General features: G+C 73.0%; 32 protein-coding genes. 3 read left to right on the top strand and 29 right to left on the bottom strand.

Translation table 11 applies throughout. The features are described 5' to 3' along the window. From carB to pyrR, 5 genes are all read right to left on the bottom strand, one after another. The coding region (gene carB / locus AC0AIB_RS24340) for a carbamoyl-phosphate synthase large subunit (protein WP_465097548.1) at positions 1-3,387 on the bottom strand (3,387 nt) is incomplete at its 3' end. Then, positions 3,380-4,594, bottom strand: a complete 1,215-nt coding sequence (carA, locus tag AC0AIB_RS24335; RefSeq protein WP_465097549.1) for a glutamine-hydrolyzing carbamoyl-phosphate synthase small subunit — start codon at positions 4,592-4,594, stop codon at positions 3,380-3,382. The genes carB and carA, both read right to left, overlap by 8 nt. A 61-nt stretch (positions 4,595-4,655) precedes the next feature. Further along, positions 4,656-5,987: a dihydroorotase gene (locus AC0AIB_RS24330; protein ID WP_465097547.1), complete on the bottom strand. Its 1,332-nt coding sequence runs from the start codon at positions 5,985-5,987 to the stop codon at positions 4,656-4,658. Continuing rightward, positions 5,984-6,970 (bottom strand): aspartate carbamoyltransferase catalytic subunit, encoded by a 987-nt coding sequence (locus AC0AIB_RS24325; protein WP_328348488.1) that lies wholly within the window; start codon positions 6,968-6,970, stop codon positions 5,984-5,986. The genes AC0AIB_RS24330 and AC0AIB_RS24325 overlap by 4 nt, the downstream gene beginning before the upstream one ends. Positions 6,971-7,019: 49 nt before the next feature. After that, positions 7,020-7,601 carry a bifunctional pyr operon transcriptional regulator/uracil phosphoribosyltransferase PyrR gene (pyrR, locus tag AC0AIB_RS24320; protein WP_328348489.1) on the bottom strand — a complete coding sequence of 194 codons (582 nt, stop codon included), beginning with the start codon at positions 7,599-7,601 and terminating at the stop codon, positions 7,020-7,022. Between the two features lie 290 nt (positions 7,602-7,891). Between pyrR and bldD the strand changes: the two genes are divergently transcribed. Continuing rightward, a complete protein-coding gene (gene bldD, locus AC0AIB_RS24315) occupies positions 7,892-8,380 on the top strand; it encodes a transcriptional regulator BldD (RefSeq protein WP_013285505.1) in 489 nt (162 codons plus the stop codon). 119 nt (positions 8,381-8,499) lie between these two features. Here the strand turns inward: bldD and nusB are convergent, their stop codons facing one another. The 4 genes from nusB to aroB all read right to left on the bottom strand — a co-directional run bounded on the left by nusB (position 8,500) and on the right by aroB (position 11,152). Beyond that, complete coding sequence (gene nusB / locus AC0AIB_RS24310; RefSeq protein WP_208570213.1) at positions 8,500-8,910, bottom strand: transcription antitermination factor NusB; 411 nt, start codon at positions 8,908-8,910, stop codon at positions 8,500-8,502. Positions 8,911-8,933: 23 nt separating this feature from the next. After that, positions 8,934-9,491 carry an elongation factor P gene (gene efp / locus AC0AIB_RS24305; protein WP_328348490.1) on the bottom strand — a complete coding sequence of 186 codons (558 nt, stop codon included), beginning with the start codon at positions 9,489-9,491 and terminating at the stop codon, positions 8,934-8,936. Between the two features lie 135 nt (positions 9,492-9,626). Beyond that, a complete protein-coding gene (aroQ, locus tag AC0AIB_RS24300) occupies positions 9,627-10,079 on the bottom strand; it encodes a type II 3-dehydroquinate dehydratase (protein WP_328348491.1) in 453 nt (150 codons plus the stop codon). Continuing rightward, entirely contained in the window at positions 10,076-11,152 is a 1,077-nt protein-coding gene (gene aroB / locus AC0AIB_RS24295) for a 3-dehydroquinate synthase (protein WP_328348492.1), read from the bottom strand. The genes aroQ and aroB overlap by 4 nt, the downstream gene beginning before the upstream one ends. 173 nt (positions 11,153-11,325) lie before the next feature. Here aroB and AC0AIB_RS24290 point away from each other — a divergent pair, with 173 nt between their 5' ends. Both AC0AIB_RS24290 and AC0AIB_RS24285 read left to right on the top strand, forming a co-directional pair. Next, positions 11,326-11,847, top strand: a complete 522-nt coding sequence (locus tag AC0AIB_RS24290) for a DUF2243 domain-containing protein (RefSeq protein ID WP_465097546.1) — start codon at positions 11,326-11,328, stop codon at positions 11,845-11,847. After that, complete coding sequence (locus tag AC0AIB_RS24285; RefSeq protein WP_328348494.1) at positions 11,844-12,635, top strand: cytochrome c oxidase assembly protein; 792 nt, start codon at positions 11,844-11,846, stop codon at positions 12,633-12,635. The genes AC0AIB_RS24290 and AC0AIB_RS24285 overlap by 4 nt, the downstream gene beginning before the upstream one ends. Here the strand turns inward: AC0AIB_RS24285 and AC0AIB_RS24280 are convergent. From AC0AIB_RS24280 to AC0AIB_RS24185, 20 genes are all read right to left on the bottom strand, one after another. After that, positions 12,625-13,131 (bottom strand): shikimate kinase, encoded by a 507-nt coding sequence (locus AC0AIB_RS24280; RefSeq protein WP_328348495.1) that lies wholly within the window; start codon positions 13,129-13,131, stop codon positions 12,625-12,627. The genes AC0AIB_RS24285 and AC0AIB_RS24280 overlap by 11 nt on opposite strands. A gap of 84 nt (positions 13,132-13,215) precedes the next feature. Beyond that, positions 13,216-14,394, bottom strand: coding sequence for a chorismate synthase (aroC, locus tag AC0AIB_RS24275; RefSeq protein WP_465097545.1), 1,179 nt, complete (start codon positions 14,392-14,394; stop codon positions 13,216-13,218). 99 nt (positions 14,395-14,493) lie between these two features. Continuing rightward, a complete protein-coding gene (locus AC0AIB_RS24270) occupies positions 14,494-15,381 on the bottom strand; it encodes a sulfotransferase domain-containing protein (RefSeq protein ID WP_465097544.1) in 888 nt (295 codons plus the stop codon). A gap of 39 nt (positions 15,382-15,420) precedes the next feature. After that, positions 15,421-17,022, bottom strand: a complete 1,602-nt coding sequence (locus AC0AIB_RS24265) for a lipopolysaccharide biosynthesis protein (protein WP_328348498.1) — start codon at positions 17,020-17,022, stop codon at positions 15,421-15,423. Next, positions 17,019-18,713: an O-antigen ligase family protein gene (locus tag AC0AIB_RS24260; RefSeq protein WP_465097543.1), complete on the bottom strand. Its 1,695-nt coding sequence runs from the start codon at positions 18,711-18,713 to the stop codon at positions 17,019-17,021. The genes AC0AIB_RS24265 and AC0AIB_RS24260 overlap by 4 nt, the downstream gene beginning before the upstream one ends. 7 nt (positions 18,714-18,720) lie before the next feature. Next, complete coding sequence (locus AC0AIB_RS24255; RefSeq protein ID WP_328348500.1) at positions 18,721-19,653, bottom strand: glycosyltransferase family 2 protein; 933 nt, start codon at positions 19,651-19,653, stop codon at positions 18,721-18,723. Then, the gene (locus AC0AIB_RS24250; RefSeq protein WP_465097542.1) at positions 19,646-21,295 is read right to left on the bottom strand and encodes a Wzz/FepE/Etk N-terminal domain-containing protein; all 1,650 of its coding nucleotides are present in this window, start codon (positions 21,293-21,295) and stop codon (positions 19,646-19,648) included. The genes AC0AIB_RS24255 and AC0AIB_RS24250 overlap by 8 nt, the downstream gene beginning before the upstream one ends. Before the next feature lie 192 nt (positions 21,296-21,487). Next, positions 21,488-23,407: a delta-60 repeat domain-containing protein gene (locus tag AC0AIB_RS24245; RefSeq protein ID WP_328348502.1), complete on the bottom strand. Its 1,920-nt coding sequence runs from the start codon at positions 23,405-23,407 to the stop codon at positions 21,488-21,490. 220 nt (positions 23,408-23,627) lie between these two features. Then, complete coding sequence (locus tag AC0AIB_RS24240; RefSeq protein ID WP_328348503.1) at positions 23,628-24,572, bottom strand: glycosyltransferase; 945 nt, start codon at positions 24,570-24,572, stop codon at positions 23,628-23,630. A 91-nt stretch (positions 24,573-24,663) separates the two neighbouring features. Then, the gene (locus AC0AIB_RS24235; protein WP_328348504.1) at positions 24,664-25,494 is read right to left on the bottom strand and encodes a phosphatase PAP2 family protein; all 831 of its coding nucleotides are present in this window, start codon (positions 25,492-25,494) and stop codon (positions 24,664-24,666) included. Between the two features lie 315 nt (positions 25,495-25,809). Beyond that, complete coding sequence (locus tag AC0AIB_RS24230; RefSeq protein WP_328348505.1) at positions 25,810-27,045, bottom strand: hypothetical protein; 1,236 nt, start codon at positions 27,043-27,045, stop codon at positions 25,810-25,812. Between the two features lie 111 nt (positions 27,046-27,156). After that, positions 27,157-28,563, bottom strand: a complete 1,407-nt coding sequence (locus AC0AIB_RS24225; RefSeq protein WP_328348506.1) for a family 16 glycosylhydrolase — start codon at positions 28,561-28,563, stop codon at positions 27,157-27,159. Positions 28,564-28,923: 360 nt separating this feature from the next. After that, on the bottom strand, positions 28,924-29,733 hold the full coding sequence (locus AC0AIB_RS24220) for a shikimate dehydrogenase (RefSeq protein WP_328348507.1): 810 nt from the start codon (positions 29,731-29,733) through the stop codon (positions 28,924-28,926). After that, entirely contained in the window at positions 29,730-30,965 is a 1,236-nt protein-coding gene (gene mltG / locus AC0AIB_RS24215; RefSeq protein WP_465097541.1) for an endolytic transglycosylase MltG, read from the bottom strand. The genes AC0AIB_RS24220 and mltG overlap by 4 nt, the downstream gene beginning before the upstream one ends. Continuing rightward, the gene (gene ruvX / locus AC0AIB_RS24210) at positions 30,962-31,423 is read right to left on the bottom strand and encodes a Holliday junction resolvase RuvX (protein ID WP_328348509.1); all 462 of its coding nucleotides are present in this window, start codon (positions 31,421-31,423) and stop codon (positions 30,962-30,964) included. The genes mltG and ruvX overlap by 4 nt, the downstream gene beginning before the upstream one ends. 72 nt (positions 31,424-31,495) lie before the next feature. Continuing rightward, positions 31,496-34,174 (bottom strand): alanine--tRNA ligase, encoded by a 2,679-nt coding sequence (gene alaS / locus AC0AIB_RS24205; protein WP_465097540.1) that lies wholly within the window; start codon positions 34,172-34,174, stop codon positions 31,496-31,498. After that, positions 34,171-34,476, bottom strand: coding sequence for a hypothetical protein (locus AC0AIB_RS24200; RefSeq protein ID WP_067312326.1), 306 nt, complete (start codon positions 34,474-34,476; stop codon positions 34,171-34,173). The genes alaS and AC0AIB_RS24200 overlap by 4 nt, the downstream gene beginning before the upstream one ends. 32 nt (positions 34,477-34,508) lie before the next feature. Further along, the gene (locus AC0AIB_RS24195) at positions 34,509-34,970 is read right to left on the bottom strand and encodes a DUF948 domain-containing protein (RefSeq protein ID WP_328348511.1); all 462 of its coding nucleotides are present in this window, start codon (positions 34,968-34,970) and stop codon (positions 34,509-34,511) included. 147 nt (positions 34,971-35,117) lie between these two features. Next, positions 35,118-35,717, bottom strand: coding sequence for a hypothetical protein (locus AC0AIB_RS24190; RefSeq protein WP_442930827.1), 600 nt, complete (start codon positions 35,715-35,717; stop codon positions 35,118-35,120). 3,347 nt (positions 35,718-39,064) lie between these two features. Beyond that, positions 39,065-40,564 carry a replication-associated recombination protein A gene (locus AC0AIB_RS24185; RefSeq protein ID WP_465097539.1) on the bottom strand — a complete coding sequence of 500 codons (1,500 nt, stop codon included), beginning with the start codon at positions 40,562-40,564 and terminating at the stop codon, positions 39,065-39,067. Positions 40,565-40,598 lie beyond the last annotated feature (34 nt).

The following is a 40,598-nucleotide window of genomic DNA, read 5'->3' as shown; positions in this document are numbered from 1 at the left end:
GTGGAGTTCCTGGAGGGGGCGGACGCGCATGTCGCCCCGGATCCGGGCCTCGATGCCCATGACCGCCGCCGCCGCGCCGGGCACGGTGGTGATGCAGGGGATGTCGGCCGTCACGGCGGCGCTACGGATCTCGTAGCCGTCCGAGCGGGCGCTCGCGCCCGAGCCCTGCGGGGTGTTCACCACCAGGGCCACGTCACCGGCGAGGATCATCGACACCGCGTCCGCTCCCTCGCCCGCCTGGTAGTGCTTGCGGATCTGCTCGCAGGCGATGCCGTGCCGACGCAGCACCTCGGCGGTGCCGGTGGTCGCGACGATCTCGAAGCCCAGGTCGGCCAGCCGCTTGATCGGGAAGATCATGCCGCGCTTGTCGCGGTTCGCCACCGAGACGAAGATCTTCCCGGTGGTCGGCAGCGAGCCGTACGCGGCGGACTGGCTCTTCGCGAAGGCGTGCCCGAAGCTGGTGTCGATGCCCATCACCTCACCTGTGGACTTCATCTCCGGGCCGAGCAGCGAGTCGACGCCCTTGCCGGCCGGGGTGCGGAACCGCTTGAACGGCAGCACCGCCTCCTTGACCGCGATCGGGGCGTCCGGCGGCATCACCCCGCCGTCGCCGGTGGCCGGGAGCAGCCCCTCGGCGCGCAGTCCGGCGATGGTCGCGCCGAGGGCGATCCGGGCCGCCGCCTTCGCCAACGGGACGGCGGTGGCCTTGGAGACGAACGGGACCGTCCGGGACGCCCGCGGGTTCGCCTCCAGCACGTAGAGCATGTCGTCCTTGAGGGCGTACTGGACGTTGAGCAGGCCGCGCACCCCCACCCCCCGGGCGATCGCCTCGGTGTAGCGACGCACCTCGGCCAGGTGAGCGCCGGACAGCGTGATCGGCGGCAGCGCGCACGACGAGTCGCCGGAGTGGATGCCGGCCTCCTCGATGTGCTCCATCACGCCGCCCAGGTAGACCTCGCCGTCGGCGTCGCAGAGCGCGTCCACGTCGATCTCGATGGCGTCGTCGAGGAACCGGTCGACAAGCACCGGGTGGTCCGGGGAGATCTCGGTGGCCCGGTCGATGTACCCGCGCAGCGTGTCGTCGTCGTACACGATCTCCATGCCCCGCCCGCCGAGCACGTACGACGGGCGCACCAGCACCGGGTAGCCGATCTCGTCGGCGATCGCCTTCGCCTCGTCGTACGAGGTGGCCATGCCGTGTGCCGGGGCGCGCAGATCGGCCCGGGCCAGCACCGCGCCGAACGCGCCGCGCTCCTCGGCCAGGTGGATCGACTCCGGGGAGGTGCCGACCACCGGCAGTCCGGCGTCCTTCAGCCGCTGCGCCAGCCCCAGCGGGGTCTGCCCGCCGAGCTGCACGATCACCCCGACCACGCCGGGGCCACCGGCTGCCCGCCCGGAGGAGTCCTCGGAGTGCCAGACCTCCAGCACGTCCTCGAACGTCAGCGGCTCGAAGTAGAGCCGGTCGGCGGTGTCGTAGTCGGTGGAGACGGTCTCCGGATTGCAGTTGATCATGACGGTCTCGTAACCGACGGCACCGGCGGCCGGGTCGCCACCGGCAGCCGGGTCGCCACCGGCAGCCGGGTCGAGGGGCGCACTGCGCAGCGCCTGCACGGCGTGCACGCAGGAGTAGTCGAACTCGATGCCCTGGCCGATCCGATTCGGTCCGGAACCCAGGATGAGCACCTTGGGCCGGTCCGACGGGGCGACCTCGGTCTCCTCGTCGTACGTCGAGTAGTGGTACGGGGTGGTGGCCTCGAACTCGGCGGCGCAGGTGTCCACCGTCTTGTAGACCGGGCGGACGTCGAGCCGGTGCCGCAGGGTGCGCACGCCGTCCTCGGCGGCCAGCTCCGGGCGCAGCGCGGCGAGCTGCCGGTCGGACAGCCCGGCCCGCTTGGCCCGGCGCAACAGGTCGGCGTCGAGCACCGGGGCGTCGACGATCTCGGCCCGCAGCTCGACCAGCCCGGCGATCTGGTCCAGGAACCACGGGTCGATCCCACCGGACGCCTCGGCGACCTCGGCCACCGACGCACCCAACCGCAGCGCCCGCTCGACGGTGTAGAGCCGGCCGTCGTGCGGCATCCGCAGCGCGGCGAGAGTGTTCTCCCTGGTGGCGTCCTGCGGATCCGGCTGGGTCCAGAAACCCACCGACTTCGTCTCCATCGAGCGCATCGCCTTGTTGAGCGCCTCGGTGAAGTTGCGCCCGAGACTCATCGCCTCGCCGACCGACTTCATCGTTGTGGTCAGCTCCGGGTCGGCGCCGGGGAACTTCTCGAACGCGAACCGGGGGATCTTCACCACCACGTAGTCCAGGGTCGGCTCGAACGCCGCCGGAGTCTTCAGCGTGATGTCGTTGGGGATCTCGTCGAGGGTGTAGCCGATGGCCAGCTTCGCGGCGATCTTCGCGATCGGGAAGCCGGTCGCCTTCGAGGCCAGGGCCGAGGAGCGCGACACCCGGGGGTTCATCTCGATCACGACGATCCGGCCGTCGACCGGGTTGACCGCGAACTGGATGTTGCAGCCGCCGGTGTCCACCCCGACCTCGCGCAGCACCGCGATGCCCAGGTCGCGCAGGTCCTGGTACTCCCGGTCGGTGAGCGTCATCGCCGGGGCGACGGTGACGCTGTCCCCGGTGTGCACGCCCATCGGGTCGATGTTCTCGATCGAGCAGACCACCACCACGTTGTCGTGCCGGTCGCGCATCAGCTCCAGCTCGTACTCCTTCCAGCCGAGCACGCTCTCCTCGATGAGCACCTCGTGCACCGGGCTGGCGGCCAGACCGGCCCCGGCGATCCGGGTCAGGTCCTCGTCGGTGTGCGCCATGCCGGAGCCCAGGCCGCCCATGGTGAACGACGGCCGGATCACCACCGGCAGACCCAGCTCCGCGACGGTCGCCCGGACCTCGTCCATCGAGTGGCAGACCCGGGACCGGGGCACCAGGCCGGCCGGGTCGGCCAGCCCCAGCCGTACGCCGGCCTTGGCGACGATCTCCTTGAACAGCTGGCGGTCCTCGCCCCGGTTGATCGCCTCGATGTTCGCGCCGATCAGCTCGACGCCGTACTTGTCGAGGACGCCCGCGGCGTGCAGGGCGACCGCGGTGTTCAACGCGGTCTGCCCGCCCAGGGTGGGCAGCAGCGCGTCGGGGCGTTCCTTGGCGATGACCAGCTCGACGAACTCCGGGGTGATCGGCTCGACGTAGGTGGCGTCGGCGAACTCCGGGTCGGTCATGATGGTCGCCGGGTTGGAGTTGACCAGGCTGACCCGGATCCCCTCACTGCGCAGCACCCGGCAGGCCTGGGTGCCGGAGTAGTCGAACTCGCAGGCCTGCCCGATCACGATCGGCCCGGAGCCGATCACCAGAATGTGCTTGAGATCGTTCCGCTTAGGCATTCGTGCGCCCCTCGCTGTGGGTCCGGCCCGAGCCGGGCTGTCCGTCGGGGCCACGGCCCTCGATCAGCTCGGCGAAACGGTCGAAGAGGTAGTCGGCGTCGTGCGGGCCGGCTGCCGCCTCCGGGTGGTACTGGACGGTGAAGGCGGGCACGTCCACGGCCCGCAGCCCCTCGACCACGTTGTCGTTGAGGCAGACGTGCGACACCTGCACGCCACCGAACTCGGTCTCGATGACCTGGTCGGGGACGACCGCGCCGGCCGGCGCGCCCGGCTCACGGCCCGGCCAGGCGACCGCGAAGCCATGGTTGTGGCTGGTCACCTCGACCTTGCCGGTGGCCCGGTCGAGCACCGGCTGGTTGATGCCCCGGTGGCCGTAGCCCAGCTTGTAGGTGCCGAAGCCGAGCGCCCGGCCGAGGATCTGGCTGCCGAAGCAGATGCCGAACAGCGGGATCCGCCGGCTGAGCACCTCCCGGGCCAGCGCCACCGGCCCCTCGGCGGTGGCCGGGTCACCCGGGCCGGGCGAGAAGAAGACCGCGTCCGCGCCGGTGGCCAGCAGGTCGTCGATGGTGGAGCCGGCGGGCAGCACGTGGGTGGTGACCCCCCGGGCGGCCAGCCGGCGCGGCACGTTGCGCTTGATGCCCAGGTCCAGCGCGGCGACTGTGTAGCGGTGGGTGCCCTCCGCCTCGACCACGTACGGCGCGGCGGTGCTCACCTCGGCGGAGAGGTCCGCGCCGACCATCTGCGGGGACTGCCGGACCCGCTCCAGCAGGGCGCGGGGGTCGTCCTCGACGCTGGAGATGCCGACCCGCATGGCGCCGCGTTCGCGCAGGTGCCGGGTGAGCGCCCGGGTGTCCACCCCGGCGATGCCGACCACCCCCTCGACGCCGAGCCGGTCCTCCAGACCACCTGTGGAACGCCAGTTGGAGCTGATCCGGGCCGGGTCGCGGACCACGTACCCGGCGACCCAGATCCGGTCGGACTCGTCGTCCTCGGAGTTCACCCCGGTGTTGCCGATGTGCGGGGCGGTCTGCACCACCACCTGCCGGTGGTAGGACGGGTCGGTCAGGGTCTCCTGGTAGCCGGTCATTCCGGTGTTGAAGACCGCCTCACCGAAGGTCTCCCCGACACTGCCGTACGACTCGCCGTGGAAGGTGCGCCCGTCCTCCAGCACCAGGATCGCGGATCTACGTTTGTTGGTCGCTCGAATCACTTGGCCTGCCCTCCGATCCGGACTGCGGGACTCCGCTTCGCTACGTTCCTCGCTCGAATCACTTGACAGCCTTTCCGTCCAGGACCGTCGGCTCGCCGCGCAGGAAGGTCGCCACGATGCGACCCGGCAGCGTCATGCGGGCGTACGGGGTGTTGCGACTGCGGCTGGCCAGCTCCGCGGGCTCGATCACCCGGCGGGCGGCCGGGTCGACCAGGGTCAGGTTGGCCGGCACCCCGGGTGCCGGGTCGAGGCCGTGGCCGTCGAGGCCGGCGATCCGGGCCGGGGTGCGCGACATCCGGTCGGCGATCAGGTCCCACTGCGGGCCGAGCACGTCGAGCGCGATGGACAGCGCCGTCTCCAGGCCGAGCATGCCCGGCCGGGCGTACGCCCACTCGCACTCCTTGTCCTCCACCGCGTGCGGGGCGTGGTCGGTGGCGACGACGTCGATGACCCCCTCGGCGAGCGCGGCGCGCAACGCGGCCACGTCGACGCCGGTACGCAGCGGCGGGTTGACCTTGAAGACCGGGTCGTAGCTGGCCGTCGGGCTCCAGCCGTCGGCGAGCGCGGGGCTGGCCAACTCGCCCCGCCCGGCCACCACCTCGTCGGTCAGCAGCAGGTGGTGCGGGGTGACCTCGGCGGTGACCCGTACCCCACGGGCCTTGGCCTGACGCAGCACCTCGACGCTGCCGGCGGTGGAGACGTGGCAGACGTGCAGCCGGCTGCCGACGTGCTCGGCGAGCAGCACGTCCCGGGCGATGATCGCCTCCTCGGCGACCGCCGGCCAGCCGGTCAGCCCGAGCCGGGTGGAGACCTCGCCCTCGTGCATCTGCGCGCCCTCGGTGAGCCGGGGCTCCTCGGCGTGCTGGGCGATGATCCCGTCGAACGCCTTGACGTACTCCAGCGCCCGGCGCATCAGCTTCGGGTCGGCCACACAGTGCCCGTCGTCGGAGAAGATCCGCACCCGGGCCGCCGAGTCGGCCATCGCGCCCAGTTCGGCGAGCCGCTCGCCGGCCAGGCCGACGGTGACCGCGCCGATCGGCTGCACGTCGACCAGCCCGGCCTGCCGGCCGAGCCGCCAGACCTGCTCGACCACGCCGGCGGTGTCGGCGACCGGCGAGGTGTTCGCCATCGCGCAGACCGCGGTGTAGCCGCCGAGCGCCGCCGCCCGGGAGCCGGACTCCACGGTCTCGGCGTCCTCCCGGCCGGGCTCGCGCAGGTGGGTGTGCAGGTCGACCAGGCCGGGCAGGGCGACAAGTCCGGTGCCGTCGACGACGGCGGCGTCCGGTGCGGTCAGCCCGGTCCCGGCAGCGGCCACGACGCCGTCGCGGATCAGCAGGTCGGTCGGCGCGCCGCCCACGACGCTCACGTTCTTGATCAGGTACGCGGTCACCGGTTGTTCCCTCCGAGCAGCAGGTAGAGCACGGCCATCCGCACGGAGACCCCGTTGGCGACCTGTTCGACGATGGTGGAGCGGGGTGAGTCGGCGACCTCGGGGGTGATCTCCATCCCCCGGTTCATCGGGCCGGGGTGCATGACGATCGCGTGCTCGGGCAGCCGGCGCATGCGCGGGCCGTCCAGCCCGTAGCGCCTGGCGTACTCGCGGGCCGACGGGAAGTAGGAGTCGTTCATCCGCTCCCGCTGCACCCGCAGCATCATCACCACGTCCACCCCGGGCAGCACGGCGTCGAGGTCGTAACAGACGTCGGTGTCCGGACGGGACACCGCGGCCGGGCCGGCGTCGACCTCCGCGGGCGCGGTCACCGGCGGCGCGCCGCCGGCGCGGGCGGCCCAGTCGACAGGGATCAGCGTCGGCGGGCCGACCAGGGTGACCTTGGCGCCGAGGGTGCTCAGCAACAGGACGTTGGAGCGGGCCACCCGGGAGTGCAGCACGTCGCCGACGATCGCCACGTGCAGGCCGGCGAGCCGACCCAGCCGGGCCCGCATGGTGTACGCGTCGAGCAGCGCCTGGGTGGGGTGCTCGTGGGTGCCGTCGCCGGCGTTGACCACCGACCCGTCCACCCAGTTCGCCAACCGGTGCGGGGCCCCGGAGGCGGGGTGCCGGACGACCACCGCGTCGGCCCCCATCGCCTGGAGGGTCAGCGCGGTGTCCTTCAGGCTCTCGCCCTTGGTGACGCTGGAGCCCTTGGCGGAAAAGTTGATCACGTCGGCGCTGAGCCGCTTGGCGGCGGCCTCGAACGAGATCCGGGTCCGGGTGGAGTCCTCGTAGAAGAGGTTGACCACTGTCCGGCCACGCAGTGCCGGGAGCTTCTTGACCTCCCGGCCGGCGACGGTGGCCATCTCGGCGGCGGTGTCGAGGATCTGGGTGGCGGTGCCGGCGTCCAGGTCGGCACCGGAGAGCAGATGCCTGATCATGACTGGGACCGCCTCTCGTACGCCGCTGCGGGGTGCCGTCGCGGTGCGCTCATCGCGTACTCCCGTAGAGCTTGACCTCGTCGGCGCCGTCGACCTCGGCGAGGGTGACCCGGACGCTCTCGGCGAGCGCGGTCGGGATGTTCTTGCCGACGTAGTCGGCGCGGATCGGCAGCTCCCGGTGGCCCCGGTCGACCAGCACGGCGAGCTGCACCGAGGCGGGCCGGCCGACGTCGTTGAGGGCATCGAGGGCGGCCCGGACGGTACGGCCGGAGAAGAGCACGTCGTCGACGAGGACGACCCGCTTGCCGTCGATGCCGCCCGGCGGCAACTGGGTGGGGCCGACCGCGCGGGTGGCGTGCCGGCGCAGGTCGTCGCGGTAGAGGGTGATGTCGAGCACCCCGACCGGGACGTCGACGTCCTCGAAGGTGCTGATCCGGGCGGCGAGCCGTCGGGCCAGCGGGGCACCACGGGTGGGAATGCCGAGCAGGACGGTCTCGGCGGCGCCCTGGGTCTTCTCCAGGATCTGGTGGGCGATCCGGTCGACGACGCGCTGGACGTCGGCGCTGGCGAGGATCACCTTCACCGAGGGTTGTCGCTCGGGCGACGGATGGGCAGCCGGTGGGCAGGCCACGGCGGACCTCCTTCCCCGCCTCACGGGACGGGTCGTTAAAGGATGTCGGGGGTGTCCGGTCGGGTCGCGGGCGGCCCGACCGGGGGCTGGCGGCCACGTTACCAGCGGTCACCTGGCGGTTCACCGCGACCCACTGATCCCCGGATCAGGACGGTGAAATGGGGACAACTCCCCCGCTATCTCCGATGGGAATGTCACGAGCACTTGACCACGTGTCGCAATCCCCGTACCGTCACGCTCCGTAGCGATCGCTGGGAGAACCCCAAAGCACAGCACCTGGGAGTGTCCGAATGCCCTCTGAATACGCCAAGTCGCTGGGTGCCCGCCTGCGCTCCATCCGCCAGCAGCAGGGTCTGTCCCTGCAGGGGGTGGAGGAGAAGTCGAACGGACGCTGGAAGGCCGTGGTGGTCGGCTCATACGAGCGCGGCGACCGGGCCGTCACCGTGTCCCGCCTGGCGGAGCTGGCCGACTTCTACCGCGTTCCCGTCTCGGAGCTGCTGCCCGACGGCAGCGGTGTGCGGCACGAGCCCACCAGCAAGATCGTCCTGGACCTGGAGCGACTCTACGACGAGGCCTCCGAGGACCTCGCCTACGTCGCCCGGTACGCCCGGGCGATCCAGCAACAGCGCGGCGACTACAACGGTCGGGTGCTCTCCATCCGCGCCGACGACCTGCGCGCCCTGGCGATCGTCTACGACGCCTCGCCGTCCGGGCTGATCGAGCGGCTCACCGAGCACGGTGTGCTGGTGGCCGACCCGCGGGCGTTCTTCGCCTCCTGATCCGCGGTCGCCGACGAGAGTGGCCCGTGCCGGACGGCACGGGCCACTCTCGTCACACGTCCCCACCCGACAGACGTACCGCCCGACCCCGGGCCCGGCGGCACCCGCCCGGCCCGGGGTCAGCGGGTGGCGTACTCGGCGATCCGGCCGAGGATGCCGTTGAGGAAGCGCGGCGAGTCGTCGGTCGACATCTGCCGGGCCAGTTCCACCGCCTCGCTGATCGCCACCGCGTCGTCGATCTCGTCGACGTAGAGCAGCTCGTAGACGGCGATGCGGGCCAGGTTGCGGTCGACCGCCGGCATCCGGTCCAGGGTCCAGCCCTCGGCGTAGCTGGCGATCACCTCGTCGATCCGGTCGAGGTGCGCGGCGACCCCCTCGACCAGACCGACCGCGTAGTCCAGGTGCTCGGGACGCGGTTTCTCGATCCGCTCGACGTAGCCGGCGAGCACCTCGACCGGGGGCCGGTCCCGCAGGTCGGCCTCGAAGAGCACGTCCAGCGCCCGCTTGCGCGCCTTGCGGCGCGCCGGCATCTGCTGCTTGGCACCCTCGGCCATCAGGCTCGGCCGAGGTAACGGCCGTCGCGGGTGTCGACCTTGATCTTCTCGTCGGTGGTGATGAAGAGCGGCACCTGCACGGTCGCGCCGGTCTCGACGGTGGCCGGCTTGTTGCCGCCGGTCGACCGGTCGCCCTGCAGACCCGGCTCGGTGTAGGTGACCTGGAGCACCACACTGGTCGGCAGCTCGATGTAGAGCGGCACGTCCTCGTGGGTGGCGACGGTCACCTCGGCCTCGGGGAGGAGGTAGTTGGCGGCCTCGCCGACGGTGCCGCCGGGGACGGTGATCTGGTCGAACGTCTCCAGATCCATGAAGACGAAGTCCTCACCGTCGGCGTAGAGGTATTGCATGGTGCGCTTGTCGACGGTGGCGGTCTCGACCTTGGTGCCCGCGTTGAAGGTCTTGTCGACGACCTTGCCGGACAGCACGTTCTTCAGCGTCGTGCGGACGAACGCCCCGCCCTTACCGGGCTTGACGTGCTGGAACTCGACGACGGCCCAGAGCTCCCCGTCGAGGTTGAGTACCAGGCCGTTCTTGAGGTCGTTGGTGGATGCCATTTCCTGCCTTGATCATCAATTGGCGGACAGACGTGCCGAGTCTACTAGCTGCGCCTAATCGGCGGCGGGGTCGACGGCCGGGGCCCGATCCGGACCACCAACCGCGCCGACCATCACGCTCAGTGACGAGGAGGGTCAGCCGGTCAGCCGGGTGGCGAGGTACCGCAGGGCAAGCCGGTAGCCGTCCACGCCAAGACCACAGATCACCCCGGTGGCCACCGCCGACACCACCGAGTGGTGCCGGAACTCCTCCCTGGCGTGGATGTTGGAGATGTGCACCTCGACCAGCGGCCCCCGCAGCAACGCGCAGGCGTCCCGCACCGCGACCGAGTAGTGCGACCAGGCCGCCGGGTTGAGCACCACCGCCGCCGCCTCGTCCGCCGCGCCGTGCAGCCAGCCGAGCAGCTCGTGCTCCGCGTCGGTCTGCCGGACCACCACGTCCAGCCCCAGTTCGCGGCCCGTCTCCACGCAGAGCGCCACCAGGTCGGCATAGCTGGTCACGCCGTACACGTCGACCTGGCGGGTGCCCAACCGGCCCAGGTTCGGGCCGTTGAGCACGTACACCCGGGGGGTGTCCGGCCCGCTCACCGGCTGACCTCCCGGAAGGCGGCGTGCAGCAGGTCGTCGTCGGGGCCGTCCAGGATCGCCGGGCGGGCCAGGCCGTCGAGCACCACGAACCGCAGTCGGCTGCCCCGCGTCTTCTTGTCCACCCGCATCGCCGCCAGCAGGGCCGGCCAGGCCTCCGCCGGGTAGCTGGTGGGCAGGCCCAACGCGGTCAGCACACGGCGGTGCCGCTCGGCGGTCGCCGGGTCGAGCCGACCGGCCAACCGGGCGAGCTCACCGGCGTAGACGGTGCCGACGGAGACCGCGTGCCCGTGCCGCCAGCGGTACCGCTCGACCTTCTCGATCGCGTGCGCCAGGGTGTGCCCGTAGTTGAGCACCTCCCGGACGCTCGACTCCCGCAGGTCACCGGAGACCACGTCGGCCTTGACCCGGATCGCCCGCTCGATCAGCTCCCGGACCACCGGCCCGGCCGGGTCGACGGCGGCGGCCGGATCCGCCTCGACCAGGTCCAGGATCACCGGGTCGGCGATGAAACCGCACTTGACCACCTCGGCCAGCCCGGCGGCCAGGTCGGCCGGCGGGAGGCTGTCCAGCGTGTCCAGGTCGGCCAGCACCCCGACCGGCGGGTGGAAAGCGCCCACCAGGTTCTTGCCGGCCGCCGTGTTGACCCCGGTCTTGCCGCCGACCGCGGCGTCGACCATGCCGAGCAACGACGTCGCCACCGGCACCCAGGGCACCCCGCGCAACCAGCAGGCCGCGACGAAGCCGGCCAGGTCGGTCACCGCACCGCCGCCCACCCCGACCACCGCATCGGTACGGGTGAAGCCGGCCGCACCGAGCCGGTCCCAGCAGTCGGCGGCCACCTCGAACCGCTTACCCGCCTCGGCGTCGGGCACCTCGATCGCCAGCGGGGTCGCCCCCGCGGCGGCCAGCGTCTCGCCGATCAGGTCGGCCAGCTCCTTGAGCGGCGGCGCGTGCAGCACCGCCACCCGGGACGCCCCGGGCAGCAACGCGGGCAGCTCGGCCAGCAGGCCCCGCCCGACCAGTACGTCGTACGGCTGCTCGCCGCCGACCGGAATCCGGGTCACCTCGTTCATCGCCGGCAGCCTAGTCCAGGGGCGACCCCCGGCACGGCCACTGTCCACCTGCTGGTGTGGCCGGTTCGAGGGCCACGTGACCGGGGGCCGCGTGACCGGACGACGCGGCAGGCGTTTAGCCCGACGGGACCCGGGCACCGGGGACGGGATCGACCCCGAACGTGGAGGCATCCATGGCCAACACCACCATCGACGGCGCGGACATCCGACTGCCCGCCGTCGTCCTCGGCGTCGGCCTCGGCGGGTTCGTCGACGGCATCGTCCTGCACCAGGTGCTCCAGTGGCACCACATGCTCAGCAGCACCGGCAGCGACAACGTCGGTATCCGGGCGTACCCGGTGGACACCGTGCCCGGGTTGCAGATGAACACCCTGTGGGACGGGCTGTTCCACGTGGTGACCTGGGTGGCGGTGCTCACCGGGCTGGCCCTGCTGTACGCCCGGGTGACCCGGTCCCGGGGCCGGTTGTGGCGCTCCGGCCTGCTCTGGGGCTGGGCGCTCGTGGGCTGGGGCCTGTTCAACCTGGTCGAAGGGGTGATCGACCACCACCTGCTCGGCATCCACCACGTGCACGGTGGCCCGCACCAGACCGCCTGGGACGTCGGCTTCCTGCTGCTCGGGGCGGCGCTGGTGGGGCTCGGCTGGGCGGTCCAGCGGCGTGCCACGGCCGTGGACACCTGCGCCGGGTGGCGATGACCGGGTCGCACGGCGGCGGGGTGGCACCGCTGCTGCTCGTACCGATGCTGCTGTTCTGGGGTTATCTGGCCGCTGCCCTGCGCCAGCGTGACCCGGGCCGCGCCGGCTGGAGCCACTGGCGGACGGCCGGCTTCGGCGCCGGCACGGCGTTGCTCGCGGTGGCCGTACTGTTGCCCGCCCACGACCTGGTCGGGCACATGTGGCAGCACCTGCTGGTCGGCATGCTGGCGCCGCTCGGGCTGGTGCTCGGCGCACCCGGCACGCTGGCCCTGCGGACGGTACGGCCCCGGGTCGGCCGGGCGGCCCTGCGGCTGCTGCGCCGTCCCGCCGTGGCGGCGGCCTCCCACCCGGTCACCGGGCTGCTGCTCACCGCCGGGGGCCTCTACCTGCTGCACCTGACCCCGCTGTACCGGGCCACCCTGACCCATCCCGGCCTGCACCCGCTGGTCCTGTTGCACTTCCTGATCAGCGGGTACGTCTTCAGCTGGGCGATCGCCGGGCCCGACCCGGGGCCGCACCGCCCCGGCGTGCCGGTGCGGCTGGTGGTGCTGGGACTGTCCGTCGCCGCCCACGCCACCCTCGCCCAGCTGATGTACGCCGGCCTGGTCGACGCCGACGTCCCACCGGCCCAGCTGCGGGCGGCGGCGACCCTGATGTACTACGTCGGTGACCTGGCCGAGATCCTGCTCGCCCTGGCCCTGCTGGTGACCTGGCGACCCGCGCCCCGCCGGGACCGGCCGGCCCCGGCCCGGTCGGACCGCCGCCGGGTGGGCGCGGTCAGGGCTTGAGCAGGGCGACGATCTCGGCGACGATCTCCTCCGGCGAGCGGCCGTCGGTGACCACCGTCGCCGTCGCCACCTCGGTGTAGAGCGGTCGGCGCTGGTCCATGAGGTACTTGAGGGTGGCGCGTGGATTGACCGACAGCAGCGGCCTGCCGGCACCGAGCCCGACCCGCTTCACCGCGTCGGGGAGCTCCACCGACAGGTGCACCACGGTGTGCCCGACCAGCGCGGCCCGGCTCTCCTCGGCGAGGATCGCGCCGCCACCGAGGGCGAGCACCCCGGCGTGCGACGTCAACGCCGCCAGCACCGCGGCCCGTTCCAGGTCCCGGAAGTGCGCCTCACCCTCGTCGATGAAGATCTCCGGGATCGGCTTACCGGCCAGTTCCTCGATGTCGGTGTCGGTGTCCCGGAACGCCACCCCGAGCAGGGCCGCCAACTCCACGCCGACGGTGCTCTTGCCGGACCCGGGCGCCCCCACCAGCACACAGACGGGCTTCGTCACGGCTGTGGCCTTTCGTTCACGGCACTCACCGGATCGACCTTCCGTTCGCGACTGCGGGGCTCCGCTGCGCTGCACTCCTCGCGCTCACCGGATGATCAGGGCGTCGAGGTAGCCGGCGACGTTGCGGCGGATCTCGGCCACCGAGTCGCCGCCGAACTTCTCGGTGGCGGCCTCGGCGAGCACCAGCGCCACCATCGCCTCGGCGACCACCGCCGCGGCGGGGACGGCGCAGACGTCGGAGCGCTGGTTGATCGCGGTCGCCGGCTCCCCGGTGCTGACGTCGACGGTGGCCAGCGCACGGTTCAGCGACGAGATCGGTTTCATCGCCGCCCGCACCCGTACCGGCTCGCCGGTGGTGATGCCGCCCTCCAGGCCGCCGGCCCGGTCGGTCACCCGACGGACCCCGGTGGCGGTGGGCATGATCTCGTCGTGCGCCTCGGAGCCCCGGGACCGGGCCTGCTGCCAACCGTCCCCGATCTCCACCCCCTTGATCGCCTGGATGGACATCAACGCGCTCGCCAGCCGGGCGTCGAGCTTGCGGTCCCACTGCACGTGGCTGCCCAGGCCCGGCGGTACGCCGTACGCCAGCACCTCGACCACGCCGCCGAGGGTGTCGGCGGCCTTCTTCGCGGCGTCGACCTCGGCGACCATCCGGGCGCTGGCGTCCGGGTCGAGGCAGCGCAACGGGTCCGCGTCGATCCGCTGGGCGTCCTCGGGCGTCGGTCGTAGCCCCGGCTTCGCGGCCACCGAGCCGAGCTCCACCACGTGCGACACGATCTCGATGCCGAGGGCCTGCTTCACCAGGGCCTTCGCCACGGTGCCGACGGCGACCCGGGCGGCGGTCTCCCGGGCGCTGGCCCGCTCCAGGATCGGCCGGGCGTCGGTGTGGCCGTACTTCTGCATGCCGGCCAGGTCGGCGTGGCCGGGCCGGGGACGGGTCAGCGGGGCGTTACGGGCCTGGCTGGCCAGCTCGTCCGGGTCGACCGGGTCGGCGGCCATCACCGTCTGCCACTTCGGCCACTCCGAGTTGCCCACCCGGATCGCGACCGGGCTGCCCAGGGTGACACCGTGCCGCAGGCCCCCGATGACCTCGACCTCGTCCTGCTCGAACGCCATCCGGGCACCCCGGCCGTAGCCGAGCCGACGACGGGCCAGCTCACCGACGATGTCACTGGTGGTCACCGCCACCCCGGCGGGGACCCCCTCCAACATCGCTACCAGAGCCGGACCGTGTGATTCACCTGCAGTCAGCCAACGCAACACAGCGGCCAGTCTGTCACGCCCGGTGCCCGCCCCCACGCCGTGCCCGGTCCGTCCCGCCCTGCGGACGCCGATGCCCACCACACGGCCTGTCGACCCGGCTCAGGACCAGTCGAAACGCATCCCCAACCGCTGCTCCAGCGCCGCGTTGTGCGGGGCGAAGTGCGCGCTCAGCTCGGCCCGCACCGGCGCCGGCATGGCGCTGCTACGCCGGTGGTTGTGCGCCTCGTACGCGGCGAGCCGGTGCGGGGGCAGGCCGAGGAAGTCGAGCACCCGGGCATAGGTCGCGGCCGGTTCGGCGTACAGCGTCTCGCTGGGCAGGATCAGCAGCTGGGAGCGGTCGAAGCGGTCCAGCCACGGCGTCAGGTGCTCCAGGTAGCGGCCCCGGGCCCGGTAGGTGTACCAGTCGTACGCCTCGCTGAAGTACGTCGGGTCGGCGATCAGCTTCTCCCGCTCCCCCGCCGTCCGCTCCTCCTCGCGGGCCAGCGCCTCGGCGAAGTCCAGCGGCTCCTTCCCCTCGGTCCGCCGCTCCTTCCAGTGCGAGTACGCCCGCTCCACCGGATCCCGGAGCAGGAAGATCAACCGCACCTCGGGCAGCAGCTCGGCGACCCGCTGCGGGACGAGCGGGTGGAACATGTACAGCGGCGCGGCCTCGCCGACGCGGGCCGGCCCACCGTGCCGGCGTTCCAGGGCCTGGCGGTGCCGCGCGGTCGGGAAGTGCGAGCGGTACCAGGCCTCGCCCCGGCCCCAGTTCTCCTCGAAGTAGTGCGAGGTCTTGGTGTTCCAGGCCGGGAAGAGCCGGGGCACCAGCGGATGCGCCAGCAGGTAGCGCCAGAGCGAGGTGGTGCCGCCCCGCTTGGTGCCGGTGATCAGGAAGTCCGGCAGCGGCCGGCGGTCGCTGGTGCGTTCGCCGTACCGGACCAGTGAGCTGCGCACCTGGTGGGTGACCTGGTGCGGGACCACACCCTTGAGGCGGTCGCGGATCGTCATCGTCTCCCTCTCGTCACGCCGGTCTCGGCCTGAGCATCGTCACGCCGACTTCGGCCTGAGCATCGTCACGGCGGCCCGCACCGTACGCCGGACCCGCCGGTCCAGCAGCAGCCCGGCGGCGACGACCGCCAGCACCACCAGGGCCAGCGCCAGACCGGCCAGCCCCCGGCCGGCGACCAGCGCGCTGAGCACCGCCACCACCGCCGCGCCGCCACCGGCCCCGACCGCCGCCCAGCCCACCGAGCGGGTGAGCAGCGGCTCGCCGATCGCCACCCGGGCGGCCACCGCGGCCAGCACGTTCTCGGCGACCACCCCGGCCGTCCAGGCGTACGCCGCGCCGAGGGCCCCGTGGTCGGGGACGAGCAGGAAGCCCAGCCCCACGGTGAGCGCCAGCCCGACCACCGTGGCCTGGAGGTGGCGGGCGCTGTTGCCGCTCATCAGCAGCATCGTCTGCACGATGCCCACCCCGGAGTTGACGAGCATCGCCCCGGCGAGCACCGCCAGCGGAGCGGCCCCGGCGGTGAACCCGTCGCCGAAGAGGCCGAGGAAGGCGGGCGCGAAGACCGCCAGGAGCAGGTACGCCGGCCAGGACAGCAGGATGATCACGACGGTGACCCGCCGGTAGACGAGCGCCGCGTCGGCGGTACGCCCCTGCCCGAGCAGCCGGGACAGCTGCGGCGCGACGGCCACCCGCAACCCCTGCATGATCAACAGACCGGCCAGGGCGTACCGGCCGACCGCGCCGAAGACACCGGACTCGTCCGCGCCCGCCAACGCCGAGGTGAGCAGCACCCCGACCCACATGCTGCTGGCGTCGATGGCCGCCGACACCGCCCGGGGCAACGCAAAGCCCCAGAGGGTACGCCAGTCCGCGCCGTCCGGCCGCAGCCGCGCCCCGGCGAGCAGGCCGAGGGGCCGCAGCAACAGCACGGCGGCGGCGACCACGGCCAACGCCACCGGCAGCAGCCAACCGCCGAAGCCGACGGCCACCCCGGCACCGGTGGCGACGGTCGCCAGCAGCAGGACGGGCCGGGCCGACGGCACCAGCACGTACTGGATGCCGACCACGGCGGTCACCGGTCGGACCGCCCGGACGGCGGCGAGCAGCACTGTCAGCGCCACGGTGACCGGCAGCGCCAGGAAGGCCAGCCGCAGCAGCGTCGGCCCCTCCGCCCCCTCGAAGAAGACCGGGGCGAGCCGGTCGGCGGTGAGCGCACCGACCGTCGCCACCAGCCCGGTGAGCCCGAGCACCGGCAGCAGGGCGACCGGCAGCAGTCGGGCGGCGTCGCCATCGGCACCGGGACGACGTCGGGGCAACGCCCAGACCAGGGCGGTGTCCGCACCGGCGCAGCAGATCGCGCCCAGGATGGAGACCACGCCGATGGCGGTGAAGAGCGCGCCGGAGCCGTCGGTGCCGAAGCCACGCACGATGACCACGGTGAGCAGGAAACCCAGCGCGCCGTTGACCGCCGCGCCGACCAGCCCGACAGCGCCGTTGCGGGCGCTGCGCCGTACCTCGCCGGAACCGCCCGCCGTGCCCGGGGCGTCCGCCGCCGGCCCGAACGACGGGTCGGCCGCAACGGTACGGCGGTCGACCTGCCGGGGAATCGCCGCAGTGGTTCCGGGTCCCGGTCGCCTCATGCCCGCTCCCTGCCGTCCTCGGTGCCGGTCTGGTCTTCGGTCCGGGTGGTGACCCGGGCCGGTGGGGCGGCCCCGGAGGGCTGCGCCGGCCGCACCACGGTCGGCGCGTCCACCCCACCGGCCGGACGGGAACCGCCGGACGGCGGACGGGAACCGCCGGACGGAGCCGGGGGCCGGGCCGGAGCCTGGGTCGGCACCGAAGTTGGAGCCGGAGCCGGGGGCACGACCGGAACCGGGGATGCGGGACCAGTGGGGGTGGCTCCGGTGGGCGGAGCGGGAACGCTGGCGGTGGCCCTGCCGGGTCGGGTCGGGACGGTGGCCGATGCCCTGGCCGGTACGGATGCCGTCCCGGTGGCCGAGGCCGCGCCCGTGGCCGGTACGCCGGGGGCCGACGACGCCGCCCGGGGCGGACGTGGCTGGGTGACTCCCGGCGCGAGTGTCACCGCGCGGTTCACCGGCCCGTTGACCGCCGCCAACCCGGCCCCGACCGCGAAGAAGATGACCGACATGTTCGGGTCGATGTAGGCGTACACCGGGATCACCACGAGGGCGATCACCGGGATGGTGCTCAGCCACTGCCCGGCCGGGGAGACCGCCGTGGCCAACCGTTTCGCGATCAGCACCAGCCAGGCCAGGAAGGCGATCAGGGCCGGGATGCCGTGGCTGTAGAGCACCTGCCAGACCATGCCCTGGGTGCCGAGTGGTTCCTCGGCGAGCGTGGTGTCGACACTGTTGGGTGCGCCGTACCCGAGCAGCGGCGAGCGTTCGACCGCCTGGAGGGTACGCACGTAGAGGTCCATCCGGTCGACGTTGGTGTCGGTGCTGCTGACCCGGTTGTCGATCAGCTCCTGCACCGGCACCACCAGGCTGACCACCCAGACCAGCAGCACCAGCCCGCCGATCGAGGCGATGAGCTTGGCGTTGCCCCGGACCAGCGCCCGCAGGCCCAGGTAGGTCAGCCCCGCGCCGAGGCCGAGGAACATGCCCCGGTTGAGGGTCATGAACGCCGGCACCATCGACAGCGGCAACGACACCAGCAACGCCACCCGGAACTTGCCGGTACGCACCGAGGTCAGGTACGCCAGCACGCACGGCACCAGCAGCGCGTACGCCGTACCCCAGTTGTTGGTGTACGGGTAGGGCGCGGCGGTCCGGTAGATCGGGGCCCGCGAGACCGGGTTGAACTCGTTGGCCCGCACGTGGGTCAACGCCTGGATGAACCGCTCCCCCGACATGCTGCCCGGCAGCAGCATCTCCACCGGGGTGGTGAGCTGGAAGCGGGGTGCCAGCACGGCCAACCAGCCCAGGGCGACCACGCCCAGCCAGTACCAACCGAGAGGGCGGAGCACCTGGTCCCAGGGGACGCCGTCGCGGACCAGGTTGTAGACGTAGACGCAGACGATCAGGGCGGTCAGCATGAAGCCGAAACGCAACCCGGAGGTGAAATAGGCGGTGACCCGGTCCAGTCGGGTGAAGCTGAGCAGCACCAGGGCGAGCAGCACCAGCCAGCAGGCGGTGCCGGTGGGCAGCGCCACCCGGCCCCGGGTGACCAGCAGGCCCAGCAGCACCACCCCGAACGCCGACCAGCCGAGGTAGAAGCCGCCGAGCACCCACCAGAGCGGCATCAACCCGAACATCGCCAGCAACGGCCAGGTGGGCAGCGGCGGCGGCCCGGCGGGCGATCCGCCCACCCGCCGGTCAGACACCCCGCCCCCGGCGCTGGGCCAGCCGGAGCACCCGCTCTCCGGAGAGCAGTCCGAGCACCACCGGGACGGTCACCAGCACCCGCTTCTCCCGGGGGTTGAGCCGGACCACCCGGCCGAGTTCCCGCACCGCCTCCCGCCGCCGCCGGCCGGAGGCGAGCGCGAAGGCGATCTGGCCGTGCAGCCGGGCCAGACCGGTCCGGCTAGCTGCCAACTCGGGGTGCTTGTCCAGCAGGTAACGGGTGGCCTCGACGATGGTCGCCCAGCGACCGAAGAAGAACGAGCCACCGTGCCAGTCGACCACCACAAGCACCTCGGGCACGATCACCACCGGGCCGTGCCCGGCGATCCGCAGCAGCCACTCGTAGTCCTCGCCGTAGCCGCCGGGCAGCTCCTCGTCGACCGGACCGATCGCGTCCCAGGTGGAACGCCGGATGAGGATGGTGCTGGAGTGCACCTCCATGATCCGGTCCTCGACGAAGTCGGGCAGGGTGACCTCGGCCCGGTCGAGTTGCCGTTCCTTGGCGATGCCCGGCCCCTCCAACCGGATCCCGCAGCTCGCGGCGGCGGCGTCGGGGCGCTGCGCCAGCAGCTCCACCTGCCGGCGAAGCTTCCCCGGCAGCCAGAAGTCGTCGTCGTCGCAGAACGCGATCAACTCGGCAGCGGCCTCGTCGACGCCTGTGTTACGACCGCCGGGCAGGCCCTGCCGGTGGGTGTTGGGAACGTAGCGCAGGGTCCGGCCGGCCGGGACGTCGACGGCCAGCTCGCGCAGGTCGGTGTGGTCGTAGACCACGACGCACTCCACCGGCCCGGGGTAGTCCTGGTCGAGCACCGCGCGGACGGCCCGTTCCAGCAGGCCGGGCCGGTCCCGGGTGGCGATCACCACGGTCACCGGCGGGTGCTGCGGGGCGGCCGTCGGCTCAGTCACGCTTCTCTCCCGTCACCACGAACCCGACCGGCTCGACCCCCACCGCGCGCAGCCGTTCCACCAGTTGGCTCAGCCTGCCGGTGCGGGTCTTGTCCCGGGCGGCGACCAGCACCGCCCGGCCCTCCCGGGCGGCCCGCACGCCCCGCTCGTCGTGCAGGGCGGGTGGCGCGTCGATCACGGTCACCCCGCCGGCCACCGGCGCGTCCAGCGGGACCAGGCGCACCGCACCGGTGCCGATACACAGCTCCTCGCCGTCGGTGGCGGGGGCCTCCTTCGGCAGGACCCGGGGGATGATCTCGGTCTTGTCCGCCGCCGTGGTGGTGGACCGGTAGACCCCGCCGTTCTTCGCATCCTCGGTGGGGAACGGCCGGGGCTTGCGGACCGGCTGGATGATCATGGTGTCTTCCGGGTTGCCCGCCGGTGCCGGGGCGGCAGCCGCCGGAGCCGGCGTCGGGACGCTGCTGGGCATCGGCCGGGGGCGGGGCACCCGGGGACGGGCCGACTCGACGGCCGGGTGCCGGCGCTGGGCATCGGTGAGCAACGCCCGGATCCGGTCCCGGCTCTCCGGGGCGACACCCAGGCGCACCTGGTGCCCGGCCTGGGCGAGCGCCGCGGCGACCCCGGCGGTGACCTGTTCCCGTCGCTCGTCGTCGGCGCTGGACAGCAGGACCAGCGGCAGCGGCTTCGGCCCGTCCACCCAACGGCCCAGGGCCAGCACCAGGTAGCGCAGGTCGGTGTCGGAGAGCCGGCCGGCGCCGTCGCGTCCGACGGTCCCCAGCAGTGGGGCGCCCACCAGCGCGGACGCCTCGGCGGCGGTACGCACCCGGCGGTCCATGGACTCCCGGACGAAGGCGACCAACCCGCCGACGAGCAGGCCGCCGAGCAGGCCGGCGACCAGGATCAGCGGGGCGGCGTCCCGACTGGACGGGACGGGCGCCCGTGCGGCGCTGGTCACCGAACCGGGGCTGAGATCCGCCGAAGCGATCTTGGACCGCTGTTCGGCGAGGGTGGCGAGCTGGTCGTTGAGCGCCCGCAGCTGGTCCAGCAGGGCGCTGGTGCGCGGCGACGGGCTGGAGGAGCCCTGGTTGGCCGGCAGCGACCGCTGGGTGGTGGTGCGCTGGCTGGTGACCAGGGCGATCGTCTCGTCGTAGGACTTGAGCACGGCGGCGCGCTGGTTCTCGTACATGCCCTTGCGCAGTTCGAGGTACGACTCGGCGGCGCCGTTCGCGCCGTCCACCGCCTCGGCCTCGCCGTGCCCGGCGTAGCTGAACCGCATCACCTGGCCGCCGACAGGCGTCTCCACGGCGAGCGCGTCGGCCACGTCGGTGGTGTCCCGGCCGGTGATCGAGGCGACCTTGTCGATGACGTCGTTGCTGGTGGCGATCCCGCTCTCGGCGGTCATGTTGACCGCCCGGTCGGCGCCGCCGGAGGGCACCGAGAACGGGTCGGTGACCACCGGGCGGACCACCACGGCCGTGGTGGCGGTGTAGGTGGGAGGGAAGACCAGCAGGTAGGCGGCCACCAGCAACAGCACCAACCCGGTGGCGGCGAGCACCGTGCGCCACCGCCGCACCGGGATACGGGCCAACTCGGCCAGGCCGACCGGGCGCTGCCGGGCGGGAGTGACGTCGGTCACATCCATCAGTCAGGTCCTCTTGCGATGCGGGAGTGGGCGGGTCGGCGCGGGCCGGACGACGGCCCCGGTGCGAGCCGCTGATGGTCCCATTGTCGCCGACCGTTCACCTGCGGTCGACAGCCGACCGGTCCCCCTGTGACACGGGTGGTCCGCCGGTGCCTCTGGGGACACCGGCGGACCACCCGTACCGGGTACGGATCAGGAGGTGGCGAAGAACAGCGTCCGGCTCGACCAGTTCACGCCGGCGCCGGCCGGCGCGATCTCGACCGAGGCGGCACCGTCGACGGCGGCCTCGTCGAACGGCACGGCCCGCAGCGAGCCGTTGCTGTTGCCGTAGACGATCTTGCCGTTGACCCAGGCCATCCCCCGCACGTTGCCCCAGTTCAGGCTCACGCTCGGCAGGGTGAACTCGGTGCAGCCCACGATGTAGCCGTCCGGCTCCAGGTAGCGGTAGAACAACTTGTTGGTGCCGGACTTGGTGTAGTACATCCGACCGTTGAGGTAGAACGCCCCACTCATCGTCGAAGGCTTGAACCAGTTGTTGTAGCCGCTGCTGATCCAGGGCGCACCCACCGAGCCGCCCGAGAGGATCGACACGTCCAGGTAGCTGCCGTTGGGCGCGGTCGCGTCGGTCTTCGACCAGTAGAGCTTGTTGCCGATCGTGAACGACGCCCCGGCCGAGGTGAGGTTCGGCTGGCTGCTGCTCACCGGCGTACCCAGCGTGCTGCCGTCGAACGGCACCTTGGTGGCCTGGCCGTCAGCGGTGCCGACGTACAGGAAGCCCGACGCCGCGGTCGGCGCGTTGGTCGCCGCGACGGTACGGCCACCGGCGAGCGGGAACAGCCCCAGCCGGCCGTGGTACTCGTTGCCCAGACCGTCGGAGTCGAAGCCGGCGTACAGGCCGGTGCTGCCCCGCCACAGCTCCCACATGATCGGACCCCAGGTGGTGGTGCCCGCCGGGGCGCCCGAACGGGTCGGGTTCCAGACCAGCGGCAGGCCGTTGATCGGGTCCAGCGCGCCCAGACCGAACCGGTTGATCGCCCCGGAGCCGGCCGAGTCGTTGCCGTTGGCGTTGCTCAGCCAGCGGAAGTGACCACCGACGTAGACCACGTTGTCGGCCACCTCGACGGAGGTGACCGAGTCGGTGCCGGTGTAGTTGACCCAGGTGGCGTCCAGGGCGGAGCCCCGGTCGGCGGTCTCGAACCGGGCGATGGCGTCGCAGTACGCCCCGTCGCCCCGGCCACCGTCGGCGATGATCACGAAGTACGTGCCGTCGTCGGAGAAGTCGACGTCCCGGGCGTAGAACGGGAACGAGTCGCTGTAGCAGGGCGCCACGTAGCGCTGGGTGCTCCAGGCGGCGACCGCCGGGGTGCCGTCCAGCTCGACGACCACCACCTGGTTGCGGGGCTGGCCGTTGACCTCGGTGAAGTTGCCCACCGCGACCAGGGTCTTGCCGTCGGGCGCGACGGCGAGACCCCAGACCAGCTCGCTGCTGGCCCGGGCGACGCTGGCGTCGATCTGGAAGGTCGGGTCGATCGCGCCGGTGGTCGCGTCGAGCCGGGCGAGCAGCGAGTGCTGGGTGCCGTTGACCCAGTGGAACGCGCCGGCGATGTAGAGCTTGTTGCCGACCACCACGGTCCGCCGGACCAGGCCGCCGTCGCTGCGGCCGACCCAGCCGGTGACCGTCGCGCCGGTGGCCGGGTCCAGCTCGACGAGGTTCTTGCGGCTGACCCCGTTCACGTTCATGAAGGAGCCACCGACGATGAGCTTGCCGTCGGGGCTCGCCGCGAGGGCGTGCACCGCGCCGTCCAGCGTCGGGGTGAAGTCGGCCTTCAGCGCGCCGCTGGCCCGGTCGTACGCGAACAGGTAGTTGCGGGTGGTCCAGCTCGCGGCACCGGCGGCCTTGATCGAGGTGAACGAGCCCCCGACGTAGACGGTGTTGCCGATCTCGGCGAACGCCTTGGTGTCACCGTTCTGCGCGTGCGGGATGTTGTCCGCCGGGTCCGCCGAGGTGAGGGTGCTGGTGACCGGCGTGAGGTTGGCCGCCCGGGCCGGGGCGGCCAACAGGCCGACCGTGAGCACCGGTACGGCGAGTGCGGCGAACCACCGCCGCCACACCGGTCGGAACGTTCTGTGAAGCACTGGCGCCCCCAAAGATGAAGTGAGATCATGCGTAGCTTGCTCTGCCCGGACATTTCCCACCATCAACCGACCGGTCCGCTCGACCACCGGCTCGGTCCGGTCCTGCCGTACGGGTCGTGTCCGGACGACCCGCGGCGGACGAGAATCACGCGTCGACCGGGGGAACCCGCCACCGGGCTACCGGTCCCGGTCGGCCTCATGCCTGCTCCGCCCACCGGAACGGCGGGACCGCCCCGGTGCTGAGCACCGTCCAGGATGCCGCCAGGGCCAGGTCGTCCGTGGTGACGGCGTCGGCCTCCCGGGCCAGCACCAGGCCCTGCCTGTCGAGTTCCCTGGCCATCTCGACCTGGTGGTCGTCGACGTGTTCGCCGTGCCGGGCCCGGCGCGGCACGTAGACGGCCCGCTGCCCGGCCCGCATCGCGGCCAGCGCGGAACCCACCCCGGCGTGGGTGACGATCACGTCGGCCTCCCGCATGGCCTGCTGCATCTCCCCGTGCGGCACCTGCCGGCGGGCCCCGGCCGGCATCCGCGGAATCACCGTCGACCCGACCTGCCAGAGCACCTCCGCCTCGGGGGGCACCACGTCGACAAGTCGTTGCAGCAGGCGCGGAAAGCCGAAGCGGTCCTGGGTGCCGAGGGTCACCACGACCCGGGAGACCGGGCGTGGGGCGGTGGGCGCGGGCAGGTAACCGTCGAAGATGGAGCCACCGTAGCGCCATCGGCCGTCCGCCCAACCCGGGTACTGGGTGTAGAGCCGGGTCCGGGGCACCCGGGCGACCAACCGGCCGGTAAGCGACGGCCCCTCGGTCCGGGTGGCGCTCTCGATGTAGCGGCAGTCCAGGCCGTGCCGGGCGGCGGGCAGGAAGAACGACATGGCAACACTGGCGCCGGTGCTGATCACCCGCCGGAACCGTCCGCCGCAGAGCACCCGGCGGGCGGCCAGCAGGTCGCGCAGCGCGCCCACCGGGTCCCGGGTGGCCGCCGGCGGCACGTGGATGACCTCGTGGCCGTCGAGCAGCGAGCGACTCTGCGGGGAGTCGAACGTCGCCCAGACGCAGTCGTCCTGCACCCCGAGCCGGGGCAGCAGGTCGTGCAGCTCGGCGAGGTGCCCACCGGTGGAGGCGACGAGGAGGGTGGTCACGTCGGTGGCCCAACTTCCTTTCGAGGAGCAGCGGGGGCCGGGTCCGGACCGGCGCGGGGACGGGTCGCGCCGACCGGACGGGGTTATGGGGTCAGGTGCCGGTCAGCACCCGGTCGTCGGGGGCGGCGACCGGGTCGGCCGGTGACCGGACCCGACCGTCGGCGACCATGACGGCGAGCACCATCACGCCGGTCAGCAGGGTGCCGAAGAACCAGCCGCCGAAGACGTCGGTGAGCCAGTGCTTCTCGGCGTAGACGCGGGTGTAACCCTCGACCGAGACCAGCACCGCCAGCGCGGTCACCAGGCCGATCAGCACCCGGCGCGGGATCCGCCAGGTCAGCGCGGCCAGCACCAGGATGGTGCCGAAGGTCATCAGCACCCGGGCGCAGCCGCCGGAGGGGTAGGTGCCCAGGTCGGTCGGCGGGTGACCACGGTCGACCACCTTCGCGAGGATCGCCTGGGTGTACTGCTCGACGACGAACTGCAGCGGCATCGCCACCAGCGGGATCCACACGCGGCGGCGACGCCAGGCGATGGCGAAGAAGATCGCGGCCAGCACGGTCACCCACTTGAGCGGGTAGCGGTCGCCGATCGCGGTGATGAAGGAGTTGACGTCCGCCCAGGTGTCGACCCGGCGGGCGTGCACGTAGTCGAAGACCGGTCGGTCGACGTGGGGTTCGAGCCGGGCGATCGCCTCGCCGAGCGGCCAGCAGACGGCGACGATCGCCGCCGAGCCGGCCAGCAGGACCACCACTGCCGCGCCGACCCGGCCGAACGCGGCGGTCAGCCCGGCGAGGGCGACCCGCACCCGTTGCGCCGTCCGACCGGTGTCGACGGCTGACGCCCACCGGGCCGCCAGCAGCGGAACGGTCACCAGGGGCACCAGCACGGACAGCACGGCGAGTGCGTAGACGAGGGTCACCGTCGGTCACCGCCGCCCGGTTCTTCGGTGACCAGGGCGCAGCCCACCCCGGGAGTGGTGACGCGTGACGATCCCATCGTGCTCCCTGATTGTGCCGGCCGGTCGGCCGGACCTCCCCACACCCGCGCGCCCCGGACGAGGTCCCCACACCGTCCCGGGCCGACCACGCCGTCGCCGGCCAGTGGTGATCGAGTGGGGTCACCCTAGTGGAACGTGAGGCGGGTTCGGTAGCGGCGGTGACGGCAGTGTGGCGTTTCGTCGTTTTTCCCGTCGCGAGTCCGACAGTTGTTCCCAGCCAGCGGGAGGAGTCGCCGGTCAGGGGCGGGGTGAGCCCAGCCGGTCGGCGAGCGTGTGCAACAGGGCGGGGTGCAGTTTCGCACTCCAGCCACCCCCACCGGCCGCGAGTTCCGCCGTACGCAACCACAGCTCGACGAGGTAGGCGTCGGCGACGAAGCGCCGCCGGGCCGGGTCCAGACCGAATGCCGCGCCGTGCCGGTCCAGCAGCTCGACCATGTCCGCGGTCGCGCCGGCCACGTCCCGGCCGCGCAGCGACAACGCGCACTGGAAGCCCTGGTGGGCCAGGTCGAACCCGAGCGGCCGGTGGGCACCGCTGTTCTCCCAGTCCCAGACGACCAGCCGGTCCCGGTGACGGCCGAGGTTCCACGGCACCCAGTCGCCGTGCCAGTGGCCGTACTCCACCTGCCGGTCGCCGTCGCGCGCGGCGAGGGCGGCCACCGCCGCGACCACCGGACCGCCGGCGGTGGCCGCCCGCGCGGTCAGCCCGGTCAGGAACGGCGAACCACGCAACGGTCGGGGTGCCGCCGCCGGGCCACCGCGCCGGGCCACCGCGAGCATCGCGGCCACCTCCGGACGCAACGGACGGCGCGGCCGGCGCACCCGGGCCGGCATCGGTTCGACGAGGGTCACCGCCAGGTCCCCCCAACCCACCTCCCGCAGCAGCCGGGGCACGTCCGGGAAGTCACCGCCGTCACGGGGCAGCTCCCGCAGCGCGGCGGCCTCCGCGCGGACCATCGCCCGGGTCGCCTCGTTCCACCCGATCTTCGCGTACGCCCGCGCGACGCCCCGGTCGTCGAAGAGCTGCAACGTCGGCTTGTGGTGCGGGTCGGGCGGGCGGATCCCGATCGCGGCGTGCAGCGTCCGGCCCATCAGCCGACCGAGGTGCCCGGCGAGCAGCAGCTCGGCCGGATCGGCGTCGGTCGGCACCGCCACGGTCAGCACCGGCATCCCGGCCAGCCCGGTCAGCCCGAGGCCGGCCAGCACGCCGACCGCCAGCCGGTTGGCCCGCACCCGGGGCGGTCGCAGCGCGTTGTAGGCCAGTGTCGATGCCGCGCCGATCCGGCGGGAGGCCAGCGGGAGCAGGAACCTGGCCCGCTCGACCGAGGGCACCACGGCGTACCGGACGGCCGGGCGGTGGGTGGCGGGCACCGGGTCGGTCGAGACGTCGAGCCGGAGCCGGGGGTCACCGAAGATGGCCCGGGTCACCCAGCCCAGGCCGTCCTGCCTGTTCCGTGGGTCCGTCGCCACCGTCATGCCCCCTGTCCCGCCCGACCGCCTTGCCCTGGCGGACACGATAGGGGCAGTGGACGAGCAGCCGCCCGGCGGGCCGGAGCCCACCGGGCGGCGTACGGTGCCGGGTCCGGCTCAGCGTTGCCAGACGCGTACGTAGTCGACCCGGAAGTCGGCCGGGAACCGGGTGGCCGCGTCGGGATCGCCCAACCAGCCGCCGACCTGGAAGTTCAGTCGCAGGTTGAACGGCTTGGTGAAGGCCTGGTCGAACCACGGGGTGGTGCTGCGGTCCCGTTGCCAGACCTGCCGGCCGTCGATGTACCAACGGATCACCCCGGGCTCCCACTCGGTGGTGTACGTGTGGAAGCCGTCGCCCGGGTGGCCGGCCGGGAAGTCCCAGCGCTGATCCTGCTTGACCGGCGTGTAGTCGTAGAAGATCGCCTGGGTGGCGGCCCCGTAGTAGGACCCGCCGCCGGGCAGCTCCACCACGTCGATCTCGCCCTTGCCACCGTCGTCCGGGCGCAGCCAGAACGCCGGCCAGAGGCCCTTGGAGTCGGCCGGCCCGTTGGGGGACTTCGCCCGCATCTCGAAGCGGCCGTACGTGAACGACGCCTTGCCGATGGTGTCCAGGTAGCTCTGGGTGTACTGCCGGGTCTGCGAGCTGCACACCGCGGTCTCCCGCTGGGCCCGCAGGGTCAGCACCCCGTCGGCGACGAAGGTGTTGTCCGGGTCGTCGACGTTGCAGCCCTTGTCGATGTCGCGGCCCTCGTTGTCGCGCAGGTTCCACCGCTTCAGGTCGACGGTGGGCCCGGTGAACTCGTCGGACCAGACCAGTCGCCAGCCGGGCACGTCCGTGCCGGGGCGGACAGTCGGCGTCGGGGTCGGCGCGGCCGTGGTCGGCGCGGGCGGACCGACCGTGCGGGTGGGCGACGGCGTCGGCGGCACCGTCCGGGTCGGCGACGGCGTCGGGGCGGCGGTGGTCGGCGGCGGCGCGGTGGTGACCGGCGGCCGGGTGGGCAGTCGTCCGCTGCGCTGGTAGGTCACCACCAGGTTGGGCCGGATCGTGGTCTTGGCGTTCTCCCGGGAGGCCCAGTAGATCCGGGTGTTCCAGCTCTCCTGGGTCAACGCCAGGGTGACCTGGCCGTTGCCCCTGACCGCACCGGAGACGTCCCACTCGTTGTAACCCTGGGTGACCCGGTCGACTGCCGCCAGCGCCGGGCCGAGGACGGGCCGCAGGTGCCACGCGCCCGTCCCGACGGCGGTGCCCTGGGCGCCGTGGGCCCGGACCCGGGAGGAGAACTGCTGCCAGGCGTACACCCGCAGTTTCGCCTTGACCTCGACGGCGTCGGCGGGCAGGCCGCGCACCTGGAACTCCAACACGGCGTCGCGCTGGCCGACCCGGTTGCCGTCGCAGAGCTGTGGGCAGCTGGCCAGGGTGGTCTTGGCGCCGTTGTCGCCGTCCTGCGGGACCTGGGTGACGGTCGTGTCCGCCACCGCGGAGAGCACGATCGGCGGCACCTCGGCCGCGACCAGCGGCATCATCGTGGCCACGATACCGCCGACCGCGGTGACACTCAGGACACTGAGGACGACGGCCCTGCGTCGACCACTGATGGCCGGAAGGGCGCGGTGGATTCCGTGCCTGCTCAAGGAACACTCCCCGGGTGGGCGACGATTACCGGCAGCAGCGTATCGACCACGAGTGGATGTGGCAGGCGTGAAAGCGACGCGACAACCCGACTTAACCAAAGAATAAGGGAACAGGTGTTGCTTTTCGACGGTCCGACAGGCGATTGCCGGCTTCCCGAGGTTACGCCTGATTGACCGGAAAGTCGGCGATGCGGTTCGCTGGTCGATGATGGGCCGCCACCGGTGGGCCGGCGGCGGGCGGCGGCCAGCGGGTCAGTGGCGGGCGTCGACGAGCGCCGCGCGCATCGCCTCGACAGGTGCCGTCACCCCGGTGAACTGGGTGAACTGGCCGACGGCCTGGGCCAGCAGCAGATCCAGCCCGGAGACCACCCGCAGACCGGCGGCCAGCGCCGAGGCGGCCAGCGGCGTCGGCCACGGGTCGTACAACGCGTCGAAGAGCACTGTGGACGGTCGCCACTCGACCCCGGCCGCCAACGGGTCGGCGACCCCCTTCGGCACGGTGGAGACGACCAGGTCGGCGCGGGTGTACGCGGCGGCGTCGGACCAGGCCACCGCGACCAGCTCCACCCCGACGGCGGCAGCCACCGGCCGCAACAGCGCCACCGCCGACGGGCGGCGGGCCACCACGGTCACCGTGGTCGCGCCGAGCTGGGCGGCGGCGGCCAGGGCGGCGCGGGCGGTACCCCCGGCACCGAGCACGGTGGCGGCGGCCCCGGGCCGCACCCCGGCCGAGGTCAGTACGGTCACCATGCCGGTGACGTCGGTGTTGTCGGCGTACCAGGACCCGTCGGGACGGCGTACCAGCGTGTTGGCCGCGCCGACGGCGGTGGCGACCGGCGACGCCCGGTCGGCCACCGCGAGCGCCGCCTCCTTGCCCGGCATGGTCACCGACAGCCCGGCCCACTCCGGGCCCAGGCCGGCGACCAGGGCCGGCAGCTCCTGCGCACCGCACTCGATCCGGGTGTACGACCAGCCGTCGAGCCCGGCGGCGGCGTAACCCGCGTTGTGGATCACCGGGGAGAGCGAGTGCGCGATCGGCCGGCCCAGCACCGCCGCCTTCACCGGCAGTTCTCTCCGCTCAGCACGCCGTTGGTGCACATCTGGCGTTGCAGACCACGGAAGTCGGCATCGGTGGTGCCGTAGCCCATGGTGCCCTTCTTGTCGACGGTCATGAAGTAGACCCAGGTGCCGTTGGGCGGGCTCATCGCCCCCTTGAGGGCGTCCTCGCCGGGGTTGCTGATCGGGGTGATGGTCAGCCCGTCCGCGCCGTGCGTTCGGTACGGGTTCTTCGGGTCGGTCAGCTCGGACTGCTTGAGGATGTCGGAATCCTTCGGATTCTTGCCCTGCAACCGCAGCCAGTAGTTGATCGCGCTGTCGATCTCCAGGCACTTGCAGTGGTAGCGGTCGGTGTAGACCCGGTTGTAGATCACCCGGGCCACCTTCGGCATGTCCACGTGGTTGACCGACTCCGCCTGCGCGATCGAGGCCGTGATCAGCGCCTCGTAGGGTGAGATGCCCCGATCGGCCTCCACCGTCTCGACGAACTTCATCTCCCCGGTGACCTCGAGGAACTTGGTGACCATCAGCGACAGGATCTGCGGGGCGGTCGCCTTCGGCGGCAGTTCGTAGGTGGCCGGGTAGAGGAAGCCCTCCAGGCTCCGCGGCCCCTTCTTGCCGTCCTTGCGGTTGAACCAGAACTCCGGCACGCCCAGCTTGACCGGGTCCTTCGCCGCGGCCTTGAACTCGGCGACCGGAATCTTGGTCTCCTTGGCCAGCAGGTCGTAGATCGCCAGGGTGATCATGCCCTCCGGGATGGTGACCCCGTTGACCACTCGGCTCTTCGGGTCCAGCAGCAGGGTGAGCGCGTCGGAGGCGCGCATCTCCTTCTTGACCTTGTACCGGCCGACCTGGATGTTCTTGCTGCGCGCGTTGTCGTCGGCGGCCTCGACGAAGGCCTTGGTGCTCTTGACCACACCGGCGTCGTAGAGGGAGTTGCCGATGTCGGTTGCCGTGTCGCCGCTCTTGACGTCGACAAGCGCCTCACCGGTGCCGGGACCGTCGAAGTCCGGGGTGATGAAGTGGTTACGGATCCGGTCGAAGCCGTAGAAGGCGCCACCGCCGATGCCGCCCAGCAGCACCAGGGCCATGAACAAGGCGAAGATGGTCTTACCGGGCCCGCCGCCCGACTTGCCGCCACCGGACGTGCCGTTGCGCCGGTTGACGAAGCCGCGCCGGTGCCGGCCCTTCTCCCCCCTCTCCTGCTCGTCGAACCCGAGGTCCAGATCGTCGATCATTCCGTCCGCCTCCGCTGCGCTTCCAGCCAGCTCTGCAGGATCTCGACCGCGGCGGCCTGATCCACCACCGCGCGTTGGCGCTTTCCCCGGACGCCCCGCTCGGCAAGCCTACGAGACGCGACGACAGTTGACATCCTCTCGTCGGTGAGGGTCACCGGAACCGGCGCTATCACCTCGGTCAACCGGCTCACGTACGCCAACACGTGCTGGGCTGCCGGACCGTGTCGGCCGGCCAGATTGACCGGCAGACCGACGACCACCTCGACGGCCTCGTGCTCGGCGACCAGCTGCGCGAGCTGGGCGAGGTCGCCCGGCACCGCGTCCGGGCCGGTGGTCAGGTCCCGGGCCAGGGTGACCAGCGGGGTGGCCAGGATCCCGTGCGGATCGGACCGGGCCACCCCCACCCGGACCTGACCGACGTCGACGCCCAACCGCACCCCACGGGACGATTCACTCACTGTGGGTCACTCTCTCCGATGGCGAGCCAGGGCGGACCCGAGCGGGTCCGCCCTGGCTCGTGCGCTGCCCCGTCACGCCTCGGCGATCGCCTTCTCGACCGTGAGTAGCAGGTTCGGGGCCTCGGCGGCGGGCAGGCCACCACCCTGCGCCACGTCCGGACTGCCACCGCCACGGCCGGAGAAGGCCGCTTTGACCAGGTCGTTCGCGGCCAGGCCGCGCCCACGGGCCGCCGCGTTCACGGCCACCACCAGGGATGCCTTGCCGTTCGATCGGGCCGCCACCGCCACCACCGCAGGCCGTGCCGGGTCGATCTTGCCGCGGATCTCCTGGGCCAGGGTCCGCACGTCGTTGCCGGCCGCGCCCTCCGGCGCCTCGGTGCCGACGTACGCCACCCCACGGACGTCCTTCGCCTGCCCGGCCAGCGCCGCCGCACCACCCAGCACCAACTGGGCGCGGAGCTTCTCCAGCTCCTTCTCGGCGTCGCGCAGCTGGGTGACGGTCTGCTCCACCCGGTCGGCGACCTGCTCACCGGGCACCCGGAACAGCTCGGCGAGGCGGGACACCAGCAGGTGCTCGCGGGCCAGGAAGCCGAACGCGTCCATCCCGACCAGCGCCTCGATCCGGCGTACCCCGGAACCCACCGACGCCTCGGAGAGGATCTTCACCAGGCCGAGCTGGGCGGAGCGGGCCACGTGGGTGCCGCCGCACAGCTCCCGGGCGTAGTCGCCGACCTCGACGACCCGGACCCGCTCGCCGTACTTCTCGCCGAACAGCGCCATCGCGCCGATCCGCCGGGCCTCCTCCTGGGAGGTGATGAAGGCGTTGACCTCGAGGTCCGCCAACAGCACCTCGTTGACCTGCTGCTCCACGTCGTGCAACACGCTCGGCGACACCCCGGTCGGGGTGTTGAAGTCGAACCGCAGCCGGCCCGGGGCATTCAGCGAACCCGCCTGGGTCGCCGACTCGCCGAGGAAGTTGCGCATGGTCTGGTGCACCAGGTGGGTGGCGGTGTGCGACCGGGAGATCGCCCGCCGTCGGGTCACGTCGATCTCCGCGTAGCCGGTCTCCCCGGCCCGCACCTCACCCCGGACCACCCGCGCCCGGTGCACGATCAGACCCGGCACCGGCTGCTGCACGTCGAAGACCTCGACCTGCCCGGCGCCGACGGTGATCAGACCCTGGTCGGGCTGCTGGCCACCGCCCTCGGCATAGAACGGGGTGGTGTCGAGCACCAGCTCGACCGTCTCCCCCTCGACTGCCGCGCCGACCGTCGCACCGCCGCTGAGCAGCGCCCGGACCCGGGACTCCCGGTGCAGCTCGGTGTAGCCGGTGAACTCCACCGCGCCACCGTCGTCACGCACCGACCGGTACGCCGACACGTCGGTGTGCCCGGTCTTGCGCGCCTGCGCGTCGGCCTTGGCCCGGTTGCGCTGGTCGGCCATCAGCCGGCGGAAGCCCTCTGCGTCGACCTGCAACCCCTGCTCGGCGGCGATCTCCAGGGTCAGGTCGATCGGGAAACCGTAGGTGTCGTGCAGTTGGAACGCCTGCTCGCCCGAGAGCGCCGGCTTCCCCGCCGACCGGGTCTGCGCGATCGCCGTGTCCAGGATCGTCGTCCCCGCCCGCAGCGTCGACAGGAACGCGTCCTCCTCGGCATACGCGTACTGCGAGATCCGGTCGAACTCCTGCGCCAACTCCGGGTACGACGGGGACATGCAGTCCCGGGCCACCGGCAGCAGCTCCGGCAACGCCCGCTCCTGCCAACCCAGCAGACGCACCGCCCGGATCGCCCGCCGCATGATCCGACGCAGCACGTAGCCGCGCCCCTCGTTCGACGGGGTCACCCCGTCCCCGATCAGCATCAACGCGGTCCGCACGTGGTCGGCGACCACCCGCAGCCGTACGTCGTCCGGGTGCGACTCGCTCGCCACGTGCCCGGAGTGCGCGCCGTACCGCTTGCCGGTCAGCTCCGCCGCCCGGTCCAGGATCGGCCGCACCTCGTCGATCTCGTAGAGGTTGTCGACGCCCTGCAGGATCGAGGCCATCCGCTCCAGGCCCATGCCGGTGTCGATGTTCTTCGCCGGCAGCTCGTCGACGATCCGGAACTCTTCCTTGCTCCGGACGTCGGCGATCTCGTACTGCATGAAGACGAGGTTCCAGAACTCCATGTACCGGTCCTCGTCGACCTCCGGGCCGCCCTCGCGCCCGTACTCCGGGCCGCGGTCGTAGAACAGCTCGGAGCAGGGACCGGCCGGGCCGGGGATCCCCATCGACCAGTAGTTGTCCTTCTTGCCCCGGCGGACGATCCGCTCCATCGGCACCCCCACCGACCGCCAGATCTCGAACGCCTCGTCGTCGTCGAGGTAGACAGTCGGCCAGACCCGCTCCGCGTCCAGCCCGTAGCCGCCCTCGGCGACCGGCTTGGTGACCAGCTCCCAGGCCAGCGGGATCGCCCCGGACTTGAAGTAGTCACCGAAGGAGAAGTTGCCGTTCATCTGGAAGAACGTGCCGTGCCGGCTGGTCTTGCCGACCTCGTCGATGTCCGGCGTACGGATGCACTTCTGCACGCTCACCGCCCGCCGGTACGCCGGCGTCTGCTGCCCCAGGAAGTACGGGACGAACTGCACCATGCCGGCGTTGACGAACAACAGGTTCGGATCGCTGATGGCGGGCAGCGGAGCGGACGGCACCACGGTGTGCCCGTTCGCCTCGAAGTGGGCGAGGTACCGCCGCTTGATCTCCGCCGTCTTCATCGCTGGGGTTCCTCCGGAAAGATCTCTCGGTCACCGATGCGCGGGTCCTCCCGCAGCTCGGCGAACTGGTCGTCGAACGCCTCACCCCGGGCGAACGCCTCGTGGATCTCCTGCTCGCGCTCGGCCATCCCGATCCGTACGTCCTCCACGAAGCTACGCAGCGACTCGACCAGACCGCCAGCGGATTCGGACAGCCCGCTGGCGATCCCGGCCGGGGTGTACGCCTGCGCGGTCCGGGTGGCCTTGCGGACCACCACCACACCCACGGCCAGCCCGATGCCGAGCCAGAAAAGTCGCCTCATGTCTCAATTCCTCCTGTGCGGCGCCGACGGGGTCAGCGGTTGCCACGCCGGGCGGCGCGCCGTTGCTGCTTGATGGTGTCGCGCACCTCACGCTCGGTTTCCGCGGTACGCCGCGCCGAGGCGGCCCGACGGACGCCGTACCCGAAGGCGGCGACCTTGACCAGCGGGTTCGCCGCGGCGGCCGAGACGACGGTGGCCAGGTTCGCCACGTTGGCGGTGACGTTCTGGGCGTGCCCGGTCATCGTGTCGACCTTCGCGAGCTGGAGGTTCACCCCGTCCAGCGAGGTCTGCACCTGCTCCAGGGCGACGTTGACGTTCTTCACCGTGGTGTTCACGTCCCCCAGCAGCGGGGCGGTCTGCTCGTTGAGGTCGTTGATCATCCGGGTCGTCGCGTCCACGGTGTGCCGCAGCCGCAGGATCGGTACCGCCAGCACGAGCACCAGCATCAGGAACGCGCCGGCCGCGATCAGCGCAGCGATCTGTCCACCATCCACGCATGTCCTCCTCAAGCAGGGTTCCGGGGCCCGACGCCCCGGAACACGCGACCGGGGTACCCGCCGTCGTGGCGTGACCCGCGCAGGGTCGTCGGCAGCAGGCGGGCCTGCCAGCCCCAGACCCTACCGTCCGTGATGGAAGCCGGCTCAGGACGGTGAGCGTGTCAGGCCGCCGAGCGGATCGTCGGTGATCGTCGGGAACGGATCCTCACCGGTCAGTGACGGATCGGTGCTCGGCTGTGGCCGGGTCCGCTCGTCGTCGATCGCGTTGCGCACCTTCACCGACACCAACGACCCGCTGCACTCCCCCGCTGCGGGTGCGGCCGGGGTGGACGGCGGTACCGCCGGCTCCCCGCTCACCGGCGGCGGCGTGCAGGTCGGTTCCCGCACCCAGAGATCGAGGGTCAACTCGTCCCGCCGCCAGCAGGTGTAGCTGCCCTTGGCCGGCTGTTCCGGGCACCGGGTGACCTCCCAGGGTCGCCACCCCGCCGACCGCAGGGCCTGCTCGTAGACCCGGTTGGTCTCCTCCGGCGCGCGGTCGGACTCCACGGTGCGCTCCCGCAACCGGCAGTCCTGCAGGCACCAGCGACTGCCGCTGACGTTGTCCACCGTCTGCGTCGTCGCCCAGCCGGGCACACCCAACTCGTCCAGGGTGTCGAAGACCGGGTCCCGGCTCAGCGTCCGCATCCCGAAGTAGAGCGGGAGCGCCCCGAGCAGCACCACGCTGACCAGCACCAGGATGCCCAGCCGCAGACGACGTCGTTGCCCCGTGCGGCGACGCGGCCCGGCACCGTCGGAGTCGCCGACGTCGGCGTCGCCCGGGTCGTCCTGGGCCGCCGGGCGCAACGGCCCGCCGGTCGCCTCGTCCGGATCGGACCGGACGCCGTCCGGTGGCGTCACCCGGGCCACACCCGGGCCGTCGACCCGACCGGACGACGGGACCGCGGCGACACCCGCCGTCTCCGACCGGTCGGGTGGACGCACCGGCGGGGCCGCCCGCCCGCCGGCCTCCTCCGGCCCCACACCGGGTCGTACGCCCGGCACGGTGGCACGGGCAACCGCCGCCGCCGCAACGACCCCACCCGCACCGGCGGGCCGGGGGCCGGCGTCGGCGGGTGGTCCGGGGCGTCGGCCACCCTCCGGTCCCGCCGCCCGACGCGGGTCGTCCGAAGGTACGGGCGGGCGCGCGGTACCGGTGACCGGGCCAGTGGCAGGACCCTCCGGACGGGCGGTACCCGTGACCGGGCCGGTCGCAGGACCCTCCGGACGGGCGGTACCGGTGACCGGGCCCTCCGGACGGGCGGTACCGCGACCAGGACCGTTCGGACGGGCGCTGTCGCGGGACGGCGCGCCGGGACGCGGTGCCCTCGGATCGGGAGCGCCGAGACGCGGGCCCGCCGGGGTGGCCACCTCTGGAAGGAGTCCGCCTCCGACGGTCCCCTCCGGACGAGGCGCGGTGGCACCGTTCGGTACCGGAGCACCGACCCGGGGGACATCGGACGTAGGTGCCGCCGCTGCCCGGTCCGGACCAGCACCACCGGCCGGGTGTGCCGCCGTCCCGGGGCCTGCGGGACGCGGGCCACCGGCCACCGGCGCAGCGCCGGACACCGAAGCCGAGCCGCCTGACCGTGGACCGCCGGGCACCGACCCGGGACCGCCCGGACGCGGAACACCCGGGACCGGCGCGCCGCCGGGCAGCGGCACAGAAGCCGAACCACCCGCTCGTGGACCATCGACCGCTCGTGGAGCACCGGGTGCCGAACCGGGACCACCGGGGCGGGGGCTCCGGGTCGGGTCCGGTACCGGACCGGCATCGGTGTGGGCGCCGCGGACCGGAGCACGGTCGTCACTCAGCGGTCCGGGAACGGAACCCCCCGGTCGGCCGGGGGTCCGCTCGGGCGGGGACGGCCGGGCCGTCCCACGAGCCGGCCCGGCTTGTTCCGGCCGAAGCGGCCCGGACTGTTCCGGCCGGGACGGCCCGGACTGTTCCGGCCGGGACGGCCCGGACTGTTCCGGCCGGGACGGCCCGGACTCGACGTCGCTCCGCTCCGGACCACCTGGTGCACCCCGACGAGCCGGGTCGGCCGGGACCGCTCCACCCGGCGGGGTCGACCGGTTGAGCACCCGCAGGGCGGGATCGGTGTGCAGGGTACGCCCGGCCTGACGCAGCCAGTCCGCCGGCCGATCCGGTCGGTCAGCTCGTGGCGCTGCGGTCCGCCGTCCCGCGGGTCCGTCCGGCCCGTCACCCTGGGCGGGACCGGGCGGGACCGACTGGCCCGCAGTCGCGGCCCCCTCCGGTCGACTCCGCCGGCCCCGCGCTTCGTCGGTGTCCGGGCGGACCCGAGGACCTGATGGTTCGCTCCCGGCCGGGCTGCGCCACCCTCCCGACGGCTCCTCGTCGTCCGGGCGGGCCCGACGGCCTTCGGACCCCTCGCCGTCCGGTCCGGGGCGGTGGGCGGCCGGCTCGCCGTCGGGTCGGGCTCGACGGCCCGGTGGCGCGGCGATGTCAGTGGGCGGGCGGCGACGCCCGTTGTCGTCCCGGTCGGCCGGGCCGGACCGGCCGGTACCGGGAACGGCCGGGGTGGACGGCACACCGGGCGAGGTCGGGGCGACAGCGGGCAGCGGCGGCGCGTTGCCGGTCATCGGCACCACCGGCTGGTCCGGCTCGGCGGCGCGACGGCGGCCCCCCCGCTCGGCGGGCGGGCGGTCACCGGGATCACGGACGGGGGTGGGCGACACCTCGGCACGGCGACTTTCCGCAGCCCGGGGACCGGGCGAGGTCGTCTCGGGTCGAGGGCTGCCGCCCACCGGTGCCACAGGGGCGGTACGCGGCCCGCCGACCGTCGGGGCCGGTAGCACTCCGGCACCGGTCGGGTGCGCCGCAGCGGGCGCAGGACCGCCGGGCCCCGGCCCAGGTCGGTTCGTCGGTTCGACCGGACCGGGCCGTCGGTCTCTCTGCCGGTCGTCGGGCACGGTCCGGCGACTCCGCAGGGACGGCCCGTCGGCTGCCGCAATCCCGGCTCGGTCGTCGGGCACCGCCCGCCCGCCCGGAGGTGGGCCGGCAGGTGCCGGAGCACGGTGGGACGGGTCGGCGGAGGTCGGGGCACCGTGGACACCGTGGGCAGGCCCGGCGGGAGCCGGGACACCGGGACCGGCCCGACCGACAGATGGTGCCTGACCGGGCGGGACCGCCGCCCGACCGGGGCCGGAACCGGGGACCGAGGCCCGACCGGGGACCGGGACCGAGGCCCGACCCGGGCCGGGGCCACCGACGGCAGGATCGGGGCGGGACGCCTCCTCGGGGTGCTGCGGGCCGGGACGGCCGACCGGCGTCGGACCGGGCCAGGGCCCTTCCCCGGGACGGGGGCGCTGCTCGGGGGTTGTCGGCCAACCCGCCCCACGTACCGGCGGGGCGGCCTGGCCGCCAGGGTGTACCGGCCCCGGCGGTGGCCCGTCGGGACGGTACACGGGACGGCCGGGTCGGTCCGGTTCGGTGCCGGCCGGCACCGGACCGGACCGACCCGGTCCGGCGGGCGGTTGCAGGTCGGGGGGGCCACCAGGCTGCGGCGGGCGGGGGCCACCGGAGGTCGACGCCTCCCGGCGTGCACCCGGTTGACCGGTGGCCGGGCCAGGTTGACCGGTCACCGGACCAGCCGGGGGTACGGATTCCGGTCGGGCACCCGGCGGAGCCGGTTCCGGCCGGGGGACCGGAGGCACCGGCTGCGACCGGGCATCCGGTCGCGGTGGCCGGGCACCGGCCGGCGCTGCCCCGTCGGGACGCGCAACCGGCTGGCCGACGCGCGGCGCGATCGGCCCCCCCGGTCCGGGTTGCGCACCGGGCTGCGGCGCGGCCGGACCACGCCCGACAGGCGGCGCAGCCGGACCACGGACCGGCGGGACCGGACCGCCGTCCGGGCCGAGGTCGGCACGCTGCTGTTTCGCCGTACGCAGGTCGTCGATCCAGCCGAACTCCTCGCCGGCCGGCTCGGGCGGGGTCTCGTCGCCGCCTCGCCCCCGGCCCCACCGACGTCCCTTGGCGCGAGGTTCACGCCGCTCGTCGGGACCGTCCTGCGGTTGCTCCCCACCTCGCGATGTCACTGCTGAACCTCCTCGGCGGCGTCGTCGCCGTCCTCATCCGCCCCACCGGTGTGCCCCGCGCCCGACGGGTGACGGCCGTCGACCGCCGGCACCGGCCCGTCGGGGCGCGACGTCGGGGCGGACGACCCCCGGACGATCCGGCGCAGCAGGGGCAGCCGGGCGGCCACCGACCGCTCGGCCCCGTGCCCGCTGGGCCGGTAGTAGTCGGTCCCGACGAGATCGTCGGGAGCGTACTGCTGGGTGACCACCCCGCGCTGGTCGTCATGCGGGTAGCGGTAGCCCGCGCCGTGCCCGAGCCCCCGGGCGCCGGAGTAGTGCGCGTCGCGCAGCCCGCGCGGCACCGCGCCGCCCCGACCCGCCCGGACGTCGGCCATCGCCGCACCCAGGGCCGTGGTGGCCGAGTTGGACTTCGGCGCGGTGGCCAGGTGGATCACCGCCTGGGCGAGGTTGAGCTGGGCCTCGGGCAGGCCGACGTACTCCACCGCGTGCGCGGCGGCGGTGGCCACCGACAGGGCGGACGGGTCGGCCAGGCCGACGTCCTCGCTGGCGAAGATGACCATGCGGCGGGCGATGAACCGGGCGTCCTCCCCGGCGACCAGCATCCGGGCCAGCCAGTGCAGCGCGGCATCGACGTCGGAGCCGCGCATGCTCTTGATGAAGGCGCTTGTCACGTCGTAGTGCGCGTCGCCGTCGCGGTCGTAGCGTACGGCCGCCACGTCCACCGCCTGCTCGGTGGTGGCCAGGTCGATCCGGTCGACGCCGAGCGCGGTCGCCGAGGCCGCCGCCGCCTCCAACGCGGTCAACGCCTTGCGGACGTCACCGCCGGCGAGGCGTACCAGGTGGTCCTCGGCGTCGGTGGCCAGGGTGAGCGCGCCGGCGAGGCCGCGCGGGTCGACGACCGCGCGACGCAGCAGGCCACGCACGGCCGTGTCGTCGAGCGGCTGGAGGGTGAGCAGCACGCACCGGGACAGCAGCGGCGAAATGACGGAGAAGTACGGATTCTCGGTGGTCGCCGCGAGCAGGGTGACCGTGCGGTCCTCGACAGCGGCGAGCAGCGAATCCTGCTGGGTCTTGCTGAACCGGTGCACCTCGTCGATGAAGAGCACCGTCTGCGGGCCACCGGAGCGGCGCTGGCGACGGGCGGTCTCGATGACGGCCCGGACGTCCTTGACCCCGGCGGAGAGCGCCGACATGGCCACGAAGCGACGGTCGGTGGCCCGGGCCACCAGGTGGGCGATGGTGGTCTTGCCGCTGCCCGGCGGGCCCCAGAGGATGACCGAGAGCGCCACGCCGCCGCCGACGAGCTGACGCAGCGGGGCACCGGGCGCGAGGAGGTGTTCCTGCCCGACCAGTTCGTCGATGCGTGCGGGCCGCATCCGGACCGGCAGCGGGGCGTCCTCCCCCACCGAGGCGAAGTCGTCGACGCCGACGGAGCCCGCGGGGGCGCTGTGCGCCACGGCGGGTGCGCCGAGGGAGAAGAGGGCGTCGGAATCCATCAGGAAGACAGTACCGGGCGCGGGCCCCCCCGCC

The organism is Micromonospora sp. DSM 43699 (assembly GCF_055517075.1).
Note: the sequence above shows the minus strand (reverse complement) of the source record. Positions and strands in the feature narration are given on the sequence as shown.

Excerpts from the sequence above, each read along its gene's own strand:
- AC0AIB_RS24325 (WP_328348488.1), bottom strand. The coding sequence starts at position 6,970 with ATGATCAGGCATCTGCTCTCCGGTGCCGACCTGGACGCCGGCACCGCC.
- bldD (WP_013285505.1), top strand. The coding sequence starts at position 7,892 with ATGCCCTCTGAATACGCCAAGTCGCTGGGTGCCCGCCTGCGCTCCATC.
- nusB (WP_208570213.1), bottom strand. The coding sequence starts at position 8,910 with ATGCCGGCGCGCCGCAAGGCGCGCAAGCGGGCGCTGGACGTGCTCTTC.
- efp (WP_328348490.1), bottom strand. The coding sequence starts at position 9,491 with ATGGCATCCACCAACGACCTCAAGAACGGCCTGGTACTCAACCTCGAC.
- aroB (WP_328348492.1), bottom strand. The coding sequence starts at position 11,152 with ATGAACGAGGTGACCCGGATTCCGGTCGGCGGCGAGCAGCCGTACGAC.
- AC0AIB_RS24290 (WP_465097546.1), top strand. The coding sequence starts at position 11,326 with ATGGCCAACACCACCATCGACGGCGCGGACATCCGACTGCCCGCCGTC.
- AC0AIB_RS24285 (WP_328348494.1), top strand. The coding sequence starts at position 11,844 with ATGACCGGGTCGCACGGCGGCGGGGTGGCACCGCTGCTGCTCGTACCG.
- AC0AIB_RS24270 (WP_465097544.1), bottom strand. The coding sequence starts at position 15,381 with ATGACGATCCGCGACCGCCTCAAGGGTGTGGTCCCGCACCAGGTCACC.
- AC0AIB_RS24265 (WP_328348498.1), bottom strand. The coding sequence starts at position 17,022 with ATGAGGCGACCGGGACCCGGAACCACTGCGGCGATTCCCCGGCAGGTC.
- AC0AIB_RS24250 (WP_465097542.1), bottom strand. The coding sequence starts at position 21,295 with ATGGATGTGACCGACGTCACTCCCGCCCGGCAGCGCCCGGTCGGCCTG.
- AC0AIB_RS24230 (WP_328348505.1), bottom strand. The coding sequence starts at position 27,045 with ATGACGGTGGCGACGGACCCACGGAACAGGCAGGACGGCCTGGGCTGG.
- AC0AIB_RS24225 (WP_328348506.1), bottom strand. The coding sequence starts at position 28,563 with ATGATGCCGCTGGTCGCGGCCGAGGTGCCGCCGATCGTGCTCTCCGCG.
- mltG (WP_465097541.1), bottom strand. The coding sequence starts at position 30,965 with ATGATCGACGATCTGGACCTCGGGTTCGACGAGCAGGAGAGGGGGGAG.
- alaS (WP_465097540.1), bottom strand. The coding sequence starts at position 34,174 with ATGAAGACGGCGGAGATCAAGCGGCGGTACCTCGCCCACTTCGAGGCG.
- AC0AIB_RS24200 (WP_067312326.1), bottom strand. The coding sequence starts at position 34,476 with ATGAGGCGACTTTTCTGGCTCGGCATCGGGCTGGCCGTGGGTGTGGTG.
- AC0AIB_RS24185 (WP_465097539.1), bottom strand. The coding sequence starts at position 40,564 with ATGGATTCCGACGCCCTCTTCTCCCTCGGCGCACCCGCCGTGGCGCAC.